Here is a 57,054-nt window from a genome sequence, read left to right as displayed (position 1 = left end):
TACCCGGTGGAACCGGCCGGTGGCCAGCGCCCGGGCCGGGTCGACCGGCAACACGGACCCGCCGGCGGACGGGCCGGCGTCGAACCCGAGCCCCGGGTAGCCGGCCCTGGCCAGCAGTTCCGCCGGGCTCCGCCCACGCAGGCAGTCGACGACCCCGGCCGGATCGTCGGCACAGCCGAGTTCGCCCGCCAGCGCGACACCCTGCCGCTCGGCCTGCTGGCGGCCGGGCAGCGGGCTGGTGCAGGAGTTGCTCTGGATGATCACCTTGGCGAAGAGGCCGGCGGAGGCGGGTGCGGCCAGGTGGGTGCAGACGCTTGTCGCACCGGCCGACTGGCCGAAGAGCGTGACGTTGCCCGGGTCACCGCCGAAGGCCGCCGCGTTGTTCCGCACCCAGCGCAGCGCCGCCTGCTGGTCCTCCAACCCGAAGTTGCCCGAGGTCGGCTGCCCCGGCCCCCGGTCCAGCGCCGGATGGGTCAGGAATCCGAACGGGCCGAGCCGGTAGTTCAGGGTGACGACGACCTGGCCCGGCACCGCCAGCGACCGGCCGCCGTAGGTGTCACCCTGGCCGAACAGGAAGTGCCCGCCGTGCAGCCAGACCAGCACCGGCAGCTTCGCCCCCGGCCGGTGGGTTGGGGTGGTCACGTTCAGGTACAGGCAGTCCTCGGATTCGCTGGGCCGGTCCATCGGCAGGCCCGGCAGTTGGGCACAGGCAGCACCCGGCCGGGTCGCGTCCCGTACCCCCGTCCAGGGTTGGGCCGGTTGCGGCGACGTCCAGCGGCGCTGGCCGGTCGGCGGTGCCGCGTAGGGGATGCCGGCGAACGTGCGGCGGTCGGCCGCGACACCACCCCGGACGGCTCCGGCCGTCGTCCGTACCACCGCGGCGTCCGGCCCGACCCCGGCCCGGTCGGCGGATTCGGCGGCGGCACCGGCCAGGCCGACGCTGCCGGCACCGACAGCGACGCCAGCGACGGCGATGGTGCCGACAGCGACCGCGAGCGCGACCGTCGTCGCGACGCCTCGGAGACGGGTACGGCGTACCGCGCCGACGGGCCCGGTTCGGTGGGCGAGGATCGCCCGGATGGTGGCTCGCACGTGCTCCTCCTGGAGGTCGTCGACCGATCGGGTGTACGAGGTACGCAGCGCTTGCGTACGTCGTACACCCGCTTCGTGCAGATCGTTGACAGCCAGGTGATGCGACGTCAAAGTCCGAAGTGAGCAGCACTAGTGCGCTAACCGGGGCGCACCGGGGCCGAGCAGGGAGAGTGCTGCGGACACGGCCGGTTCACTATGCTCGGATCCAGCCAGGTGCCCTAGTGCGGTGCGCCGCCGCGTCGACCGGAGGTGAGCGTGCCCCGCCCCGACCCGCCGTACCTGCGAATCGTCGCCGCGCTCCGCACCCGGATCCACTCCGCCGAGCTCCGTCCGGGCGACCGGGTCCCGTCCACCCGGGAGATCATGCGGGAGTGGGGCGTGGCGATGGCGACCGCCACCCGGGTGCTGAGCACGCTCGGCGAGGAGGGCCTGGTGACGGCGGTGCCCGGTCGGGGCACGGTGGTCGCCGGGATCTCCCGAACCACGCCAGCCGGCGGTCGCCGGGTTCCGGCGGGTCGGCAGCCGTCCGTCGCCGGGCAGCGCCGCCGGACGCCCGGTCGTTCCGAACCGGAGCTGAGCGAGCGGCAGATCGTGCGTACGGCGATCGACATCGCCGACACCGAAGGGCTGCCGTCGACCACGATGCGACGGGTGGCGACAGAGCTGGGGGTGGCCACCATGTCGCTCTACCGGCACGTACGCGGCAAGGACCACCTCGTACTGCTGATGGCCGACGCCGCGTTCGGCGAGGAGCGCCTGCCCGACTCTCCCCCGCCGGGATGGCGGGCCCAGCTCGAACTCGTCTGCCGGCTCCAGTGGTCGATCTACCGGCGCCACCCCTGGCTGGCCCAGGTCGTCTCGCTGACCCGCCCCCTGCTGGCCCCGAACGCGATGGCGCACACCGAGTGGACGATGCGGGCGGTCGGCGAGCGTGGCCTCGACCTCGACACGATGCTGCACGTGGCGGCGACGAGCGCGAACTACGTACGCGGCACGGCGGTGAACCTGGAACGCGAGGCCGAGGCCGAACAGGACACCGGAATCACCGGCGACCAGTGGATGCGGGCCCGGCGGGCCGACGTCGCGGCGCTCTTCGCGGCCGGCTCGTTTCCGCTGCTCGCCAGGATCGCCACCCGGCCCGACATCGACCTGAACCTCGACGGCCTCTTCGAGTTCGGCCTCCAGCGCCTACTCGACGGGCTCGCGCCACTGTTCGGAAACCCGGACCGTTGACCGGGTCGACCGCTGCCAGTTCGCCGAAGTGCGCCGGAGCCGGATCGCCGGGACTGCGCGGATACCGGCCGGGTTACGGCGAAGCCTCGACGCAGAGCGCCACCACCTCGTCCAGCCCGATCCGGTCGACAGGATCCGCGCGCAGCAGACCGGTGACGATCCGGCGCAGCGGGGGCGGCACCGCAGGCCCGCCGAAGGACGGCTCCAGCAGCGCCGCCACCCACTCCTCGAGCCCCCGAACGGGCAGCCCCGACACGTCGAGACCGGCCGGGGAGACCCGGTCGGCCAGCCACAGTGCCAGCACGCCGAGGCTGAACAGGTCCGCCGTCGGGTCCGGCGTCGCGCCCCGCCACTGCTCGGGGGCGACGAACCCGGCCGCGCCGGAGAGCCGCAGGTCCAGGTAGGACCAGTCGTCCGGCCCGCCGGTGCGCAACGCGGCCAGTTCCAGGTCGACCAGCCGGAGTTCCCCGTCCGGCAGCAGCAGGACGTTCTCCGGCGCCAGGTCCCGGAGTACCACGCCGACCGGGTGCACCGCGCCGAGCAGCCGGGCCAGCCGGCCGAGCAGATGTCGCCAGCCGGGCAGGTGTTGCTGCCAGCCGGGCTGGTGTTGCCTGCCGGGGCGGTCCGGATCGGTCGCCGGCAGGTTCGGCAGGTCGGCGGAGAGTGGTCGCCCCGGGAGCAGTTCCTCGACGAGGAACCTGTGGTCGCCCTGCACGAACTCGCGCAGTGGCCGGGGCGTCACGCCGAGCAGAAGCAGGTGCCGCAACACCCGCGCCTCGTGTCCGAGCAGGTCCCGGACGTCCCGGTCGTACGCGTCGGCCCCGACGTACGGCCGGGCCTCCTTGATCAGGACCTCGACGCCGGTACGCAGGTCCCGGGCCCGGTAGACGCCACCCTTGTTCGCCTGCCGGAGTGCGCCGGTGACCGCGTACCTGCCCCCGATCAGGACCGCAGCCGGTCCGGTCGGGTCGACAGGCCCCCACGTCCCTGTCGACCCGACCGCCCCCGTTGACCCGGCCGCCCCCGCCGGCCTGACCGGGTCCCCCGACCCGGCAGGTCCTCCCGACCGCGCGGCTGCACCGAACCGCGCGGACTCCCCCAGCCGCGCGGCTCCCGCCGACCACGCCGGTCCCCCCGACCCGGCCGGGCCCTCCGACTCGGTCGATCCCCCCGACCGAGCAGGTACCACTGGCCCGACCGGGCCCCCCGGTCCGCCCCCCACGGACCCGGCCGTCCCCGCCGGACCGGTGACCGGACCGGCGGCGGACGTCCCCAGGAGCTGCATCGACGCCACCGACCAACCGGGTCCGTTCGGCCCGACGGAACGGGTTGGCCGCAGCGGTGTCCCCGGCACCGCCGAAGCCGCCCGCCCCGGGGCCGGATCGAACGGCGGTTCCGCCCAGGCCGGTGGCCGGAAGACCGGCTCGCAGCGGTCCTCCACCAGGTTGCCCTCCGGATCGACCAGGTAGCGCCGGTACCGGCCCTCGTCGTCGGGTACCCCGACCCCGCCGAAGGAGCCGTACCGGTAGTGCACCACCCCACCCCACTGGTACGGCCGGTCGGAGAGGACGGCCGGCCCCACGTAGCCGGCGGTCGCCTCGTCGAGACGTCTCGCCAGTTCCCGGAAGAGTTCGTCGGTCGCGGGGTGCACGGTGAGGAACTTTCCGGCCCGGGCCCTCGGTGCCCGGGGACCGTTGAGTTCGGCGAGTCCCGCCGCGGTGGCGACGAAACTGAACCCGGTACCGGTCTCGACCAGCACCGGAGCGCACGCCGCGAGCACCAGCGCCGCGTTCGCGGGCGTCGCCGAGACGTGCAGTTTCCAGCCCTGCGATCGGTTGACCGGCAGCGCCGGGGCGACCACCGTCCGCCCTGCCCACTGCCGCACGGTCCAGCCGGCGAGGCTGATCCGCTCCAGCAGCCCGACGACCAGGTCGGCCGGCTCAGGCTGCCCGGACCACGCCGGTTGGCGGGCGGGAGTCGAGGTCCGCCCGCGCGGCGGCGCGGCGAGACCGGTACTCCGGCTCGCGGTTGCCGACGACTCGGGCGTCATAGGTCTCCCCGGTTTGGCGATTGGTGAAGTGCCGGCCGTGGTGAGTGGCGGCTGGCACCGCCGACGAGAGTGCCGGTCGGGCGCATCGAGCCGGCATCGATCCGCCATCGAGTACCGCCGGCCGGGTCCGGTTCGGCCGCCGGGGTCGGCCATCCGGTGACAGATCCGGTCGGGTACCGGACCGTACGGAGACAGGCCGGATTTTCCCGAGTGGACTGGGACACCGGTCCCAGGCCCGCGGGACCTCCGACGGGACATGATGCACAGCCGACGGACCGTTCCGCGCCCCGTTGAACAGCGGGCCTAGGCTGCGGACAAACCGTCGCCACCAGCGCCGAGAACCGTCGAGATTGGATTACGAGGGGAGTGCCATGACCGCTAAGCCGATTCGCCCGGTTCAGCCGATCGAGATCGAACCGATCGTCATCGCCAGCGACAACAGCTTCGCGCACGCCTACGGCAGCGTCGCGGAGATGCTGAGCGAGAAGGACATCGGCGCCAAGGCCCAGGGCGGCCTTGAGTTCTTCGACAAGGCGGGCCGTCGGCTCGCGCCGGTACTCAGCCACGCCTGGGAGCTGGAGGGGCTGGTACCGACGCTGGAGGATCCCGACCCGGAGCTGGTCCAGGGCCGGCTACAGGCCGTCGTCCAGCACGTCGGCGACTACATCCGCCGGCACCCGGAGACCGTCGCCGACTCCGGGCTGACCGTGGACGAGGCGATCGCCGCACTGCCACAGCTCGGCGGCGGCACGCTCGCCGAGGATGCGGCGCACTTCCCGGGCGGCGACTCGCCCTCCGGTGGCGTCAGGCTGATGACGCAGGGTGGGTGGTTCCACAACTCCCTGCACGCGGCCGGCTGGACACACTGAGCACTTGATCGGACAGGGGTCGAAGGGGTGACGTCCACCGAGGACACCGGGCGGTGGCCCGCACGTCGGGTCGCCGTGCTGGTCGGGGCAGCCGTTGTCGTCGCGCTCGCGGTGATCGGGCAAGTGATCAACATTGGTGACACGACGGTCCAACTGACCGGAGAGACCGCGGTGATCGCGCTCGCATTCACCGCCATGGGCGCGTTGGTCCTGGTAGGCATACCCGGACATCTCGTGGGCCGGCTCATGCTCGCCGCCGGGGGGGCGGCGAGCATGGCCACGCTCGCGGAAAGCTGGGGAAACATCCTGCCCGCCGCCTGGCTGAGCCAGTGGGCCTGGTGGCCGCCGTACGGGCTGATCTTCCTTTCCCTGCTGGTCTTCCCGGACGGCCGCCTGCCGTCCCGGCGGTGGCGACCGGTCGCGGTGCTGATGGTCGTCGGCATCACCGTCGCCTCGCTCGCCTACGCGATGGCCGCCCTGGACGACCCCTACAGCCTGATCAGCGTCGCGGAGGCGGCGCCAACCCAGCGAGCCCGCACGCTCGTGCTGGTCGGACTGCTCGGCATCGGGGTCACCGTGCTCGGCCTGCTGGCGACACTGGTCGCGCTGGTGTTGCGCTGGCGACGGGCCGACGGTGAGACCCGGGCGCAGTTGGCCTGCCTGCTGGCAAGCGCGATCCTGCTGCTGCTCGGCCTCGTGCTGGAGACCATCGACCTGCCCGGAGCATGGGTGATCATGGTGGTCGCACTTCCGGTCGGGATGGCCGTCGCGGTGCTGCGCTACCGGCTGTACGGGCTGGACCAGGTCATCAACCGGACCATCGTCTGGCTGGTGATGAGCCTGCTGGTGATCGCCGCCTTCGTCGGGTTGATCACCCTGCTGCGCGACCTGCTGATGGCGGGGAGCACCTCGAACGCCTCGCTGGTCGCCACCGGGCTGATCGCGGTCGCCTTCGAGCCGGCCCGGGGCCGGGTGCAGCGGGGGGTCAACCGGTTGCTCTACGGCGACCGGGACGACCCGTACCAGGTGATGGCCCGGCTCGGCGAGCTGCTCGGCCGTACCGTCGAGCCCGGCGCGGTGCTGCCACTGCTCACCGACACCATCGCGCGGTCACTGCGGGTGCCGCACGTAGCGGTCGAGGTGGAGGGGCGGGAGGGGCCGCGGGTCCTCGCCGCGCACGGCACCGCCAACACCCCGATCGAGGCGTTCGACATGGTGACCCGGGGGGAACATGTCGGGCGGCTGCTCGTGGCGAACCGCAGCGCGGCGAGCCGGTTCACCCCGACAGAGCGGCGGCTGCTGGGCGACCTGGCGCTGCACGCCGCGGTGGCGGCCGACGCCGTCCGACTCATCCACGACCTTCAGGAGTCCCGGGAGCGGTTGATCACCGCCCGGGAGGAGGAGCGCCGGCGGCTCCGCCGCGACCTGCACGACGGGCTGGGCCCGACGCTTGCCGGAATGGCGATGCAGGTCCGAGCGGCGCACAAGCTCGTCGCCGGGCAGCCCCGCACCAGTCGGATCCTCGACGCGCTCACCGCCGACCTGCAGACCTGCACCGCCGAGGTACGCCAGCTCGTCGACCAGCTCCGGCCACCGGCGCTGGACCGTGGGCTCGCCGCCGCGCTGCGCAACGAGTGCGCCCGGTTCGACAGCCCGACCCTCTCGGTGCGGTTGCGGGTCGACGGGAACCTCCAGGGGCTGCCGGCGGCGATCGAGGTGGCCGCGTACCGGATCGTCGCGGAGGCGCTGAACAACGTGACCCGACACTCGCAGGCCGACACCTGCTGGGTCAACGTGCGCCGGGACCGGGCGCTGACGGTGGAGATCGTGGACGACGGGGTGGGGCTCGGGCCACGCCGGCCCGGTGGTGTCGGCCTCGACTCGATGCGGGAACGGGCCACCGAACTCGGCGGAGAGTTCGACATCACCCCGACCAGTCCACATGGTACGTCCATCCGGGTGTGTCTGCCGTTCCAGCCGACTTTGCCCGACCAGGCGACGGGTACGGCGACGCAGGACGGCCCAACCCCTCTCGGACGAGTGGCCACCGAAGCACCGGCCGGACCTCCCGCCACCACCGGCCGTACGGGCGGCGACGCCGGACCCGACAGCGGTGCCGGTAGCCCGGACGGCTGCTGGGGAGTCGCTCACCGCTCCGTCGATACCGCCCCGGAGTCGGAGGTGCCGCAACCGCGGAGCGCGGCGGCACAGCCCGCCGGCGCCGCACCGCCGGCCGCCAACAGCCAGAGTCCGGACAGCGACGCGGGACGGCCGGGCTAGACCGCTACGCTGAACCCGCGATGCGCAGCCCGGCTCCGCGGTGGCCTTTCTGCCGGCCGATGGCAGCGCACAGGACGCGATGTGCGGGCAGAGGCGGCGACGAGCATGGTGCACGGTGGACGGATCCTCATCGTCGACGACCACCCGGTGGTGCGCCGAGGGCTGCGCACCATGCTCGAGGGCGAGTCGTGGGTGAGCGAGGTGTTCGAGGCGGCAACCACCGCCGAGGCGATCAGCACCGCGGTCACCGAGCGGGTCGAGGTGATCGCGATGGACGTGTCGCTGCCGGACGGTGACGGCGTCGACGCCACCGCCCGGATCGTCCAGTCCCGTCCGGAGACCAAGGTGCTGATGCTGACGATGGCCAACGACGAGGAGATCGTGGCCCGGGCGCTGCGGGCGGGCGCCCGGGGCTACGTACTCAAGGACACGGATCCGGACGCCGTCATCGACGCGCTGCGTACGGTCGCTCAGGGTGGCGTCGTGCTGGGCCCCGGGATCGGACCGTCGGTACTCACCACGCTCAACCGGGGGCCGGTCGAGCTGCCGGCGCCGTTCAACCAGCTCACCTCAAGGGAACGGGACATCCTCGGTCGGCTGGCCTTCGGCGACACCAACGCGAAGATCGCCCGACACTTCGGGCTCAGCGAGAAGACGGTACGCAACCAGCTCTCCGCGATCTTCGCGAAGCTGGGCGTCGCGGACCGGGTCCAGGCCGCTCTGCTCGCCCGCGACGTCGGGCTCGGCACCTGAGCCGCCCCGGTGGTGCTCAACCCGACCGCAGGTCGAACTCGACGACCACCGGGTAGTGGTCCGAGGCGGATTCCGCCGCCCCACCGGTGACCACCCGCGGATGGTGGGCCAGCCGGGCGAGCGGCGGCGTGCCGAGCAGGTAGTCGAGTCGCATCGCGGTGAACTCCGCTCCGCCGCCCGCGCTGGTCGGTACGGTCCGCGGCGGCTCCGCCCGGTCCGGCGGCGTGTCGGTGCCCGGCGAGCGGAACAGGTCCACGAAACCCGCCCGGTACAGCGCACCAACCGCCCGGCTGTCCACGGTCACCCCGTCCGGCATCAGGTGCCGCCCCCGGTACTCCGGCGACAGCCGGCCGATCCGCTCGTCGTGCCGGTCGAGCGGGTCGAGGGTGTTCAGGTCACCCATCAGCAGGACCAGCCGCTCCGGTAACTGCCTCCGGTCCGGGCCGCCCCGCCCGGCCGCGCCGACCAGCCAACCTGCCTCGCGCAGCCGGCGCCGCCCGGAGTACGGATTCAGATGGGTGCCGAGCACGGTCAGCGGCCCCCGGTCGGTCGCCAGCACGACCCGCTGTGCGCCGTGGTGGAACGGCCGGCGGACCGGCGCCACCGCGACCACCTCGACCGGCGGGCGGACCAGGATCGCCACCGGTTGCCCGAACCATCCTCCGGCCAGGTACGCCCGCATGCCGAGCCGCCGCGTCAGCGTGTCGAGCCGGTCGCGATCCCGCCGCAGCCCTCGGAGTTCCTGCAGGGCCAGCACGTCCGGGCGTTGCTCGGCGACGACCTGGAGCACCCGGTCGAGCCGGCCGGGGTCGGCGCCGTCGCGCCCACCGTTCTTGATGTTGTAGGTCATCGCCCGCACCCCGGCCCCCCACCCCGCGCTCGTCCGGCCCCGCCCGCCGCCGGCCCGCCCGGCCCGCCGCACCCGACTCCCGATCGCTGCCGGTTCACTCGGGCCCGCAGCACCCGGCTCCCGGTCGCCCGCCGCCGGTTCAGTCCGGCCTGGTCGCCCGGGCGAGTTCGTCGTCAAGGCTCGACAACTCCGCTGGTCTGCCTGATGCGCCCTGCACCGTCCGCACCCCGTCGGTCGGCCGGCTCGACCCGGTATCCGACTCGGCTGGTTCGCCACCCGAACCCGACTCGCCGTCCGGCCTCGGCTCGCCATCCGAACCCGGCTCGATGCCGGCACCGTCGCCGCCCTGCGGCCGGCCGTCCCCGGAGAGTTCCGCGTTGGGGCGCACCACCAGCCAGAGCAGGCCGATCCAGAGTGCGGTGAGCAGCGTCGCCCCGGCGAAGTCACTCGGATGGTGCATCCCCCGGTACATCCGGGAGGTCGCCACCGCCAGCGGCATCACGACCGCGGCCAGTACGGTCAGCCAACGCCACCACCTGTCGGTGCGCGGCATCACCAGCAGGGCGATCGCCACCCACAGACACATGGTGGCCGCGATGTGACCGGACGGGAAGGACGCGGTCGGCAGGTGACCGTCCAGGTGCTCGACCGGAGGGCGGGGCCGGTCCACCGCCCGGGCGGTCGCCAGGAAGAGGGTCAACTCGCCGAACATCGTCAACGCGAGGAAGAGCACCGGCCGCCACCGCCGCCAGAAGGCGAGCGCCAACGGGCAGAAGATCAGCGAGACAAGCAGGATCGAGTGGGTGTCGCCGGCCTTGCTCGCCAGGTAACTGAGGTCGTTGAGGAAATCGGTCCGGTGCGCGGCGAACCATTCCGGCACCTCCCGGTCGAGGGTCTCGACGAAGCTGCCCTTCAGGTTGTAGCTGACCAGCATGCCGAAGCCGTACAGCGCGCCGAAGACGAGCACCCAGCCGGTGAGTACCTCTGCGACGGCCGCCCGGGGATGCGGCAGCACGTGGTCCTCGGCCGGTGCGGGGGTGAGCTCCCGACCCGCCTCCGGCTCCAGCCCCTCGGCCAGCGGCCGGACCGGGCGACCCCGCTCACGGCGCCACAGCCGGAAGGCGTACGCGGTGACGCCCAGCCAGGCGAGGCCGAGCAGCCAGCCGGCGAGGACGTCGGAGAGGTAGTGCACGCCGAGCGCGATCCGGGTCACCCCGACCGCGAGTACCACCGCGACGACGACCCCGACAGCCACCCGGCGCCACCGGGGTCGCATCGCCGGCAGGAACACCAACAGCAGAGCGCCGTAGGCGACCATCGAGCCCAGGGCGTGACCGCTCGGGAAGCTGTTGCCCGGCGCCGAGGCGACCGGGATGTCGACGACCGGGCGGAGCCGGCCCACGAGTTCCTTCACTGCGGGGTCGAGCACCAGTGCGCCGAGACCGGTGACGATCAGATAGACCGCGAGCCGGCCCTGCCGACGGATCAACAGGCCCACCACGGCGATGGTGACCAGCCAGATCATGATCGGTCGGCCGCCCAGCGAGGTGATCGCCCGGAGCACGGTGACCAGGCCGTCGTTGGCCGAGACCAGTTCGTTGAACCAGGCCGCCATGCCATGGTCGGCCCGGTGCAGCGGCTCCCAGTGGAACCGGACCAGCAGCAACAGCACCCCGAAACCGACGCCGGTACCGGCGACCAGGGCGAACCCGGCCAGGCTACGTTCGGCGAAGTGTCCGAGAGGTCGCCGCAAGTGTTCGCTGACTGTCGCCACGCCAGAACTCCCTTCGCGGTTCTGGCGTGCCCGGTACCCGCGCGGCGGGCACCGTACACCCGTCAGCCGTCGCGCGGCTCCGGCCCGGATCCGACGGCGTCGGCCACCCGCCCCTCGCTGACCCGTGGTTCGGGTACGAGCCGGCCGAGCCGTTCCGCCGGATCGACACCCGTCACCTCCGCCAGCCCCGGGTCGGTCCGGTCCGGCTCCCAGCGGTCCGGCTCGGCCGGCTCGTGCTCGCCGATCCGCATCGCCTCCAACTGGGCGGCGAAGGCGAGCCCACCGAAGAGCGCTATGCCGGTCAGGTTGGCCCAGAGCAGCAGCGCCATCATCCCGGTCAGCGCGCCGTAGGTGGCGCCGAAGGCGTCGCTGTAGGACACGTAGCCGGCGAGCAGGATGCTGGCCAGCCACCACAGCGCGATGCTGAACCCGGCACCAAAGAGCAGCCAGGACAGGCCCGGCTGCCGGCGGCGCGGCGCGTGCCGGAAGAGCACCGCGACGGCGAGGACGGTCAGCCCGAGGCTCACCGGCCAGCGCAACACGTTCCAGGCGAGGCTGGCCGACGGCCCCCACCAGTCGTAGTGCCGCTGCATCGAGCGGCCCAGTTCACCGCCGCCGACCAGGAGGAGGAAGCCGGCCAGCGCGGGTGCCCCGGCGGTGAGCGCCAGTACGGCGGCCCGGAGGTACTTCCACAGTGCCGGCCGGTCCCGCTCCACCCCGTAGATCCGGTTCGCCCCGCGCTCCACCTGGGCCATCGTGGTGGTCAACGCGACCAGCCCGGTGAGCAGACCGAGAGCCAGGGCCAGCTCGCCGGCGTCCTCCGTCTGCTCCGAGTCGACGAGCAGTTCCTTGACCACCTCGTCGCTGGCGCCGGGCGTCAGCGCGATCACGGTGTCGGCGACCACCAGACCGCCCGAGTCGACCCCGAGGTCGCTGATCAGACCGGCCAGCGCGATCAGGAACGGCACCACGGCGAGGCACAGTTGCAGGGCCAGGGCCCGGGAGTGGCTGAACGCGTCGCCGTAGCGAAACCGGATGAAGGCATCCCGGACCAGATGCCAGCCACCGTGCCGGCGCAGGGTGTGCCAGGCGTCGTCGGCCGAGAGTTCGTCGTCGGCCATACAGCGGGTCTCGGGGACCAGCCGGGTACTGCTCACTGCGCCTCCTCCACCCGCCGCTCTCCGCGCTCGGCGACCGCGTCGGCGTCCACCGCCAGGTCGGGCTCGGTCGCCGGCCTCGGCACGCAGAGCCAGAGCGCCTCGGGGCGTACCGACACCTTCAGCGCGCGGCCGGCGGGGATGACGTCCCCGTCCAACTCGCGCGGTTGGGCCCGGTTGCTGGTGATGGTGACCTGCCGGGCGCGCCACACCTCCATCCCGGGGATCCGGCGGCGGCGCCGCAGCACCGCCCAGCCGAGCGAGAGCCAGTGGCTGATCGTCCGGGGCGTGAGCACCGCGACGTCCAGGTAGCCGTCGTCCGGCTCGGCGTCGGCGAGCAGTCGTACCCCGCCCTGCAACCGCCCGACGTTGGCCACCAGGACCGTCTTGGCCCGGCGCCGTCGGGGCGGCTGGTCGTCGATCTGGATCGACACCCGCATCGGCCGGTCCCGCAGGTGCCGCAGCGCTCCCACCACGTACGCCGGCCAGCCGACCCGGGCCTTGGTGGTCTCCGAGGTGGCCTCGAGCATCTTCGCGTCGAAGCCCATCCCGGCCATCACCGTGAAGTACTGGTCTCCGCAGGCGCCGACGTCGATGCGTCGCCGGCCCTGCTCGATCGCCACCTCCAGCCCGGCGGCCAGGTCGTTCGAGAGCCCGAGGTTGGCGGCGAGCAGGTTGCCGGTGCCCGACGGCAGGATGGCCATCGCCACCTCGGTACCGACCAGGGCGCCGACGCAGGACATCACGGTGCCGTCGCCACCGCAGACGAAGACCACCTCGGCGCCGGCCTCGATCGCCTTCCGGGCCTGCCCCTCGCCCGGGTCGTCCACCGTGGTGGTGTACCAGGCCGGTTCCGGCCAGCCTGCGGCGGACAGCGTGTCCGTGACGGTATGGCGCAGCCCGTCCAGGTCATCCTGCTTCACCGGGTTGACCACCACCGCCGACCTCGGACCGCCGGCACCGCCGGCCGGGGATTCCTCCGGTACGTCGTCCGTGCTCTGCTCATGCGCCTTCACGGCGTCAGTGTGCAGCAGCTTGGCCCCGGCAGCGAGCCGGACGCACGTGACCAATCGCGCATGCCGGACGGGTTTGCCGGCTGACCCGCGCCGACCGCCGTGCTGACCGGCGGGTGATCCGCCGTTCGCGCCCGAGGAACAGATCACCGCCCGGCCGGCGACCTGAGCCCCGGGCCGCCAGATCCGGCCCGGCCGGATCTGGCCGGCGCCGGTCAGGCGGCCCTGGGGAGGGAGTCGAGGGTACGGCGGCGCAGCTCGGCGAGATCCAGTCCGGCCTCGGTCAGCACCTGCGCGGCCAACCCGTTGCCCTCGCGGAGCAGTCCGAGCAGGATGTGCTCGGCGCCGATCTCCCGGTGCCGGAGCCGGACAGCCTCGCGCAGGGCCAGCTCCAGCACCTTCTTGGCCCGGCTGGAGAAGCGGCTGGACAGCTCCCACCCGCCGAAGAGGCCGCGCCGCGTCGACCGGGCCGGTGGCGGTGCCAGCGCACCCTCGCCGAACGACTCCTCCAGTTTCGAGCGCACCGCCGCCAGGTCGATGCCGATCGAGCGGAGCGCCTCCTCTTCGCGCTCGCCGAGCTCGTCGGTGCCCCGGCCGATCTTCCGGTCGATCGCCTCGGTCACCCGGGCGGCGTCCACGCCTGCCTTGTTGAGCAGCCCGGCGACGGAACTCTTCTCCGGGTCGAGCAGGGCGAGCAACAGGTGCTCGGTCCCGACGTTGCGGTGCCCCAGCCGCTCGCGGGCCGCCACGGCCCCCCGAACCACGTCCCGGGCCTGCACCGTGAACCGCTCGAACATCATGTGCCTCCCTGGGTACGCGCCGACGCCCGGCCGGCGTGCTTCTTGTGTACTCCCTGCCTGCTGACCTCGAGCGCGTCGGCGATCTCCTGCCAGGACCAGCCCTGGCGCCGGGCGTTGTCGACCTGGACGACCTCCAGGCGTTCCAACAGCCGGCGCAGGGCCACCACCGCACGCAGCCCGATCCGTGGATCGGTGCTGCCGGCCGCCGCCGCCAGATCCGTTGCCTGACTCATGCTGTCAACTTAAGTTGACAGCATGCCATTTGTCAACCCCAGTTGACGCAGCCGTTCGCGGCTGGCGTTTGGCTGCCGGGACGGTGTGGCAGTACTCCGGGCGGTCGGAGGTTGCCGGTGGCCAGCGTTACCGGCGGCGGATCTTGATGTCGTCGAGATCGGTCACGACCGAGGTGAGGTCGCGGTGGTCGGCACCGAGTTCCCGGACGGCCGCCGCAGCGAGCGCTTCCGCCCTGCCGACCACGACCGGCTCCCTCTCCTCCCCGGTGGCCGGGACCAGGCAGCGGAAGGTGAACCCGACCAGGGAGCGTTCGTAGGTCACGGTCCCTTCCTCGGTGAACCTCGCCCGGAACACGTCGTGTTCGTCGGCCTTGGCGAGCAACGCGGCCCGCTGGTCGTCGTCGAGCGGCGCGAACCTGCCGCGCACGATGACCTGGTACGTCTTCTGGCCCACTGCTGGAGGCCTCCGGATCCGTTGGATGTCACGACATCGGCAAGGCGGCGCACTACCTCGGGGTGGCCCCGGCAGCTGGTACGCCGGAAGGGCAGCGCGCACCGTAGCCATGCCGCCGATCGACAGGTACGGCGGCGACCCTACCGGGAGGAATCAGAAACCCACGGCGATTTTCCACAGCGGTCGACCTGCCAGCACGCGCCTCCTCCAGCGGACGGAAACAGCGCTGGCGTCGACGTCGCGTGCACTGTCGACGAGGGCATCACATCGACAATAGTCAGTTGCTTGGGTCGGCCCGATGGTCGTGCACCGCGGCCTTGAGCGCAGCCGAGGCGTTCTCGGTGACGGGCTCGCCATGCCCGAAGCACGCGACCTCGACGTCGAGTTCCGCCTGGCGGGCGAAGGAGACGGCGGCCTGCGCGGGGTCGACGTTGAACACGCCAAGAATGACCTTGCCGTCCGGCATCCGCGCGATCGTGTCGCCGGTGAACAACACCCGCGGCTCCGGGAGGTGGAAGGAGACGCTGCCGGGGGTGTGACCGGGTACCGCGACGGCCACCGCGGTCGTACCACCACCGAGGTTGATCGTGTCGCCGTCGTCGAGTTCGTGATCCACCCGTACGGGGTCGGGCGGCGCGGTGGGCATCTGGGTGTGTACCTGTGCGTGCAGGACCTGCTCCCAGTCCGTGAGCTTCGGCGGCAGGTTGGTCGCCACCCCTCGGATCACCGGCGCGTCGACCCGGTGGGCGTACACGGCGACGTCCCCCCAGGTGGCGACCTCCGCCGCCGAGCCGACGTGGTCCTCGTGGGAGTGCGTCAACAACAGCCGCCGCAGGTCGGATCGGCGATGACCGAGCCCTTCGATCGCCTCGGCGATCAGCGGTGCCGAGCCGGGAACACTCGTGTCGACGAGCGTGAGATCGCCTGGACCCGCCACCCACAGATAGGCATGGCCGACGGGAAACTCGAGCATGTACAGCCGGGGAAGCAACTTGGTGACCTTCATGCCGGGGAGGTTAGGCAGCCGCCACTAGGGCTACCAGAGCCTTACGCCCTCGGCGGATCCGCTGCCAGCGAACAGAACCCACCACACGCCACCCGGACGGCTCAGGTCGGGCCGTTCAGGAGACGGCGGCGCGGAACGCCGTGGCCCGCAGCCGCAGCGCGGCCAGGTCACCACCCTCGGGCGCCGTGCCGAGCAGGGACTCCGAGGCGGCCACCGCGACGGCACCCGCCGACAGGTATTCCGGAGCCGTCTCGACGTCCACCCCGCCGAACGGCACGAACGGCACGTCCGGAAACGGCTCCCGGAGCGCCCGGAGATAGGCCGGGCCACCTAGCGACGCGGGAAAGAGCTTCACCGCCGCCGCCCCGGCCAGACCGGCCGCGACCACCTCGGTCGGGGTCAGCGCACCGACCAGGGCGGGCAGCCCGAGCCGGACCGCCTCGGCGACCGCCGGCACCAGCCCCGGCGTCACCACGAACGACGCGCCGGCCTGCTCGGCCTGCACCACGTCGGCCTCGGTGAGCACCGTACCGGCGCCCAGTGGCGCGTCCGGACCCAACGCCGCCCGGGCCCGGACGAGTACCCCGACCTCGTCCCGGGAGGTCAGCGACACCTCGACAAGTGCGACGCCCGCCTCGGCCAGCGCGAGTACGCTGGCCAGCGCCGCATCCGGGTCGTCGCCCCGTACGACGGCGAGCAGCCGGTGCCGGCGCAGCACGTCGGGCAGGTTCACCGCACCATCCTCGCAGTCGAGCCCGCACCCGCGCGGCACAACGGGACCAGGCCCAGCCAGCGTGGAACCGGCAGCGGTGGAGATTGCCCGGGGATTCGCACATCCGCCCGGGCCGCCTGGCAAATGCTGCTAACCTCCCGGCCATGCACCGAAGCCCCGTGACGGGTCCGGACCGGATGCCCGCCGAGGGCGACGTCACCCGCAGCTATCCGCTCGCCGGCCACCGGCTCGACGCCGCCGGAGGCAGCCGGGTGGGTCAGCGGTACTCGGCGAACTTCGACGTACTGCACGTCGACCCGGCGCTGCCGTTCCTGGCGGTCGCCGACGGGATGGGCGACGGCCGGGGCAGCACCGTCGCCGGCAGCACCACCATGGAGACGCTCGTCGCCGAGGTACGCGCCACCGCGCCCCAGATCGGCCCCGGTCAGCTGCGCGCCGCGATGGCCCGGGCACAGTCCCGGGTCCGGGCGGCAGGTGCCGAGCTGAACGAGCTGACCGGCTGCACCTTCACCGGCCTGGTGGTCGTCCCGCCGGCCGGCGCAGCGGTCGACACCGGTCCGATCCCGTCCGGTCGCCAGGCCGCCGAGGCGTCGAACCCGGCCAGGGTGGCCGAGCTGTCCGGCTGGATCGTGCAGATCGGCGACTCCCGCGCGTACCGGCTGCGCGACGGGCTGCTCGAACTGCTCACCGTCGACCACACGGCCGCCTGGCTCGGTGCCGTCTACGGCTGGTACCCGGCGGACTCCCCGGCCGCGGCTGCCGCCCGCTACCAGTTGACCCGTTACGTGGGCCACCCGGCCATGCCCGAGCCGGATCTGCTCAACGTCGCGTTACGGCCCGGGGACGTCTACTGCCTCTGCACCGACGGGGTCGCCGAACAGCTCGACTACCAGCGGCTGGCCAGCCGGCTCGGCGCGACCGGCAGTCTCGTCGAGACGGTCCGGGGAATACTCGCCGACACCCTGGTCGCGGGTGGCCGGGACAACGCCACGGTTGCCGTGCTGCGGGTCGAGCACTGACAGCGCGCATCCCGGCCACCACCGGCCGGCCGTCCGGCGGCCGTACTGGCCGAATCCGCCGACGGCGGCCGTACCGCCCCGATACGCTCGGCTGGTGCGACGGATACGCCAGGTAGCCGGCGATGGGCCAGGAGCCGAGGGGCGACGGTGAACGCCCCACCGGAGGCGATGGTCGTGGTCGGGGTCGACGACTCCCGGCTGGGCATGACGGCGGTCCGGCTGGCGGCCCGTGAGGCGGTCCTGCACTCCCGCCCGCTGCGCATCGTGCACACCTTCAACTGGGTCGCGAACCCGTCGGAGCCGATGCCGGAGGAGCCCCGCCGTCCCGCCGAGGAACTGCTGCAACGGGCGGGTGCCGTCGCGATCGAGGCCCAGCGGGGCGTCGAGGTCACCTGCGCGCTCATCGAGGGACCGGTGATCACCACCCTGCTCCGGGAGTCGGGTTCCGCCGCGCTGCTGGTGATCGGCGACGGTGGGCTGTCGGCGGGTTCCGACGTGCCGACCCCGCCCGACGCCACCGCCGTGCAGCTCGCGGCCCGGGCCGGGTGCAGCGTGCTCGTCGCCCGGGAACAGCTCCCGCTGAGCGGGCCGGTACTGGTCGGGGTCGACGGCTCGGCCAGCTCGCTGAGCGCCCTCGACTACGCCTTCGACACCGCCGTGCGGCACTGCACCGACCTGGTCGTGGTCCAGGTCTGCGACCCGGACGGCACGGGCGGCGCCCCGTCCGAGGTCGTCGAGCAGCTCGCCGAGGCGGTCGCGCCGTGGCAGCGGAAGTACCCCTCGGTGCGGGTGGAACAGCGGGTCCGGACCGGTGACCCGGAGTCGGCGCTGGCCCAGGAGACCCGGCGGGCCGAACTGGTGGTGGTGAGCGCCCGTGGTGACGAGCCGTGGCGCGGCATGCTCGGCTCGGTCAGCCAGGCGATGCTCTACCACTCGGCCTCGCCGGTGGTCGTGGTGCGCAGCGCGCACGGCGTCTACATCCAGGAGTGACCGAAGCCTGTCGAGATCGCCGTTCCGGTGACGGACCGGGCCGGCTCGGGGCAGGCTCGGGTGATGAAGACCGCGCTGGACCCGCAGCCTCGGCTCACCGACCAGGAACTGGGCCGGATCGACGCGTACTGGCGGGCGGCCAACTATCTCAGCGCCGGGCAGATCTATCTGTTGGCGAACCCGCTGCTGCGCGAGCCGCTGCGGCCGGAGCACGTCAAGCCGCGCCTGCTGGGGCACTGGGGCACGGACCCGGGGCTTAACCTGGTCTACGTACACCTGAATCGCCTGATCGTGGCCCGCGACCTGAACGTGATGATGGTGACCGGCCCGGGGCACGGCGCTCCGGCGATCATCGCGAACACCTGGCTGGAGGGGACCTTCTCCGAGCTGTACCCGTCGGTGAGCCGGGACGAGGCCGGGATGGTCCGGCTGTTCCGGCAGTTCTCCTTCCCGGGCGGGATCCCGAGCCATGTCGCGGCCGAGGTGCCGGGGTCGATCCACGAGGGCGGCGAGCTGGGCTACTCGCTCGCGCACGCCTACGGTGCCGCGTTCGACAACCCCGACCTGCTGGTGGCCTGCGTGGTCGGCGACGGCGAGGCGGAGACCGGTCCGCTGGCCGGGAGCTGGCTCTCCACGATGTTCCTCGATCCGGCCCGGGACGGTGCGGTGCTGCCGATCCTGCACCTCAACGGCTACAAGATCGCCAACCCGACCGTGCTGGCCCGGATGCCCCAGCAGGACCTGCTGGACATGTTGGGTGGCTACGGCTACCGGCCGTACGTGGTGGCCGGGGACGAGCCGGCCCGGGTGCACCGGGAGCTGGCGGCCTGCCTGGACCGGGCGCTTGACGAGATCACCGAGATCCAGCGGCAGGCCCGTGCCGGCGGGCCGATGCGCCGGCCCCGCTGGCCGATGCTTGTGCTGCGGACCCCGAAGGGCTGGACCGGGCCGGGCGAGGTGGACGGCGAGCAGATCGCCGGGACGTTCCGGTCGCACCAGGTCCCGCTGTCAGGGGTACGCGACAATCCCGACCACCTGGCCCAGTTGGAGGGCTGGCTGCGGTCGTACCGGCCGGAGGAGCTCTTCGACGCGACCGGCGCGCCACGCCCGGCGCTGGCCGAGCTGGCTCCACGCGGCGACCGGCGGATGAGCGCGAACCCGCACACCAACGGCGGCGCCCTGCTGCGCGACCTGGTCCTGCCCGACTTCCGCAGGTACGCCGTCGGGGTGGACCGGCCGGGCAGCCCGGCCACCGGCGCCACAGGCGTGCTCGGCGGCTGGCTCCGGGACGTGATCGCGGCGAACCCGGACCGGTTCCGCCTCTTCGGCCCGGACGAGGTGGAGTCGAACGGGCTGACCCCGGTCTTCGAGGTCACCGACCGGACGTTCCTGGGCACGATCGAGCCCGGAGACGACCACCTCTCCCCCGGCGGCCGGGTGATGGAGGTGCTCTCCGAACACCTCTGCCAGGGCTGGCTGGAGGCGTACCTGCTGACCGGCCGGCACGGGATCTTCACCAGCTACGAGGCGTTCATCCACATCGTCGACTCGATGCTCAACCAGCACGCCAAGTGGCTCAAGGTCACCCGGGACATCCCGTGGCGCCGCCCGATCGCGTCGCTCAACTACCTGCTCTCCAGCCACGTCTGGCGGCAGGACCACAACGGCTTCTCCCACCAGGATCCGGGCTTCATCGACCACGTCACCAACAAGAAGGCCGAGATCGTCCGGGTCTACCTGCCACCGGACGCCAACACGCTGCTCTGCACCATGGACCACTGCCTGCGCAGCCGGCACTACGTCAACGTGGTGATCACCGGCAAGCAGGCCGCCCCGAACTGGCTGCCGATGAAGCAGGCGGAACTGCACTGCCGGCGTGGGCTCGGGGTCTGGGGGTGGGCCAGCACCGACGCCGGGGCCGAGCCGGACGTGGTGCTCGGATGTGCCGGCGACGTACCGACGCTGGAGACGCTGGCCGCCGCCGACCTGCTCCGCCGGCACCTGCCCGAGCTGAGGGTACGGGTGGTGAACGTCGTGGACCTGATGCGGCTGCAACCCGCGACAGTGCACCCGCACGGGCTGGCCGACCCACAGTTCGACGCCCTCTTCACCCGGGACCGGCCGGTGATCTTCGCCTACCACGGCTATCCCTGGTTGATCCACCGGCTCACCTACCGCCGGGCGAACCACGCCAACCTGCACGTCCGGGGTTACCAGGAGGAGGGCACCACCACCACTCCGTTCGACATGGTGATGCTCAACGACCTCGACCGGTTCCACCTGGTCATGGACGTGATCGACCGGGTGCCCGGGCTGGCCGTGCGGGCCGCCGACCTCCGGCAGGAGATGGTCGACGCCCGGCAGGAGTGCCGCGACCACACCCGACGGTACGGCGAGGACCACCCGATGGTCGCGCAGTGGCAGTGGCCCGGCTGAACCGGAACGCGAGACGGGCTGAACCGGAATGCGAGACGGGTTGAGCGGGAACGCGAGACGGGCCGGCCACGGACCACCGGCTGCTGGAGCGGAGCCGGGCGGCCGACCGTCGCCGCAGCGGGCAGGTCCCGCCGTCGGCGCAGTCGTGGCCGCCCGGCCCAGCTCCCCCCTCCCCCAGGTCGGCAACGTCAGTGTTGGGGCGCGTCCCGTTCGAGATTCGCGCAGAGGATCTGCCTGATCAGCTCGACGTACTCGCTCTCCGATCCGCCCTCGGCGGTGTACAGCCGGTCGAGCAGGTGGCGTACGTTCCGCAACGGATCGTCCTGCTCGTCGTCGAAGCCGTACGCGGAGACCTCACCGGCGCCCCGGATCACACCGTCATATCCCGGATGCGTCATAAGCCATCACCCCCGTACCGCGCAGCGGTGAACTCCCGCCCCCCGCCATGGCACCGAAGATGGTGGCGATGGTGCCCCGGGCGGTCAGCATCGTCCAGCCGATGTACCCGACCCACTTGACGATCTTGACCATGTAGAACGCCGCCATCGCGTCGCCGAACACCCCCTTCCGCTTCGCGATCGCGATGATCGCGAGGTCGATCACCATCTTGAGGGTGTCGACGAGTACCGAGGCGGTGTGCATGGCGAACTGCGCGAACTGCTCGTACGCCTCGTGCACCTCCATGAACCGGGCGTACATCCCCTTGAACAGGTCGGCGAGGGCCTGGAACGCCTGGTACGCCGCCTCGCTGGCGCCGCCGTCCCAGGCGTGGTCGAGCGAGGCGAGACCCCGGTCGATGTTCTTGCCGATCCGCTCCAGCGCCTCACCGATGGCCCGCCACGCCCCGGCGGTCCGGCTGTACGCCTCCCAGTCACCGGTGAGGAACTCGACGATCTTCTGGAGCGGATTGGTGCCGGTCGCCTCCTCGATGAAATTCATGATCATCCCGGTCATGCTGACCTCGGCGATCTTGTCGAGGAACTTCGTCGGGTCCTTGAACTCCGTGTAACTCGGCGTGCCGCCGGAGACCGGGTCGAGCGGGTTCATGTAGTCGCCGTAACCGGAGTGCCCCGCCTCCCAGCCCTCCCGCTGCGGGGTGCCGTTGGCGACGTACTGGGACGACTCGAATCGTTGCTTGGCCGCCTCGTCGCTGCCGTCGTAGAGCTTCGCGGCCTTCTCCAGCTCGGCCGCGGAGCCGCGCAGGGCCTGACCGAGCTGGGTGACCAGGGTCACCGCGTCGTCGTAGATCCGGTCGTGGAAGTTCAGCGCCTTGGCCAGCAGCCCCTCGGAGGAGACGGCCTGCATCTCCTGACCGCACCACTGCCGCAGATAGGCGAGGACCTGGTCGTTGGCCTCTGCGTTGCGGTTGAGCAGTTTGACGTACCCGCGCAGGTCGGCGGTGCGCACCTTCACCGTCATCAGCCCTCCTCCTCCCGCGCCCTCGCCATCGCCTCACTGCCCTCGGCGTACAGCCGTTCCCGTTCGTCGTCGGGCAACTCCTGCCACCACCTCGCGTACTGCTCCGCCTGCTGGGCGAACACCTCGCCGTACACACTGGAGCCGACCGCCTCGTAGAGGGTGATGTTGCCGGCGAGTACGTCCCGGGCCATGTCGCGGGCCAGCGGATCGCGCCCGTCCCGGGCCTGTTCCTCCAGGGCCTCGCGCAGCAGCCGCTGCTCGACCGGGTCGCGCAGGCTCCGCAGCAACGGCCTATCCATGCCGTACCGCCCGTTGCTGCGCGGTTCGGAGTCCGTGCACCGGATAACCGCGGTGCGTTCGCTCGATCGTCACGCCCTCCACGGTGCCAAACGACGCTCGCCGAACCCTGACCTCCGGCCAACCGCAGGTGGGCGCCGGTGAGGCTGGTCGGCGACGTGTCGCGGGAGGTGTCCACAACCGACTACGGATTCGGTACGGGCGCCGCGTCGTTGTACGGTTACCCAGGAGTATCGATCGGGAGCGACCCGAGGACCGGTCGGGCGGTGACGGACCTGTGCGTGCGGCGGGACTTCCCGGTGCCCTTCGCGAGTTCCGTGAACGCGCCGGTCTGACCCAGCGGGACCTGGCCGCCCTGGCCGGACTGAGCGTCGGTGGGGTACGCGACCTGGAGCAGGGGCGCGTCGCCGCGCCACGTCCCGGCACCCTACGCCGGCTCGCCACCGCCCTCGGCCTCACCGCCGGGGAGACGGCGAGCCTCCTACGCCTCGGGCAACGCAGCCAACCAGCCGCGTGCGGCCTGCGGTTGCGGGTGTTGGGTCCGCTCGCCATCCTCGTCGACGGGGTGGGGGTGGATCCGGGGCCGGCCAAGCAGCGCATCCTGCTGGCCGTGCTGGCGCTGCATCCGAACAGGCCGGTCCCGCTGGACACCCTCGTCGAGCTGATGTGGGGCGGGCGATCGCCGGACGGCGCCGCCGCCCTGGTGCAGAGTCACGTGTCCCGGCTACGCCAGCGGTTGCGGGCTGCCCGGCCGGCCACCCGTCAGGATCCGCCGGCCGTCCACCAGGACCGGCGGGTCATCCACCCGGATCGGCTGGTCGCCACCGGGGGCGGTTACCGGCTCACCGTCACCGACGACGAACTCGACCTGCTCGACTTCCGCCGTCTCGTCGGGCGGGCGCGCGACGCCCACCGGGACGGTGATCCGGCGACCGCGTACGAGTGGTACCGGGAGGCGACCGGCCTGTGGCGTGGGGCGACGCTGGCCGACCTCGCCAGCCTGCGGATCCTGCCCGAGGCGGTGGCGCTGGACCGGGAACGGCGGTCGGTCGTCGTGGAGTACGCCCAGGTAGCCATCGCGCTCGGCCGCGCCGACCAGGTGCTGCCGCTGCTGCGGCAGTCCGTCGAGACCGACCCGCTGGACGAGGCCACACACGCGCGGTTGATCCTCGCGCTGGCCGGCAGCGGTCAGCAGGCCGAGGCGCTGCGGGTGTTCGAAGGGCTGCGCCGACGGCTCGCGGACGAACTCGGCGCGGATCCGGGACCCGAGTTGCTCGCCGCGCACCGGCGGGTGCTCCGCCAGGAGGTGACGACACCGCCGGGGAGCGGCGCGGCGGTGAGCGCGCACCGCCAGCTCCCGCCGGACATCGCCGAGTTCACCGGTCGCGGGGCCGAGCTGGAGATCCTGGCGGCCGCCCTGCCGGGCTCCGCCGACACCGGCGGCACGGTGGTGATCTCCGCGATCGAGGGGATGGCCGGGGTCGGCAAGACCCGGCTCGCCGTCCACCTCGCCCACCGGCTGGTCAGGTCCGGACGGTACGCCGACATCCAGCTCTACGTGGACCTGCACGGGCACGCCGACGAACCGCCCGCCGATCCGGCAACCGTGCTCGCCTCCTTCCTCTACCTGCTGGGGGTACCCGGCGAGCAGATCCCGGACGGTCTGGCCGCCCGCGCCGCGCTGTACCGGGACCGGCTGCACGACCGGCACACCCTGGTGCTGCTGGACAACGCCGCCGACGAGGAGCAGGTGTCACCGCTGCTGCCGGCCAGTACGACCAGCCTGGTCCTGGTGACCAGCCGTCGGGTACTCGCCCTCGATGGCGCACACACGCTGAACCTGGACGTGCTCACCGCGCAGGACGCGCACGCGTTGCTCGGCCGGGTCGCCGGAGAGCACCGGGTCGCCACCGACCCCGCCGGTGCGCGCCGGGTCGCCGACCTGTGCGGGCGGCTGCCGCTCGCGCTCGTGCTGGCCGCCCACCGGCTGCGGTCCCGCCCGGCCTGGACGTTCGGCGACCTCGCCGCCCGGCTCGAAGCCGAGGGCAACCGTCTCGGCGAGTTGGCGGTCGGGAACAGGCAGATCCGCGCCGTCTTCGACCTCTCCTTCCGGGCCCTCGATCCGGCCGCGGCACGGCTGTTCCGGCTGCTCGGGTTGCACCCCGGCGACGACTTCACAGTCGACTCGGCGGCGGCGCTGATCGGCGCGCCGCCGCAGCTGGCCCGGCAGATCCTGGAACGGCTCTGCGACGAGCACCTGGTCACCCCGATCACCGTCGACCGCTACCGGCTGCACGACCTGCTCCGCGAGTACGCCGGCGCACGGGCCGCCGAGGATGACTGTGACGACGCCGGGGACGGTACCGGTGCCGCGGTCGACCGGATCCTCACCTGGTACCTGTACGCCGCCGGTGCGGCCAGGTGCCGGCTGTTCCCGTACAACATCGAGGTCTCGCTGGACGAGCGGGACCGGCCGCCCCACCTGCCGGCGTTCGACACCGACGACGAGGCGTACGGGTGGCTCACGGCGGAGCAGAGCACCCTGGTCGCCGCCGTGAACACCGCTTTCCGGCACGGCAGGTACGACATCGCCTGGCAACTGCCCGCCGTGCTCCGGGTCTACTTCGACCGCCGCAGCAACTGGCACGACTGGCTCGGCACCAGCCGGCTCGCGCTCGACGCGGCACGCCTGACGGGTGACCAGGCCGCCGAGGCACTGATCCTCAGCGGTCTCGGTCTCGCCTACGGGCAGCTCGGCCAGATCGAGAACGCCATCGACTCGCTCACCCGGTCACTGGAGATCCGCCGCGCCGTCGGCGACCGGCACGCCGAGGCACGGACACTGAACAACCTCGGGATCGCGTACGGCCGGCAGGGCCGGTTCCAGGAGGCGATCGACCACCTGACCGCGTCCCTGGAGATCCGCCGGGAGGTCGCCTCCCGGTACGACCAGAGCATGACGCTGGGCAACCTCGGTCGGGCGTACTCCGGGGTCGGGAAGCACCAGGAGGCGATCCGCTGCCTGTCACAGGCGCTCGACGTCCGGCGGCAGCTGGCCGACCCGGCGGGCATCGCCTCGGCGCTGTTCAACCTCGGCGGGGCGCTGCTGCACGCCGGAGAGCACCGGCACGCCCTCGCCCGGCTCTACGAGGCGCGCGACCTCTTCCAGCGGACACACGCGCACGGATTCGAGGCCGAGACCCTGGAGCTGATCGGGGAGGGCCTGCGCTGCTCCGGGGAGCCGGACCGGGCCCGGGAGTACTGGCAGCAGGCGCTGGACATGTTCGACACGCTGGGCCACCCGGGCGCCGAGGCGCTGCGGGCCCGGCTGGCGCAACGCCCGGCTCCGCCCGTGGTCGGCCCGCGCTAGTCGAGCTGGGGTTCGGCGTGCGGCCGGCCCTTCAGCTCGTGAAAGCCGGACACCCCGGCCACCAGCAACGTCCCGTCCCAGAGTCGCCCGGCCTCCTCGCCGGTCGGGATCCGGGAGATGACCGGGCCGAAGAAGGCGATCCGCCGGCCGTCGACACCGGTCGCCGCGATGATCGGGGTGCCGACGTGCTCGCCGACCAGCGCGATCGCCTCGGCGTGCGACGCACGCACCGCCTCGTCGTACCTGTCCGAGCTGCCGGCCTCGACCAGCTCGCGTGGCAGGCCGGCGGCGTCCAGCGCCGTGTGCAGGTCGCCGAGCCAGTTCCCGTCGCCCCGGGCGGTGGTCCACATCGCCGTGTAGAGCCGGGCCAGCGCCTCCGGGCCGTGCTCCTGGAGTGCCGCCGCGCAGATCCGCACCGGTACCCAGAGGTAGCCCTCGGGGTCGCCTTCCGGGTCGTCGTCCCGGCCCTCGTTGAGCACCGAGAGGCTCATCAGGTGCCAGCGCGGCTCGACCGGCCGGACCTTCGCCACCTCCAACAGCCAGCGCGAGGCCGTCCAGGTGTACGGGCAGGAGGGGTCGAACCAGAAGTCCGCGATGGTCGGCCGGGTCATCGTCAGGCCGGCGGCTGTCCCGGGCCGGAGACCGGCCGCCCCGTCGGGTACGCCGCAGGCCGGCCGGATCCCGGCGACGGTGGCGGGACGAAGCCGGGCTGTGCTGCCGGGGCCGCCGCGACGACGTTCCGGCCGACCTGGAAGCCCACCGCGCCGAGCATCGTCGTCAGGCTGCCGATCGCCGTCACGATCGCCAGCGTCTCCACCCCGCTCGCCTCGTACTGGCAGTTGGGGTCGTAGGCATCGCCGGGGCTGGGCATGCAGATCTCGATCGCCCAGGCCACCATGATCGGCGCGACAATCAGCCCGACGAAGGAGAGCAGCAGCAGCACGATGAAGACGGGATGGGGGCCGGCACGTCGCATGATCACGGAGTCTAGGTGATCGACCCCGGCACGCGCCCGCCCGTCTGTCAGCACCGCTCGCCCTCTCCCGGTCAACCGCCACCGCCACCCCCGCAGCCGCCCCCGCCTCCTCCGACGTCGCCGCTTCCACTGTCGGCACCGCCGTGGTCGGCGTAGCCGGAGCCCGCCGCACCGGTCGGCCCGGTGTCGAGGGGACGGTGTTCGAGGTACGCCTCGGCGCCCATCTCCGGGTCGAGTTGGCTGAGCAGATCGGTACCGAACAATGCCACCGCCATCGCCGCAGCCGTCGGGCCGTAGGTGGTCAGGGCGGGCCGGTGCTCCGGGCTCAGGTGGGCGTACGTCCGGCGAAGCTGTCCGAGCAGCACCTCGGCGGCGGCGCTCTCCCGGGGCAGCTTGGCGATCAGCAGGAGGTAGCCGCAGAACACGGCGAGCGTGGCCAGGCCCAGCCAACCGGGCGACCGCCCGCCGACCAGGTCGCCGCTGATTCCGGCCACACCGATGACGATCAACAGCAGCATCAGCCTGGAGCCGCGCCGGACCCGGCGGGACGCGGCCGGACCGATGAGCAGCCCGGCCTCCGCCAACTCGTCCCGGATCCGCCCGACCGCCGCCACCACCCGGGGATCGGCCCGGAGTGCCTGCTGCGCCACCCCGGCACCGGCGGCCGCGTGCACCGCCTCGTCCAGCGCCGTCGCGCCGGGTGGCAGCGGGCCACTCGTGCCCAGTGTGCGGGCGGGCGTCAGCCGTACCGCCTCGGCGGCGCGCAGGCCGGCCAGCGAGGCGTACACGGCGAGGCGCTCCCCCGCGTGCAGGTAGCCGACCTGCTGCGGAACGAGGTCACCTGATTCGAGCCGGGACGGCTGCTGGATCAGCCGGCGGCGGTACGTCCGGGCGGCGACGAAGACCACCGCCGCCGTAGCCAGGTAGACCCAGACGGAGGTGGGAATGCCGAGGGACCACATCGAGGGCGCTCCGGAGGGGACGAAGTGATCAGGTAGCTGACGAAGTGATCAGGTAGCTGACGAAGCGATCGGGTCGCTGACGAAGTGATCAGGTCGCTACAGTGTCGCGCCCGCCCGCCAGTGGGTACCCGCCGGCCGGCCGGCAACTCGGCTCCGACGCCCGCGCCCTCGCAAATTTGATCGATCCGAATAAATCGGCGCACTCCCGCCACATCGAACCGGACTGATCCGCCGAGGTGTTGACGCGGCCGTAGCCTGTCTGCAACATTACGACGACAGCACGCAAGTTTCTGGTTTGTGGCTGCCATATAGCCGTTCACTTGCCGGAATTTTTCGACAGGCGTCCTCTGTGCTCCTTCCCCGGCTGCCTCGGGGATCGACCCTCGGCGGGTTCGCGGCGGCGGTGGCGAGGCGGACGGAGGGCGCCACCGCTCGCCTTCGGCGGCGGGCGGCAGCCGGGCCAGCCGCCGACCAGGCCCGGTCGCTCGCAGCACCTCCAGTCGGTTCCGACGAGCGCCAAGGGAACACGATGAGACAGCTACCACCGCCCCGCCTGATCACGGCGACGCTCGCCACCGGACTACTCGTGGCCGCCGGATCCCTCCTCCCGACCCCGGCCTCCGCCCGGCCCGACGACGGCCCACAGCGGGCCGAGGTCGCGGTCGCCGCCAGCATCAGCGCCAGCAGCTCCCATCCGGAGTACCCGGCGGGCAACGCGGGCGACGGCAACCAGGGCACCTACTGGGAGAGCGCCAACAACGCGTTCCCACAGTGGATCCAGGCGGACCTCGGCTCCGCCGCCGACGTGAACCGGCTCGTGCTCAAGCTGCCGTCCGGCTGGGGCACCCGGACCCAGACCCTCTCGGTGCAGAACAGCAGCAACGGCTCGGCCTTCAGCACCCTCGTCGCCGCCACCGGCTACACCTTCGACCCGGCCAGCGGCAACACCGTCACCATCAACCTGCCGGCCACCAACACCCGCTACCTGCGGCTGCACATCACCGCCAACAACGGCTGGCCGGCCGGTCAACTCTCCGAACTCGAGGTGCACGGCCCGACCGGCGGCCCGGACAGCCAGGCTCCGACCGCGCCGGGCAACCTGGCCTACACCCAGCCGGCCAGTGGGCAGATCCGGTTGACCTGGAACGCCGCCAGCGACAACGTCGGCGTCGTCGGCTACGACGTCTACGCCAACGGCGCACTCCGGGCCAACCTCGGCAACGTGCTCACGTACACCGACAGCCAGCCGGCCAGCGCGACCATCACCTACCACGTACGGGCCCGGGACGCCGCCGGGAACGTGTCGCCGAACAGTAACCCGGTGACCCGTACCGGCACCGGCGACCCGCCCGGGACGAACCTGGCGGTCGGCAAGCCGATCACCGCCTCGTCGACCGTGCACACCTTCGTCGCCGCCAACGCCAACGACGGCAACGTGGCGACGTACTGGGAGGGGGCCGGCGGGGCCTATCCGAGCGTGCTCACCGTGCAGCTCGGCGCGAACGCCACGGTCAGCTCGGTGGTGGTCCGGTTGAACCCGGATCCGGCCTGGGGGCCGCGGAGCCAGACCATCGCGGTGCTCGGCCGCGAGCAGAGCGCCTCGTCGTTCGGCACCCTGTCGGCGGCGACGCTGCACAACTTCAACCCGAGCAGCGGCAACAGCGTCACCATCCCGGTCAGCGGCAACGTCGCCGACATCCGGCTCTCGATCACCTCGAACAGCGGGGCGCCGGCCGGCCAGGTCGCCGAGTTCCAGGTCTTCGGCGTGCCGGCACCGAACCCGGACCTGACGGTCACCGCCGCCACCTGGAGCCCGGCCGCGCCGGTCGAGACCACCGCGATCACCGTCTCGGCCACCGTCCGCAACGCCGGCACCGCCGCCTCCGGCGCCACGAACGTCAACTTCTACCTGGGTACGACCCTGGTCGGCACCACCGCCGTCGGCGCACTGGCGGCCGGGGCCAGCAGTACCGTCACCGCGAACGCGGGGCCGCGTAGCGCCGGCACGTACCAGTTGACCGCCAAGGTGGACGAGTCGAACGCTGTCGTCGAGCAGAGCGAGACCAACAACAGCCTCACCAACCCGTCCCCGCTGACCGTCGCCCCGGTGGCCAGCTCGGACCTGGTGGCGATCCCGAGCTGGTCGCCGAGCACCCCGGCGAACGGCCAGACGGTCACCTTCACGGTGGCGATCCGCAACCAGGGCAGCACCGCCTCGGCCGGCGGGGCGCACGGCATCACGGTGACCGTGCTGAACGCCAGCGGCACGGCGGTACGCACGCTCACCGGCTCGTACACCGGCACGATCGCGGCCGGGGCCAGCACCGCACCGGTCAACCTCGGCACCTGGACCGCGGCCAACGGCCGGTACACCGTCCGGACCGTGCTCGCCGCCGACGCCAACGAGTTGCCGGTGAAGCAGGGCAACAACACGAGCGACACGCCGTTCTTCGTCGGGCGCGGCGCCAACATGCCGTACGAGATGTACGAGGCCGAGGACGGTGTACTCGGCGGCGGCGCGGCGGTCGTCGGGCCGAACCGGACCGTCGGCGACCACGCCGGTGAGGCGTCCGGTCGCCGCGCGGTGACCCTGAACAGCACCGGCGCCTACGTCGAGTGGACCACCCGGGCCCCGACGAACACCCTGGTCACCCGCTTCTCCATCCCGGACGCCCCGGGCGGCGGCGGCACCAACTCGACGCTGAACATCTACGTCAACGGCAGCTTCCACAAGGCCATCGACCTGACCAGCCGGTACGCCTGGCTCTACGGGGCCGAGGCGAGCCCGAACAACTCGCCAGGCTCCGGTGGACCCCGGCACATCTACGACGAGGCGAACGTGATGCTCAACTCGTCGATCCCGGCCGGCAGCCGGATCAGGTTGCAGAAGGATCCGGCCAACAGCACCACGTACGCGATCGACTTCGTCAACACCGAGCAGGTCTCGCCGCGACCGAACCCGGACCCGGCCCGCTACACCACCCCGGCCGGGACCAGCCACTCCGACGTGCAGAACGCGCTGGACCGGGTCCGGATGGACACCACCGGCAATCTGGTCGGGGTCTACCTGCCCGCCGGCACCTACAGCACCTCCACCAAGTTCCAGGTGTACGGCAAGGCGGTGAAGGTGGTCGGCGCCGGCATGTGGTACACCCGGTTCGCCACCCCGCCGGGCCAGGAGAATACCGACGCCGGCTTCCGGGTCGAGGGCACGGCGAACGGCTCGTCCTTCGAGCACCTCGCCTTCTTCGGCAACTACACGTCCCGGATCGACGGCCCCGGAAAGGTCTGGGGCGAATTGCAGAACGTGTCGAACCTGACCTTCGACAACGTCTGGGTCGAGCACACCGTCTGCATGTTCTGGGGCGTGCACGTCAGCAACATCACGATCAGGAACTCGCGGATCCGCAACACCTTCGCCGACGCGGTCAACATGACGAACGGCAGCACCAACAACCTGGTCAGCAACGTCGAGGCGCGCGGCAACGGGGACGACGCGTTCGCACTCTTCTCCGCCACCGACGCCGGTGGCGGGGCGAACACCGGCAACGTCTTCGAGAACCTGACAGCCACGCTCACCTGGCGGGCCGCCGGAGTCGCCGTGTACGGCGGGCAGAACAACACCTTCCGCAACATGTACATCGCCGACCAGCTCGTCTACTCCGGGATCACCATCAGCTCACTCGACTTCGGTTATCCGTTCGTCGGGTTCGGGCCGGGGATCACCCGGGTGGAGAACGCCTCGATAGTCCGGTCCGGCGGCCACTTCTGGGGCGCACAGACCTTCCCCGGAATATGGGTCTTCTCCGCGTCGAAAGAGATGCGCGGAATCCGGGTCAGTGACGTCGACATCGTGGATCCGACCTATCACGGCATCATGTTCCAGACCAAATACAACGGCAGCAGCCCGGAGAACCCGGTGACCGACACCGTGTTCACGAACATCTCCATCACCGGGGCGCAGCGCAGCGGCGACGCGTACGACGCGAAGTCCGGCTTCGGCATCTGGGCGAACGAGATGCCGGAGCCCGGTCAGGGTCCGGCGGTCGGCTCGGCGGTCTTCAACAACCTGCGGATGAGCAACAACCACCAGAACATCCGGAACACCACGTCCACCTTCACCATCACGGTCAACCCGTAACGGCACGACCCGGCGGGGTGTCACCCGATCGCGGCGACACCCCGCCCGTCTCGCCAGCCGGTGTTTCGGGGTCGCTCGGCTACCGGGGCGGTTCGTGCCGGTTGGCGAGGGCGATGTCCCGCCAGGTGGCGAACCGCCCGGCCGGGTCACTGCCGCTGGAGTAGTACCACGGCCACTCGGTCACGTTGTCGCCGATCGCGTCGAAGACGGCCGCCGCCGCCGGGTAGTCCTCGGCGAAGGAGAAGGCGAGCGCGAACGAGTTGTACACGCTGGTCCAGCCCAGCCGGCGGCGGTGCGCCGGGTGCCAGATCGACTGCTCGGCCGCCGCCCGCAGTTCGGCCCGTACCGCCGGGCTCATGATGTACGGGTCCTTCTCCTCGCTGGGCAGGTCGAGCCAGTGCTCGATGTGCGCCACCACCACCAGTTCGTGCAGCAGGCTCCCGGCCGGTGCCTTCGCCGCCGCCGTACGCGCGAAGTCGAACATCTCCTCGGTGCTGCCGAACCACTTCCGGCAGAGGAACTGCAACATCTGCTGGTGCGCGACGAGGTGCGTGGGATGCCTGGCGACCACCTGCGTGAATCGGCGCATCGCCTCCTCCCGGCCGACCTGCCGGCCCCGGGCGGCGGTCACCAGGAACGTCCAGGCGGTGGTGTCGTCGGGGTCGCGTTCCACCACCTCGTCGAGGCAGTTCTCGGCCATCCGCAACCGGTCGAAGAAGCCGGTGAACTGGCTCTGGCTGGTGTGCTCGGCGGTGGCACCACCGCGCGCCTCCCAGGCCCAGTAGACGCCGTGACAGCCGCGTACCAGCAGCGGGAGCGTGGAGTACGGCTCGGCGGCGATCCACTCCCCGATCCAGTCCTGCACCCCGTCGACGTCCGCACAGATTCCGAGATAGAACGCCCGGTCGTCGGGGTCCTGGACCGAGTTGAGGAAGTCGCGGGCGGCCATCCAGTTCCGCTCGCCGAGCGCGGCCCGCAGCCGGGCCGCCGCCGGATCACCCTTGGCCTTGTCGATCGACGGCGCGGTGTTCGCCGGAGCCTCCGGCGCCACCGCGGCCTGCTTCTTACGGAACGGCCAGACCACCGTCTCCCCCTCCCCGTCGTCGCGACATTCCATCGTCGCGACATTCCATCGTCGCGATGTTCCGTCGTCGCGGTTTTCCCCGTCGTCGCGACATTCCCCGTTGTCGAAGCGCAGAGGCTACCGGGCGGCGTGACCGGCGAGAGCGCAGGCCCCGGCACCTCGGCACCTGCCCGTCGGGGATGCCACCTGCGACAGCGCCGGATGATGGCATTGTGTTACCGGGACGCACCGGGCAGGCTGGCGGAGATATCTCACTCCTTCCGGCGGGGTGACGACTTGCCTGCGGGCTGGGCCCGCACCTAGCGTGGGACGGCGATCACGTTGGACGGGGGACCACCGGTGCGGATCGGGATCCGACGACGACGCACGGTACGACGGGACGCTGCGGAAAGCGCTCCGGTTTCCCGTCTTCAGGTCCGGACGGCACCCCGGACGGGCGGGACCGGGGCGTCCCGTAACGGAGTCGAACCGTGCCGGCCGAGCTGAGTGCCCTGGTCCAGTCGGCGCAGCAGGGCGACGAGTACGCGTTCCGGATGCTCTACCGGGAACTCCAGCCCGGACTGCTGCGCTACCTGACCGTGCTGGTCGGCTCCGATGCCGAGGACGTGGCGTCGGAGACGTGGTTGCAGATCGCCCGTGACCTGCCAGCCTTCGCCGGTGGGCCGGGCTTCCGGGCCTGGGCTACCCGGGTCGCCCGCAACCGGGCGCTGGACCACCTCCGGCACCAGCGCCGCCGGCCGACCGTGCCGGTGCCGATCGAGGCACTCTCCGAGCTGCCGGGCGCCGAGGACACCGCCGCGAGCGCCGACGAATGGTTGGGCACCGACACCGCCGTCGCACTGATCGCCTCACTGCCGCGTACCGAGGCCGAGGCGGTGCTGCTGCGTACCGTGATCGGGTTGGACGCCGAGAGCACCGCACGGGTGCTCGGCAAACGCCCCGGAGCCGTCCGCACCGCCGCGCACCGCGGGCTGCGGCGCCTGGCCCGCGTCCTGGCGCAGGACGCGGTGGACGGAGCGACGGAGCCGGCCGCCGACGGTGCACCGGCGGTCGTACCGGTCGGCGACGGTGCGCCGACGGTCGCACCGGCCGCCGACGTACGGTCCAGCGAGGATGTCGAGGCTGGACAGGGATGGCGCTGAGAGAGATGAGCATGGCTTTCCGTCGACGCCGCCGGCCTGGTCCGGAAGCGGCCGAGCGGCTACTCGACGCCGTCGCCGCCGGCGCCACACAGGCCCGGCAGGCGCACGGCGCACCCCGCGATCCGGCCGGTGAGCCGATCGATCCGCCCACCGACCCGACTGGGCACCGAATCGCCGATCCGACCGGTCACCAGGTCACCGCCCCGGCCGGCTACCGAAGCACCGACCCGGCCGTCCACCGAGTCACCGGCCAGGTCGGCCGGGTCAGCGATGCGAGCGGCCGGCAGGTCAGCGATGCGAGCGACGACCGGGTCGCCGAGTTGCTCGCCGTCGCTGCGGCGCCGGCCCGGCCCGGAGAACTCGATGGCGAGGAGGCCGCGGTGGCGGCCTTCCGGGCGGTCCGTGACGCGCGGGCGATGGCAGGCGCGGCGGCGACAACCCGGCCGGCCGAGACCGACGTCGCCCCGGCCGGTACCTCCGCCCGGCCGCCCGGCCGCCGCCGACGGCTGACGGCCGGCGCCTTCGGCTGGCTCGTCGCGGTAGTCGCCACCCTCACCGCCGGGGTGGCGCTGGCAGCGGAGATACCCGCACTGCGTCCCGCAGATCCGCCGCCCCGCAGCACGCCGAGCGTGGAGACGGGTCCGAGCGTGGGGCTGACGACCGCCCCGCCGACCAGCGCACCGGCGCCAACGTCGACTCCGCACGGTGCCGAGCGACCGGCCGCCGAGCCCGGCCCGACCGGCCACGCCCTGCCACCCCATGCGCTCACGGCGCAGTGCCGTACCTTCCTGACCCGGGGTGGCCCCGGTGCCGGTTCCGCCGGCCGACACCCGCCGTCCGCCACGCTGGTCCGGGCGGCCGGCGGTCGCGCCGAGGTCGACGCATACTGCCGCCGGCTGCTGGCCGTCGACCCCAAGCGTGGCGGGAGCGCCCCGGGCAAACCCCACGACAAGGGTGGCCCGGGCGATCCGCCCGGCAGGTCGACCGACCGACAATCCGGTACCACCGGACCCCGCTGAGCTGGAGCCCACCGCCGGCAGCCGATCCCACCGCCGACGGCCGGCTCCGGCTCCGGCCAGTAGACCGGGGCGTCGATTCCCCGCCGTCGCCGGGTCCGGCTATCGCGGCTCGGTGCCCGGCTCGTCGGTAGGACGCTCGTCGCTCGGAGGCTCGTCACTCGCACGCGTGTCGACCCAGTCGGGCAGCGCCTCACGGGCGGCCAGCCAGGTCGCCGGCACGCCGACCGCGTCGGGCCGGTCACCGATCCCGGTGTACGCGGCCAGCACGCCGCCGACGATCGCCCCGGTCGTGTCGACGTCCCCACCGGCGGTGACGCACGTGGTGATCGCTGCCGGATAGTCGTCGAGATGGGTCGCGGCGACCCAGAGCGCGAACGGGACGGTGTCCTGTGCGGTCGCCCGTGATCCGTTGCCCAACTCGTACGCCGCCTCCTGCACCGTCACCGCCGTACCGGTGAGCAGCCGGCGGGCCCGCTCGACGCCCCGGCGTACCTCCCCGTCGACCAGGTACGGCTCCAGCCGATCGAGGAACTCGGGCGCTGTCGGGCGTACCCCGGTGAACCGGGCCGCTCCGGCGTGCGCGGCGGCGACCGCGACGAGTACGGCCCCGGCGATCCCCTCCGGGTGTGCATGCGTCACCTCGGCGGACCGGATCGCCTGCTCGGCCGCCCGGTTCGGCTGATCGGCGTGGTAGGCGCCGAGCGGCGCGACCCGCATCGCGGCGCCGTTGCCGCAGGAGCCCGTTCCGCCGAACGCCTCCCGGGCCGCGTCCCGCCACGGCACACCGTCCCGGATCCGGTGCAGGATCACCACCGCCCCCGCCCCGTAGCCCCGGTACGGCTCGCAGCGCTCCGCGAACGCGGCGGCGAGCCGGTCCGGCCGGATCTCGCCGAACGCGGCGAGTTCGGCAACCACCGAGCAGGCCATCTCGGTGTCGTCGGTCCACTCCCAGGGGCCGGCCGGGGGTCGACCCGCCGCCAGGTCGACCGGTGACCGGCCGGCAACGAAGAACTGGGCGCCGAGCGCGTCACCGACGGAGAGCCCGTGCAGGCTGTCGTAGCAGAGGTCGAGCCGGGCCGGCTCGGGCAGGACGAATGACATCGCCCCCGATCATGCCCCAAGCCGAACCGATCCCGGCCACCCTGGGTGATGTTGGGTTGACCGCACGCCGGGTCAGCTTGCCGGCGATGCCATGTCGACCGCCGCCGGGTCAGCGTTGGCAGGACTTCATCGGGGTACTGGTCCGGGCGGTCCGGGTCGAGCCGTCCCTGAACTTCGCCGTCGCGGTGACCGCGATCGTGCCGCCCGCCGAGTTGCGCGGCTCGGCCCGGAACGGCCCCAGGCTCGCCAGCCAGACGCCCTGGTCGCTGCCGATGGTCCGGGCGGAGCCGCTGCCGTCGAACGGGACGGCGGTGCTCACCCGGTAGCGGAACGAGACCGACGAGACGTTGCCGGCCGCACCGACCCGGATCTGCACCAGCCCGAAACTGGGGTTGCCACACCCCTCCTGGTGCAGGCCGGTGAAGTTCTGCGCCTGGCCGAACCCGCCGGTCACCCTGACCGTCACCGTGGTCTGCTCGCCCATGGTGCGGGCGCGGCGGGTCGGTGCGGCGGGAGCCGGTGGCCGGGTGGTGCGTACCGCCGTTGGCCTGGGCGTCGGGGTCGAGGTCGAGGTCGGAGTCGGGGGCACCTCGGTCGGACTCGGCGCGGCCGGCGACGACTCGGCGCCCGGCACACCGTCTGACCACTGTGGCCGTTCGGTGTCACCGCCCGCGCAGGCCGTCGCGAGGGAGATGAGCACCGCACACGCCACCGCGAGCGCGGCCTGTGCACCGGTACGCCGAAAGTTGAGGACAGTCACCATGATCCTATCGGTCGCGTTGGCCCCATTTCGCGGCATCAGCCGGCCTTGACCGTAGTCCTGTCCCTGGATGTCGCCAAATCCACATCAGAAAGTGGGACAAGTCAGCACTTGAGGGGAAGCCCAGCCCAGCCCTCGGACATCCCGCCGCGCGGGCTACTCGCCCCCGCCGGCCGGGATCGGTGGCCGGCGGGCGAACGGCGGCGCGTACTCGGGGCGTACGCCGATGCCGATCAGGTAGGCCGGGCCGCGGGTCAGGAACGGGAACCGCCGGAGCAGGGCCAGCACCGGCCGGGGCGGCCCGGCGCGACGCCCGTCGAGGATCGGCGTGACCAGGCCCCGGTGCATGAGCCGCTGCAACCGCTGCACCAGGATCGTCGGCAGCAGGCGTCGGGCGCGGACGCCCGCGAGGTCGGACTCGGTCACCGTGCCGCGCCGGAGCGGCTCGGCCAGCAGGGTCGCGGCGGCGACCGCGTCCTGCACGGCGAGGTTGATCCCTACCCCGCCGATCGGTGACATCGCGTGCGCGGCGTCGCCGATGCAGAGCAGCCCGGGCACGTGCCAACGGTCGAGGCGGTTCAGCCGTACGTCGAGGTGCTTGACGTCGTCCATCGACGCGATCGCGTCGACCCGGTCGGCGAAGCCGGGAGCCAGTTCCGCGACGTCCCGGCGGAACCGCTCGATCCCCCGGGCCCGGAGCTGCGCGTCGGTGCCCTTCCGGGCGATGTAGGCGATCTGGAGGTAGCCCTCCCGGGGCACCACGACGGCGAACCGGCCGGGGCCGACCCGAGGGGTGAGCCCGGCCGGGTCGTCCTGCGGGTCGCGCGGCAACCGGAACCACCAGGCGTCGATCGGCACCGGATACTCTCGCACCGGCAGCCTGGCCTGGTCCCGGGCCAGCGACCACCGGCCGTCGCAGGCGACGGTCAGCTCGGCACGCAGTTCACCTGTCTCGCCGTCCGGCCCCCGGTAGCGCACGCCCCGCACCCGGCCGTCCTGCTGGATCAGCTCGGTCACCTCGGTGCGCATCCGGAGCGTGAAGGAGGGCTCGCCGGCGCCGGCCTCGGCGAGCAGGTTGAGCAGGTCCCACTGCGGCACCATCGCGACGTACGGATGGCGGGTCTTCAGCCGGCGGAAGTCGGCGATGACGATCTGCCGGCCGGGTGCCACCGGGAAGGCGACCTCGTCCAGCCGGCTCTGCGGCAGGGCGGCGAACCGCTCCCCGAGGCCCAGTTCGTCGAGGAGTCGCAGGGTGGACGGGTGCACGGTGTCGCCCCGGAAGTCACGGAGGAAGTCACCGTGTTTCTCCAGCACCGTCACGTCGACGCCGGCCCGGGCGAGCAACAGCCCGAGCACCATTCCGGCCGGTCCGCCGCCGACGACTACGCAGGTCGTGTGCCCGTCCATGGCGATCACCCTATTTCATCAGGCGATGAATTCTGCCGTCACGCTACTCCCAGGACAGCGAAGCTCGCAACCGCTCGGAACACGGCGGCGTTGACGGGGCCGGATGCGTCAGGCTACGTTCGTTATCAGAACAAGCGTACGCAAAACGAACGACTGCGCCCGTCTGCCGTCACCCGCTCGGCGGGGTGACGACGCGTGATCAGGAGACTGGGGACGGATGGCTGAGATCGTCTCGCTGACCGAAGGTGTGGCCGAGCTGGTCAACGACGGTGACACGGTGGCCCTGGAGGGATTCACCCACCTGATTCCGTTCGCCGCCGGCCACGAGATCGTCCGGCAGCGGCGACGCGACCTGGAACTGGTCCGGATGACTCCGGACGTCATCTACGACCAGCTCATCGGGATGGGCTGTGCCCGTCGGCTGGTCTTCTCCTGGGGTGGCAATCCGGGAGTCGGCTCGCTGCACCGGTTCCGGGACGCGGTGGAGCGCGGCTGGCCCACCCCGCTGGAGATCGAGGAGCACAGCCACGCCGGGATGGCGAACAGGTACGTTGCCGGAGCATCCGGGCTGCCGTTCGCGGTACTGCGCGGCTACACCGGCACCGACCTGCCCCGGCACACCGCCACCATCAAGCCCATCAGCTGTCCGTTCACCGGCGAGGTGCTCACCGCCGTACCGGCGTTGAACCCCGATGTCACGATCGTGCACGCCCAGCGTGCCGACCGGGCCGGCAACGTGCAGATGTGGGGCATCACCGGCGTGCAGAAGGAGGCGGTGCTGGCCGCCAAGCGGTCCCTGGTCACCGTCGAGGAGGTCGTCGACTCGCTGGAGCCGATGCCCACCCAGGTGATCCTGCCGACCTGGGCGGTCAGCGCGGTCGCGGTCGCACCCGGTGGCTCGCATCCGTCCTACGCGCAGGGCTACTCGGTCCGGGACAACGACTTCTACCAGGCATGGGACACCATCAGTCGCGATCGGGACACGTTCACCACGTGGATGCGACAGCACGTCCTCGACGCCGGGAGGCAGGCATGAACAAGCACGGCGGGACGAGGGGGCACGGCGAGCCCGGCGGGGCGAGGGAGCGGACCGAGCGGGCCGGGGAGGTGGTGACGACGGGTGCGGAGTGGACCGCCGACGAGATGATGACCGTCGCCGCCGCCAGGCAACTGAGGGACGGCACCGCGTGCTTCGTCGGGATCGGCCTGCCGAGTACCGCCGCCAACCTCGCCCGGGCGACCCACGCCCCCCGGCTCGTGCTCATCTACGAGTCCGGGTGCCTCGGCGCCAAGCCCGACCGGCTGCCGCTCTCGATCGGCGACGGCATCCTCGCCGACACCGCCGATGCCGTGGTGAGCGTGCCCGAGGTCTTCAACTACTGGCTCCAGCCCGGCAACGTCGACGTCGGATTCCTCGGCGGTGCCCAGCTCGACCGGTACGGCAACATCAACACCACGGCCATCGGCGACGACTACGGCGCACCGAAGGTACGGCTGCCCGGGGCCGGTGGCGCACCCGAGATCGCCGCCTCCTGCCGCGAGGTCATCGTCATCATGCGGCAGAATCCGCGTACCTTCGTCGAGCGGGTCGACTTCGTCACCTCGTTCGGCTACGGTACCGGCCCCGGTGACCGGGAACGGCTCGGGCTGCGCGGGGCCGGACCACAGGTCGTGATCACCGATCTCGGCGTACTCCGGCCCGATCCGTCCACCCGGGAGCTGGTGCTGACCGAGCTGCATCCGGGCTCCACCGTCGAGCAGGCCCGCGCGGCGACCGGCTGGCGATTGCGGGTCGCCGACGACCTGCGTACCGGTGAGCCGCCGACCGGGTCGGAACTCTCGGTGCTGCGCGCCCTCAAGGCCGCCACCGGCCGTCCCGCTTCCGGCCCCCGCTCTGGCTCCGCTTCCGGCCCCGGCCCCGGCCCCGGAGACTGAACCGGCCGTCGGGGCCCGTCCCGGCCGAGCCTGGTAGAAACGGGCAATGACCCGCAGCATCGCCACCAACACCCGTGTCGACCGTGCCGAACTGCTCGACTTCCTCCGGCCTCGGCACCGTGCCATCCTGATGACGACCCGCCCGGACGGCCGCCCGCAGTCCTCGCCGGTCACCTGCGGCCTGGACGGCGAGGGCCGGATCGTCGTCTCGACCTATCCGGAACGGGCCAAGGCCACCAACGCCCGCCGGGATCCGAGGGTCTCGCTCTGCGTCCTCTCCGATGACTGGAACGGGCCGTGGGTGCACGTCGACGGTACCGCCGAGGTGCTCGACCTGCCGGAGGCGCTGGAGCCGCTGGTCGAGTACTTCCGGTGCATCTCCGGCGAGCATCCGGACTGGGACGAGTACCGCGAGGCAATGCGCCGGCAGGGCAAGTCGCTGATCCGGGTCACCGTCGACAGTTGGGGTCCGGTCGCCACCGGCGGCTTCCCGGCCCGACTCGCCGACTGATCCGACAGGCCCGGCGATCGCGGGCGGGTACGTCGGGGTGGTCGGTCAGAGGTAGAGGCAGAAGGGGTGGCCGGCCGGGTCGAGGTGCACGAGGACATCGTCCTGGGGCTGGAAGTCGGCTCGGGTGGCGCCACACGCCACGGCGTGCGCGGCGGCGCGCTCCAGGTCGTCGACCCGGATCTCCAGGTGCATCATCATCTGCTGGTCGCCGGGGCCGGCCGGCCAGCTCGGCCGGCGGTACGACGACTCGGCCTGGAAGGCCAGCCCGACTCCCCCGCCCGGATCACGCATCAGGACCCACTCCGGCTCCTCAACGGTGATCTCCCAGCCCAGGAGACGCTGGTAGAAGTGGGCGAGAGCCTTCGGGTCCGGTGCGCTCAGGTTGACGGTGGTCAGGGTCAGAGTGGCGCCGTCGAGCATGGTCTGGAACCTCCGAGCGCTGGTCAGAGCTTGTGGCCGGCGGTCGATGCCGTCCCGGGCCAACCGCCGGGGCCACCGACCCGGCGAGCCTATCGACGTGCACCGACACTCGCAGCACAGCAACCCGCGGCTACGACCCGAATGCGGTGAGGAACCGGTCCCGGAAGTCGCTCATCCGCCAGACCGGAGTCTCCGGACCGGGCTTCAGCCCTTCCTGCCAGTTCCATCCGGAGATCCGGTCCAGCAGCGCCGGGTCCTTGGCGACGATGGTGATCGGTACGTCGCGACTGGCGTTCTCCCCGGTCACCAGCGGAGTCGGCTGGTGGTCGCCGAGGAAGACGAAGACCAGATCCTCGTCACCGTACCGCTCCAGGTAGGAGACGATGGTGTTCAGCGAGTACTCGACGGCCCGGCGGTACTGGGTGCGTACCTTGCCGGTGTCCCGCCAGACGTCGTCCTGCGACTCGCCCGCCTCCGCCATCGGCCCGAAGATCGATCCGTCGCCGAGCTGGTCCCAGCCGATGAGTTCCGGGATCGGTGTCCAGGGCGCGTGGCTGGAGACCAGCGGGATGGTCGCCATCACCGGCGGATGGTCCGGGGTGGAGTGTTCACGCTGCTCGAAGACGGAGAGCGTGTACTGGTCCGGCATCTGCGCCCAGCTGAACTGCGGCCCCCGGTAGCCGAGTTCCTTCGAGGCGTGCACCTCGTCGTAGCCGAAGAACCGCCCCTCCGGCCAGGTCTGGGTGATCCCCGGCATCACTCCGACCGTCCGCCAGTCGGCCCGCTGGAAGGCCCGGTTCAGGGTCATCCGGTCGGTGGCGACGAGGTGGGTGTAGCGCTGCTGGTTGTCGATCCAGAGTCCGGAGAGCAGCGTGGCGTGGGCCAGCCAGCTTCCGCCGCCCGCGGTCGGTGAGGTGAGCCAACCGCTGCGCGCCGCGTACCCGGCGGTGCGCAGCCGGGCGTAGCCGGTGTCGAGGGTGGCACCGACCTCCGGGGCGAATGCCGGATCCTCGACCGCCGAGCGACCGTAGCTCTCGACGAAGGCGAGGACCATGTCCCTGCCCCGCAACGCGGTCAACAACTGGTCATCGGGGGTGTCCGCGAAGGCGTCGACCCGGGCCTCGGCCGCGAAGACCTCCTGGTCACGCAGGGCCGCCCGCACCTGGAGCGCCCGGTCGTAGGTGAGGGTGCTGACGGGTATCTCCGGGACGATCTGCACGCCGAGCACGGCACCGACGACACAGGTGGCACCCAGGGCCGCGACGATGTGCGTCGTCGCCCGGCGGTGCCGGACCGCCAGCCGGGTCAGCCGGAGCACCGACAGCGTCATCAGCACCAGCAGGCCGACCGCGAGCAGCCCGGCGACGACCACCGCGACGACGGCACCGGTCCGGCCGTACGACTGCTCGACGTAGTCCGTACCGGCCTCGAAGGAGATCCAGTCGAAGACCGGGTTGAAGGGCCGGGCCAGCACCGCGTAGAAGCCCATGTCGATGACCTTCACGATGGCCAGCAGCCCGAGGGCCACCCCGACGGGCACCGCCACCAGCCGGCGTCCCCAGACCGGCAGGAGCAGCACCAGTGTGACCACCAGCAGGGCTTCCAACGGCAGGCGCAGGAACGCACCCGGCGTGACGAGGGTGAGCTGGTTCGGCGCGAGCAGGGCGAAGACGACGAGCAACAGGGCGAGAACACTGACCAGTCGAGCCGCCACGATCCGCGGCCAGCCCCGCCTGCCGACGGGTTCGGCGGCGTCGCTACCGCCGTCGTCCGCACCCGCGTCGGCCACGGCACCCGCCTGCGAGGTAGCGCCGCCTGTCTCCGAAGGCGCGGCGTCGGCCTCCGAGGTCGTGGCGCCGGCCTCCGAGGGCGCGGCGGGCTTCGCCGGCTCGGGCGGTGCATCGGTCGGGAGTCGACGGCGGCGCGTGAAGACCGACAATCCAAAAGGCCCTTCCCGTGAAGCTGGTGACGCCCGCCCGCCACTGGGGGTAACCGATCCGCACGCAAGCGCGCGCCCGGCGGCGCCGGCACAGTCCGGCCGGCCGGCGACGGTCGAGGCGGTGACCGGCCGGGTCTCCGGGTCGCCGTCGTGATCCGGGCGCCACGTTAACATCCCGGCCCGATCGGGTTCGGCCGCCGGTTGGCCGGCCGGTGCGGCACCCGCCGGCCGGGGCCGCGCGCCGTCACCTGACGGCGAGCTCCTCGCTGTACGCGGCGATCGGGCTGCCGTCCGCAGAAAACGCGGTCAGCCGGCCGTGCGAGAGACTGGCCGAACGGAACGAGAAGAGCCGCTGCCCCGGATAGACCTCCAGCAGCGGAATCGTCCGTGGCGCACCTCCGGGCGCGGACTGGTATTCCAGCCGGGACACGGTGGCGTCGACGACCCCGTTGACCCGTACCTTGGTCTTCTCGGCGGTGACCCCGAAGGTGATCGGCGCGCCCGCACCGAACGCGGCGCACTCGGCCGCGCTGCGGCAGACGAAGAAGTAGCGCGGGTTGTGCACATCCGACATCGAGTACGCCTTGAACGTCGGATCAGCCCCCGCCGGCAGCGGCTGTACGGCGAAGAAGGCGACCGTGGCCACGGCTGCGGTACCCACCCGCAACCACCCCCGGGCCGGGCCGGTACGCCGACCGGCGGCGACGGCGGCGACGGTGACCCCGCCGAAGCCGACCAGGCAGAGCGTGACGGTGGCCAGGGATCGGGAGTTCTCCAGCAGGAACTGGAGTCCCGGGGTCATCGAGACCGGACTGAGCAGCGCTCCCAGCGACAGCACCATCACGCCCAGCGCCGCGACCCCGGCCACCCGGCGGGCCACTCCGTAGGTCCCGATCAGGAGCATCGCGGCCAGCACCGGCCAGATCTGGTGGTGGGTCCAGGAGACCGGCGAGGCGGCCACGGTGGCGCAGCCGACGAGTACGGCCGCGTGCCCGGACCGGCCGGAGAGTTCGAGCTGGCGCGCCCGCAGCAGTGCGGTACCGCAGATCACCATCACCAGGCCGGCCCAGAGCAGTGGAAAGGTCTCGCCCTCCACGCCGACCCGCAGCAGCATGCCGTGCAGGGACTGGTTTCCGAGCGAGGCGAGGTTGCCGACCCGGGACGTGTTGAGGAAGGTGCCGGTCCAGAAGGTCCAGCTGTCGGCGGGCAGCACGAGCGCGCCGACCAGGCCGCAGGCGAGGAACGCGCCGACCGCGCGGCCGGCGTCGCGCCAGCGGCGGGAGACCAGGAAGAAGACCACGAAGAGCAGCGGGGTCAGCTTGACGGCGGCGGCGATCCCGACCAGGATCCCCCGGTACCGCGCCGGGGTCAGCCCCATCCCGTCGACCAGGGCCAGCAGCACGATGAAGACACTGACCTGGCCGAACCGCAGGTTGCTCTGGGCCGGGGCGGAGAGCATCAGTGCGCAGGCGACGGCCGCGACCACCAGCTGTCGCCGGTGCGGTGCCGAGGTGACGGCGCCACCCGCCGCCATCGCGATCGCGGCGATCGCGGCGCAGGTCAGGGCCAGCCAACAGAGTTGGAGTACGCCCTCGGGCAGCAGCCCGATCGGTGCGAGGACAAGTGCGGCGAAGGGCGGGTACGTGAACGGTCCGCCGTTGGCGGCGACGAACTCGTAGAGCGGCTGGCCGGCGAGCAGGTGCTGGATGGCCCCGTAGTAGATGTGCAGGTCCGACAGGCGTTCCCAGTCGGGCCGGCGGAGCACGAGAACCGACGAGACCACCGCGATGACGGCGAAGACTCCCCAGAGCGCGACGGTCCCCCGGCGATTGACCATTTGAGGAGTCTAGACAGCCGGCGTCGGCGGAGAGATCGATGATGCGGTACGGAGACCCTGCGGTGACCGAGCCGGTATGGCGTGTTTCTCTCCGACCGTTGTCGCCGTGCGGCGCTGCCGTCGGGGAGGATGATCAGATGACTCTGGACGCCACCGACCAGCACCGAAGGGCCGTCACCTTCCGGCAGCTGCACGAGGGGCCCACCTTCGTACTGCCCAATCCGTGGGACGCGGGCAGTGCCCGGGTACTCGCCCAGCTCGGTTTCCCCGCGCTCGCCACCACAAGTGCCGGGCTGGCCTTCACGCTCGGCCGGCCCGACGGCGCCAACGTGGTCAGCCGGGCGGAGACCCTGGAGAACGTCCGGGTGATCGCGGCGGCCACCCCACTGCCGGTGGCGGCCGACCTGGAGAGCGGGTTCGGCGACAGCCCGGCCGAGGTGGCCGAGACGATCCGGCTCGCCGCCGAGGCGGGCGCGGTGGGCGGGTCGATCGAGGACGCCACCGGCGACCCCGCCGATCCGATCCGCCCGCTGGCGGAGGCGGTCCGCCGGGTCGAGGCGGCGGTGGCGGCGGCCCGGAGCCTGCCGTTCCCGTTCACCCTGGCCGCCCGGGCGGAGAACTTCCTCTACGGCCGGGCCGACCTGCCCGACACCGTGGAACGGCTCCGGGCCTACGCCGCTGCCGGCGCGGACGTGCTCTACGCACCGGGACTGCCGGACCTGGACGCGATCCGGTCGGTCTGCACGGCGGTGGACAAACCGGTGAACGCACTCGCCGGCTCGGCCCCCGGGATCACGGTCGCGATGCTCGCCGACTGTGGCGTACGCCGGATCAGCCTCGGTTCCACCCTGGCCCGGGCGGCGATGACCGCCTTCGTGGAGGCGGCTCGGGAGATCCGGGAGAGCGGCACCTTCGGCTTCGGGGCGAATCTGCTCAGTTACTCACGGGTCAACGCGCTCATGCCGTAGCCGTCCGCCGACCCTCGCCACGCCGTCTGGACTGCCGTTTTGTCGGTACCCCTCGGCATACTGCCGGGCGGACGCCAACGGGGCACGTCCCGATCGGAGAGTTGACCATGACAACCTTGCTGACAATCGGCACCGCCAAGGGCCTCTTCCTCGCCACCAGCGACGACGGCCGCCGGAGTTGGCAGGTGAGCGGGGCGCACTTCCCGATGACCGGGGTCTACTCGGTCGCCGTGGACAAACGGCGGCCCACCCCCCGGTTGCTCGCCGGGGTAACGAGTTCGCACTTCGGCCCGAGCGTGGCGACCAGCGACGACCTCGGCGCGTCCTGGCAGGAGCCGGCGGAGGCACCCGTCGCGTTCCCGGACGGCACCGGGTCCAGCCTGGAGCGGGTCTGGCAGCTCACCCCCGGCCCGGCCGGCGAGCCGGACGTGGTCTACGCCGGCACCCAGCCCTCGGCGCTGTTCCGGTCGGTCGACGGCGGCGTCTCCTTCGAGATGGTGCGCCCGCTCTGGGACCACCCGCACCGCACGCAGTGGGATGCCGGGTACGGCGGCCAGGCGATCCACACGGTGCTGCCGCACCCGACCGACCCGGCGCAGGTCCTGGTCGCCATGTCGACGGGCGGCGTCTACCGCACCGCCGACGCCGGTGCGAGCTGGCGCCCACAGAACACCGGCATCCGCGCCCACTTCATGCCGGACGAGTGGCCCGAGTTCGGGCAGTGTGTGCACAAGGTCGCCCGGGACGGGGCCGATCCCGAGCGGCTCTACGCGCAGAACCACCACGGCGTCTACCGCTCCACCGACGGCGGCCTGAGCTGGCGGTCGATCGCCGACGGGCTGCCGAGCGACTTCGGCTTCCCGATCGTCGCCCACCCGCACCGTGGCGGCACCATCTACACCTTCCCGCTGGTCGCGGACAGCGAGCGTTTCCCGGTCGACCGGCGCTGCCGGGTCTTCCGCTCCACCGACGCCGGTGACAGCTGGCAGCCGTTGACCGACGGGCTGCCGAGCGACCCCTACTACCCGGCGGTGCTGCGCGACGCGATGTGTGTCGACGACGCCGACCCGGCCGGCGTCTATTTCGGCACCCGCTCCGGCGAGGTCTACGCCAGCCGGGACGAGGGGGACTCGTGGTCGCTGGTCGCCGCGCACCTGCCCGACGTGTTCTGCGTCCGGGCCGCGGAGGTGTGAGCCGCGTGGTCAGCGTGATCGTGCCCGCCGCGCTGCGCGGCGAGACGGCCGGCGCGGGCCGGCTCGACGTCGCCACGACGGGCAGCCTCCGGGCCGTCCTCGACGAGGTGGCCACCGAGTGGCCCCGGCTGATCCGGCGGATCCGGGACGAGCAGGGCCGGCTCCGCCGATACGTCAACGTGTACGTCGACGGCGAGGACTGCCGGCAGACCGGCGGCCTCGACACGGCGGTGCCCGAGGGCGCGGAAGTCCGGATCATCCCCTCCGTGGCCGGAGGCTGACCCGACAGCGCCGGGACTACCCAGCCGGTCGGGCAGCGCCCGAGCTACCCGGCCGGTCAGGCAGCGCCCGAGCCACCCGAGCGCTCAGGCAGCGCCCGAGCCACCCAGCCGGTCAGGCAAGCGCCCGCGCCACCGGCCCGGGGCGGCGTTGTCCGCCACTCGGGGTGCGAAGGGTCGCGGCGCCGCCTACCGTGGGGGTTGGTCAACGTTTCCGTGCTGTTGGCCAGCGGTTTGTCGTCCTCGGCCGGGGGCAGGCGTGGGATGGTTCGGCGGCCCCGGACGGGCGCCGACCGGTTGTGCGATCCACTCTCCGTAGGGTCCCCGCACGTGTCGCTCGACGTCTTCGTTGTGGAGGCTTGTCCATGTCCGACTGGCGTTCGCGCGCCCTCCGACCCGCGAAGCGGGCCCTGCGCCGCTCGCAGGACCGGTATCCGCAGTCGCCACCGGAGCTGTCGATGGATCCGCGGGCGGCCGAGGAGGGCAACCAGCCGCCGCCGGCGGAGGAGAGTGTGGTCACCTCCGCGATCTACCGGGACGGGCGCCGGATCGAGGCCCCGTCGAACCTCGCCGAGACGTGCCAGCGGCTCCGGGAACATCCAGGGACGATGGCGTGGATCGGCCTGTACCGGCCGACCGAGGGTCAACTGCTCACCGTGGCCGAGGAGTTCGGCCTGCACGAGCTGGCCGTCGAGGACGCCATCGTTGCGCACCAGCGACCCAAGCTCGAACGGTACGGCGACACCCTGTTCGTGGTGCTCCGGGCCGCCCGCTATCTCGACGAGGCCGAGGAGGTCGACTTCGGCGAGGTACACGTCTTCGTCGGGGCCAACTTCGTGCTGACGGTACGACACGGGCAGGCCCCCGACCTGACCGCCGTACGTCACCGGATGGAGGACGACCCCGACCTGCTGCGGCGCGGCCCGGAGGCGGTGCTGTACGCGATCCTGGACAGCGTCGTCGACGGGTACGCCCCGGTGGTCGGGGGGTTGCAGAACGACATCGACGAGATCGAGACCGAGGTGTTCCGGGGCGATCCCCGGGTGAGCCGGCGGATCTACGAACTCTCCCGTGAGGTGATCGAGTTCCAGCGGGCCACCCGGCCGCTGCTGGACATCCTCCAGGGGCTGGAGGGCGGCTTCGAGAAGTACGGCACCGACGAGGAACTGCGGCGCTATCTGGGCGACGTGGCCGACCACGCCACCACCGCCTCGGAGCGGGTAAACGAGTTCCGGCAGATCCTGGCGGACATCCTCGCCCTGAACGCCACCCTGGTGTCGCAGGCGCAGAACGAGGAGGTCAAGAACCTGACCGTGGCCAGCTACACGCAGAACGAGGAGATCAAGAAGATCTCCGCCTGGGCCGCGATCCTCTTCGCGCCGACGCTGATCGGCACGGTCTACGGGATGAACTTCGACTACATGCCCGAGCTGCACTGGGTGTTCGGCTACCCGTTCGCGATCTTCCTGATGCTCGTGGTCTGCTGCACGCTCTTCGTGATCTTCAAGCGCCGCGACTGGCTCTGACCGCGACGGGCCGCCCCGCCGGTCGCCGCCCGGCGGTCAGAGCCAGTTGTTGCGCCGGAAACCGCGGTGCATCAACACCGCCAGTACCAGCATCACCAGCAGCACCACCCAGAAGCCCTGCGCCGCCTTCACCCCGGGGATGAACTCGAAGTTCATCCCGTAGATGCCGGCGATGAAGGTCTGCACCGCGAAGATCGCCGCCCACGCCGCGATCTTGCGCATGTCGTTGTTCTGGTCCACCGAGACCTGGGCCAGCCGGGCCTGGAGGATCGAGTTCAGCAGGTCGTCGTAGGCGGTCACCCGCTCCACCGTCCGGGACAGCACGCCGTGCACGTCCCGGAAGTAGCGGACCACGGGTCGGGGCAGCTCCCGGTCGTCGAGCAGCGCGGCGAACGGCCGCTGGAGCGGCGCGACCGCCCGCTTGAACTCCATCAGCTCCCGTTTGAGCTGGTAGATGTTCGCGATCCGGTCCCGGGCGGTGCGCGCGGCGAAGACCTGCTCCTCCACCGCGTCGATGTCGGCCTCGACGGCGGCGGCCACCTCGTCGTACGAGTTGACGAGCTGGTCGCAGACCGCGTACGCGACCGCCCAGGGGCCGAGGGTCAGCAGGGTGGGCCGGGCCTCCAGGTCGGCCCGGACCGGCCGGAGTGCCCCGGGTGCGCCGTGCCGAACGGTGATCACGAAACGGGGACCGACGAAGACCGTCACCGAGCCGGTCTCCACCACCTCGGAGGTCTCGGTCAGTTCGGTGTGTTCGACGTACCGGCTGGTGCGCAGCACGATCACCGTCACCTGGTCGTAGCGCTCCACCGCCGGCCGGTGCTCCCGGTTGAGCGCGTGCGCGGCGACCAGGTCGTCGAGGCCGAACGTCCGGGCGACCGGCGCGAAATCCGCCTCGTCCGGGTCGTGCAGCCCCAGCCAGACGAACCCGCGCCCCCGGCGTGCCGCCGCCAGCGCCGCGTGGGGGTCGGGCCGGCCCGGCAGCCGGTGACCGTCGACGTACGCCGCGCAGTCCACGATCCGGTCGGTCTCCGGGTCACGCCGTGCCGGGGCGTACCCCGAGGAAAGGCCGTCGGCGTTGAGCATCCGGGCGAGCGCCCGGCGGACCGGCGCCACCCACCTGGTCCGGGTACCGGCCCCGGTCCCGTCCCGTTCGTAGCCCGTCATCCCCGGATGCCCCTTTCCACGCGGTCGCTGGGGAGCATCGAACCACCCGCCGGCCACCCGCCCGGTCCCGGGTTGTTCCGGCCCGACCGTGGCCCGGCGCGGGAGGCTAGTGGAAGAACTTCAGGCCCACCACGCCGGCCACCACGAGCACCAGACAGAGCAGCCGGGGCACGCTCGCCGACTCGCCGAGCGCGATCATCCCGACCAGCGCGGTCCCGACGGCGCCGATGCCCACCCACACCGCGTAGCCGGTCCCGACCGGAATGGTGCGCAGTGCGTAGCCGAGGCCGGCCATGCTCAGCACGAGGGCGGCGGCGAAGATTCCGGTGGGAAGCGGGCGGCTGAAGCCGGCGCTGCGCTCCAGCGCGATCGCCCAGACGGTTTCCATCAACCCGGAGATGATCAGCACGATCCAGGCCACGACGATCTCACCTCGATGGCGGTCGTCTTTGCAGGCCGGGTACGACGCGCAACTCGTCCGGGATCGCCGCGGCGCGGCGGTCACCGTCAGGATAGCGACAAAGAACGCCTAGGGCGCCGGCTGTGCGTGATGTCACCGGGCCGTTGCAGCGCAGGTGGCCGGGGTGGGTGGCGCGGCCGGAGTAGTAGACAAGTCGACTAGCATGCCCCATGCTGGAGCCATGGTCCTCGCACGCCTCATCCTCGGTCTTCTGGACCTGGCACCCATGACCGGCTACGAACTCAAACGTCACTTCGACACGATCGTCAATCACTTCTGGAACGCCGACAGGGCGCAGATCTACCGGACGCTGGCCCGGTTGACCGAGGATGGCCTGGCCACAGTCGAGACCGTCCCCGGCGTCGGCGCCCCGGACCGGCAGCTCCACCACATCACCGAGCGGGGTCGCGAGGTGCTCGACGACTGGCTGACCTCGAAACTCGACCGCCAGCCCGAACGCGACGCCTTCCTGGCCCGGCTCTTCCTCTCCGGTGGCCTGCCGGAGTCGCAGCTGGCGGAACTGCTCGGGGCGAGACAGGCAGACATCCAGGCTCTGCTCGCGACCCTGGTGCGGATGCGGGCCTCGGCGCCGGAGCCGACCGACCGGCGGGCCCGGCTGCGCCTGGCCACCCTGGACAACGGAATCGCCCACGCGCGTACGGAACTGAGCTGGCTCAGCAAACTACGGAAGGAACTGGCGTGACCGGGTTTGCCGAGATCCATCGACCGAGCGCTGCCTCGACCGCCCCTCCCGTGCTACTCCTGCACGGCAGCAGTGTCGCCAACTGGATCTGGCAGCCCCAGGTCGACGTACTCGACGACCGGATCGTCGTGACACCCGACCTCCCGGGGTTCGGCGTACACGCCTGCCAGGTCTGGCCCGGTCTGCCCGCCGTCGTCGACCACCTCGCGGATCGCCTCGCCGCGCTGCGGATCACGGCGCCGGTCGACGTCATCGGGCTCTCCCTCGGCGGAATCGTCGCGCTGCATCTCGCGGCCCGGCGCCCGGAGCTGGTCCGTTCCCTCTTCGTCACCGGCGCCATGCTGGGGCGGCCGGGGACGGTGCTGCGGGCGGCGGCGAAGGTGCAACTCCTGCTCTGGAACGCCCCCTGGTTCTGGAAGGCGCAGGCTGCGGCGTTCCGGCTGCCGGCGGACTCCCGGCACACCTACGTGGAACACGGTCTCTCGGTGTCCCGCGAGACGTCGCGGCGGATTCTCGACGAGGTCACCACCGGCGAGGTCCCGCCCGGTCTGGCGGATTTCCCCGCTCCGCTGTTAGCCACCGCCGGCGAGCGCGAACCCCGGTCGACCCGCGACTCCCTCCGGCTCATCCGGGAGGTAGCCCCGCAGGCGGATCTCCGCCTCGCGCCGGGGCTGCACCACGTCTGGAACGTGGAGGACGTCGACCTGTTCAACGAGACCATGCGACGCTGGCTCGACGGGCAGGTGCACCCACGGTTGCTACCCGCCTGACCGGGACGGCTGCCCCGGGAGTCCGCGTGCCGGGAGATCCGTTCCGGTGGACGGCCGGCCGGCCTGGCACCCTGGCAGCGGTGGAGCCTCGACGTCGGCGTGGCCGCCGCCTGCCGGTCCGGGAGTCCGGCCGGCACCTTCCGCTGCCGCCACGCCGACGTCGGGCCGGACTAGTTGTCGCCCCAGACCTCCTGCGCGGTCTCCACGATCAGCCGCAGCTTCGCCACCTGCTCCTCCTGGGTCAGCGCGTTTCCCTCCACTGTGGAGGAGAAGCCGCACTGCGGCGAGAGGCAGAGCTGGTCCAGCGGGACGTACCGGGCCGCCTCGTCGATCCGGCGCTTGAGCGCGTCCTTGCTCTCCAGCTCACCCCGTTTGGTGGTGACCAGGCCCAGCACCACCCGCTTGCCCGGCGGGACGAACCGCAGCGGTGCGAAGTCACCGGAGCGCTCGTCGTCGTACTCCAGGAAGAAGCCGTCGACATCGAGCTGGCTGAAGAGCGCCTCGGCGACGAAGTCGTAGCCGCCCTCGGCGGCCCAGGACGACCGGAAGTTGCCCCGGCACATGTGCGTGGTGATCGACAGCCCGGCCGGCCGGTCGGCCAGCGAGGCGTTGATCTGCCGGATGTAGCGCTCGTGCTGGTGCTCCGGGTCGCCGCCCTGGGCGGCCACCATCTCCCGCTGCCGGGGGTCGTTCAGGTACGCCAGGCTGGTGTCGTCGAACTGGAGATAGGTGCAGCCGAGATCGGCGAGCCGGCGCACCTGCTCGGCGTACGCGGCGCTGAGGTCGACCCAGAACTGGTCCAGGTCGGGATAGACGGCGGTGTCGATGGCGGCCCGACCGCCCCGGTAGTGCACCATGCTCGGCGACGGGATGGTCAGCTTCGGCGTGCCCGTGCTGACCTGCTGCTTCAGGAACGAGAAGGCGTCACCGAAGATGGTGTCGGTAAGCCGCACCCGGTCGTGCACCCGCAGTGCCGCCGACTGGAACTCCAGCTTCCCGGCGGAGTTGAAGAACTCGACGGTCAGCTTCTCGTCGGCCGGGTCGATCCCGCCGAGCTGGTAGATGAAGTCCATGTGCCAGGAGGTACGCCGGAACTCACCGTCGGTGGCGGTACGCAGCCCGATGCTCTCCTGTAGGCGTACCACCTCGCGGATCGCGTCGTCCTCGACGGCACGCAGTTCCGTTGTGGAGATCCGCCCGGCGGCCCGGTCCGCCCGGGCGGTCAGCAGCCGCGCGGGTCGCAGCAGGCTGCCGACGTGGTCGGCGCGGAACGGCGGGCGGGATGGTGTGTCCATGGTGGTCCCCTCTGTCCCTCTGGTGCGCGGGCGCTTCCGTCCTCTGGTGCGCGACGCCTCCGGTCCTGGTACGCGGGCGATCGGCCGGCACGAGCCGACGCCACGTACCGCGACCGCGCGGTCCGGCCCACCATAGTCCGCCGCCCCGATATCGATGATCTAGAAACCGTACCGCCGGACAACTCTCTCCGCCGACCCGCCGGAGGACGACGTCAGGAGGCCGGTTCCGGACCGCTCTGCGCCCAGATCGCGCTCATCTCCATCATTGCCTGTTCCATGATCTGCACCATCGCGGTCTTGGCCCGCTCGCCGTCGCGCCGCTGGATCGCCTGGGCCACGTCGGCGTGCAGTTGCAGCGCCTGCTCGTGCGGATAGTGCGGCATCAGGTCGTAGTGGTGCCGGCCGGCCAGCACCTCGGCGACCAGCTCGTGCAGCTTGACGAACATCTCGTTGCCGGAGTCGACGAGCACCTGCCGGTGGAACTCGATGTCGAGCCGGAGGAACTCCGGCTCGTCGCCGGCCTTCCCCGCCGCCCACATCTTCGCGGCCAGCCCGACCAGTTCGCTTGCCTCCTGCGGGGTGGCCCGCAGCGCGGCGAGCGAGGCGGCCTGCGGCTCGACGGCACTACGCAGCTCGGTGATGGAGCGGAGCTGGGCGATCCGACCGGTCGAGGCGAGCCGCCAGCGGATCACCTGGGGGTCGAAGACGTTCCAGTCGCCGGCGGCCCGGATCAGCGTGCCGACCCGGCGGCGGGACTCGACCAGCCCCATCGAGGAGAGCACCCGCAGCACCTCCCGGACCACCGAGCGGGAGACGGCGTACCGCTCGACAAGGTCGTCGATGTAGAGCACCGATCCCGGTGCGAGTCGGCCGGCGCAGACGGCCGTGCCCAACTCGTCGAGCAGTCGGGCGTGCAGCCCGAACTCGCCGGGGTCGAGCCGGACAGACGCGACCTCAGGTGACGGCGTGGCCATTAATAAAGCCTATCAGTTAGTCGGCGAGTCTTGCTTAAGTCAGGTTTATCGGCCTAGCATCCGGCATTAGGCGGACGTAGGAGTCCGCGGGCGGCGCCCCAACGGCGGGTCGCCGCGAGGGAAGGGAAGATGGACGTGTTACGTCGCTCGGTAATCGGAACATCTCTGGCCGTGGTGGCTGCCCTCGGTTTGTCCGCCTGCGGAGGCGGCGACGACAGCGGCGGGTCGAACACGCTGCGCGTCACCCTGGTGAACCACGTCTGGACAGAAAACATAAAGAAGGCTCTACCGGAGTTCGAGCAGCAGAGTGGCCTGAAGGTCGAGGTCACCCAGCTCGGCGAGGATCAGCTCTCCGACCAGTACAACGTCAAGTTGAACGCTGGCTCCAGCGACATCGACGTGATGATGTACCGGCCCCTCCAGGAGGGGAAGCTCTTCGCCAAGAACGGCTACCTGACCGACCTGACCGATCGGGCCAAGGAGGATTCGGCGTTCGATCTCGCCGACTTCCAGTCCTCGCCGGTGCAGGCCACCACCTACGAAGACAAGCTGGTCGGCATCCCGATCATCACCGAGCAGGAGGTCCTGTACTACCGCAAGGACCTGCTGCAGAAGTCGGGCTTCAGCGCACCGCCGAAGACCCTGGACGAGCTGAAGACGATGGCCGCCAAGGTCGAGGCCGACAACCCGGGTACCGCCGGTTTCGTGGCCCGCACCGGCAAGGCCGCCGCGGTCACCCAGTTCTCCAGTTTCCTGTTCAGCTTCGGCGGCGACTTCGTCGACGGCAGCGGCAAGGCCAGCGTCAACACCGAGCAGGCCAAGCAGGCGTACGCGTACTACGGCGGGCTGCTGCGTGAGCACGGGCCGGAGAACATCAGCACCGACATGAGCTGGTCCGAGGCGATGGCGATCTTCACCCAGGGCAAGGCGGCCTTCTACACCGAGGCCAACTCGCTCTACAAGAACGCCACCGACCCGGCCAAGTCCAAGGTCTCCGACAGCGTTGGGTTCGCACCGTTCCCGGCCGGCCCGGCGGGCTCCAAGCCGTACAACATCCCGTCCTGGGCGCTCGGCGTCAACGAGGGCTCGGAGAACCAGGACAACGCCTGGAAGTTCATCCAGTGGGCGGCCGGCAAGGACCAGACCCTGGCACAGCAGAAGGGCGGCGTGCCCAGTGCCCGTACCTCGGTCTGGAACAACCCGGAGGGCATCACCACCTACCCGCAGGACCTCGCCGAGGCCATCAAGGTCAGCACCGAGAACGGCGTCGGCCACGACCGCCCGCTGGTCGTGAAGGTCGCCGAGTCCCGGGAGATCGTCGGCCAGCCGATCGTCGACGCGATCACCGGCAAGGACGTGGCCGGCTCGGCCGCGGCGGCGAACGAGGCGTTCCAGAAGCTCCTCGACGACGAGAAGTAGGCCATCGCGCGGGGTGACGGAGTGATCCGTCACCCCGCGTCGCGGATCCGCCGACCCGGAAAGACCACCCCATGGCATCTCTGGCATCCCCCCAGCCGCCCGGCGAACTGACCGGCTGGACCCGCTGGGCGAACAACAACCGCAAGTGGCTCTTCGCGGCACCGGCCATGACGTTCGTCGGTGCGTTGATCATTTTCCCGCTGGCCTGGACGATCTATCTCAGCCTGACCGACGCCGAGGGCTCGGTCCGGGCCGAGTCCGAGTTCATCGGCTTCGCGAACTACCTCGAGGTGCTCTCCGACACCGACCGGTTCTGGCCAGCCGTGCTGCGTACCGTCGGCTTCACCGGGGTCGCACTGTTCTTCGAGATCGTCATCGGCATGGCGGTCGCGCTGCTGCTGTGGCGGCCGTTCCGCGGTGAGCGGTGGGTCCGGGTGGCGATCCTGCTGCCGCTGGTCGCTACCCCGGTCGCGGTCGGCATGATGTGGCGGCTCATCTTCGACCCGAACATCGGGATGGCCAACCAGATCCTCGGCTGGGTCGGTATCGGCCCGCAGCCCTGGCTGGCTGGCCAGAACAGCGCGCTGCCGACCACCATCTTCATCGACATCTGGCAGTGGACCCCGATGGTGGTGCTGATCCTGCTGGCCGGGCTGACCTCGCTGTCGAACGAACCGGACGAGGCCGCCCGGGTGGACGGGGCGAGCGCCTGGCAGCGGTTCCGGCACGTCACCCTGCCGCTGCTGATGCCGACGGTGATCGTGGCGATCCTGCTGCGCGGTATCGACGCGCTGAAGACCTTCGACATCCTGTACGCCACCAAGGGGCGTGGCGGCGGATCGTTCCACGAGGTCGAGACGCTGAACGTGTACGCGTACGGGCTGAGCTTCGACTACAACGAGTACGGCGTCTCGTCGACGGTACTCATCATCTTCTTCCTGATCATCATCGGTTCGATGTGGGCGTTGACGTCCCGCCGCAAGAAGGGCGCACAGTGATGGCCCGCCGCAAGCGTCGTACCCCGTACCAGATCTTCCGGGCGGTGGCCCTGGCCGTGGTGGTGGCCTCGCTGGTCGCCCCGCTGCTCTGGATGGTCGCCGCCTCCTTCAAGACCAACGTCGACATCTACGACTCCAGCAAGGCGTTCGCGTTCACGCCGGTGCTCGACAACTACACGAAGGTCCTCGACCAGGCGAACTACCTCCAGTTCATCGGCAACAGCCTCTGGGTGGCGTTCGC

The 57,054-nt window shown here is 71.7% G+C and carries 51 protein-coding genes and 1 riboswitch (2 of these 52 running past the window's edge); of the genes, 23 read left to right on the top strand and 28 right to left on the bottom strand.

Annotated features, from left to right (window positions below; translation table 11 throughout):
- A protein-coding gene (locus tag CLT71_RS35755) for a carboxylesterase/lipase family protein (RefSeq protein ID WP_199187827.1) crosses the window boundary here: on the bottom strand, positions 1-1,092 show its 5' portion. Its footprint begins 636 nt before the window's first position; the window shows 1,092 of its 1,728 coding nt (coding positions 1-1,092); it begins with the start codon at positions 1,090-1,092; its stop codon lies off the left edge, out of view.
- Between the two features lie 255 nt (positions 1,093-1,347).
- Between CLT71_RS35755 and CLT71_RS35750 the strand changes: the two genes are divergently transcribed.
- Positions 1,348-2,325, top strand: a complete 978-nt coding sequence (locus tag CLT71_RS35750) for a TetR/AcrR family transcriptional regulator C-terminal domain-containing protein (RefSeq protein ID WP_101370991.1) — start codon at positions 1,348-1,350, stop codon at positions 2,323-2,325.
- Positions 2,326-2,398: 73 nt separating this feature from the next.
- On the opposite strand, the gene CLT71_RS35745 is transcribed toward CLT71_RS35750, so the two are convergent.
- Complete coding sequence (locus CLT71_RS35745) at positions 2,399-4,375, bottom strand: class III lanthionine synthetase LanKC N-terminal domain-containing protein (protein ID WP_143743769.1); 1,977 nt, start codon at positions 4,373-4,375, stop codon at positions 2,399-2,401.
- A gap of 371 nt (positions 4,376-4,746) precedes the next feature.
- Here CLT71_RS35745 and CLT71_RS35740 point away from each other — a divergent pair, with 371 nt between their 5' ends.
- The 3 genes from CLT71_RS35740 (at position 4,747) to CLT71_RS35730 (ending at position 8,277) form a co-directional block, all read left to right on the top strand.
- Positions 4,747-5,244 carry a hypothetical protein gene (locus CLT71_RS35740; RefSeq protein ID WP_101370989.1) on the top strand — a complete coding sequence of 166 codons (498 nt, stop codon included), beginning with the start codon at positions 4,747-4,749 and terminating at the stop codon, positions 5,242-5,244.
- Positions 5,245-5,271: 27 nt separating this feature from the next.
- Positions 5,272-7,524 carry a sensor histidine kinase gene (locus CLT71_RS35735; RefSeq protein WP_486483633.1) on the top strand — a complete coding sequence of 751 codons (2,253 nt, stop codon included), beginning with the start codon at positions 5,272-5,274 and terminating at the stop codon, positions 7,522-7,524.
- Between the two features lie 81 nt (positions 7,525-7,605).
- On the top strand, positions 7,606-8,277 hold the full coding sequence (locus tag CLT71_RS35730; RefSeq protein ID WP_486483632.1) for a response regulator: 672 nt from the start codon (positions 7,606-7,608) through the stop codon (positions 8,275-8,277).
- Between the two features lie 16 nt (positions 8,278-8,293).
- On the opposite strand, the gene CLT71_RS35725 is transcribed toward CLT71_RS35730, so the two are convergent.
- The 9 genes from CLT71_RS35725 to CLT71_RS35685 all read right to left on the bottom strand — a co-directional run bounded on the left by CLT71_RS35725 (position 8,294) and on the right by CLT71_RS35685 (position 16,297).
- Positions 8,294-9,127, bottom strand: a complete 834-nt coding sequence (locus CLT71_RS35725; protein WP_101372070.1) for an endonuclease/exonuclease/phosphatase family protein — start codon at positions 9,125-9,127, stop codon at positions 8,294-8,296.
- 139 nt (positions 9,128-9,266) lie between these two features.
- The gene (locus CLT71_RS35720) at positions 9,267-10,901 is read right to left on the bottom strand and encodes a phosphatase PAP2 family protein (protein ID WP_101370987.1); all 1,635 of its coding nucleotides are present in this window, start codon (positions 10,899-10,901) and stop codon (positions 9,267-9,269) included.
- 62 nt (positions 10,902-10,963) lie between these two features.
- Positions 10,964-12,058, bottom strand: a complete 1,095-nt coding sequence (locus CLT71_RS35715; protein ID WP_101370986.1) for a YihY/virulence factor BrkB family protein — start codon at positions 12,056-12,058, stop codon at positions 10,964-10,966.
- A complete protein-coding gene (locus tag CLT71_RS35710) occupies positions 12,055-12,993 on the bottom strand; it encodes a diacylglycerol/lipid kinase family protein (protein WP_486483757.1) in 939 nt (312 codons plus the stop codon). The genes CLT71_RS35715 and CLT71_RS35710 overlap by 4 nt, the downstream gene beginning before the upstream one ends.
- Positions 12,994-13,286: 293 nt before the next feature.
- A complete protein-coding gene (locus CLT71_RS35705; protein WP_101370985.1) occupies positions 13,287-13,868 on the bottom strand; it encodes a Clp protease N-terminal domain-containing protein in 582 nt (193 codons plus the stop codon).
- Complete coding sequence (locus CLT71_RS35700; RefSeq protein WP_101370984.1) at positions 13,868-14,104, bottom strand: helix-turn-helix domain-containing protein; 237 nt, start codon at positions 14,102-14,104, stop codon at positions 13,868-13,870. The genes CLT71_RS35705 and CLT71_RS35700 overlap by 1 nt, the downstream gene beginning before the upstream one ends.
- Before the next feature lie 127 nt (positions 14,105-14,231).
- Positions 14,232-14,558, bottom strand: a complete 327-nt coding sequence (locus tag CLT71_RS35695) for a DUF6204 family protein (protein ID WP_199187825.1) — start codon at positions 14,556-14,558, stop codon at positions 14,232-14,234.
- Positions 14,559-14,835: 277 nt separating this feature from the next.
- Positions 14,836-15,564 carry an MBL fold metallo-hydrolase gene (locus CLT71_RS35690; RefSeq protein WP_101370983.1) on the bottom strand — a complete coding sequence of 243 codons (729 nt, stop codon included), beginning with the start codon at positions 15,562-15,564 and terminating at the stop codon, positions 14,836-14,838.
- A gap of 115 nt (positions 15,565-15,679) precedes the next feature.
- Positions 15,680-16,297 (bottom strand): bifunctional 4-hydroxy-2-oxoglutarate aldolase/2-dehydro-3-deoxy-phosphogluconate aldolase, encoded by a 618-nt coding sequence (locus CLT71_RS35685; RefSeq protein WP_101372067.1) that lies wholly within the window; start codon positions 16,295-16,297, stop codon positions 15,680-15,682.
- A gap of 143 nt (positions 16,298-16,440) precedes the next feature.
- Here CLT71_RS35685 and CLT71_RS35680 point away from each other — a divergent pair, with 143 nt between their 5' ends.
- The 3 genes from CLT71_RS35680 (at position 16,441) to CLT71_RS35670 (ending at position 20,742) form a co-directional block, all read left to right on the top strand.
- Positions 16,441-17,316 carry a PP2C family protein-serine/threonine phosphatase gene (locus tag CLT71_RS35680; protein WP_486483631.1) on the top strand — a complete coding sequence of 292 codons (876 nt, stop codon included), beginning with the start codon at positions 16,441-16,443 and terminating at the stop codon, positions 17,314-17,316.
- A gap of 147 nt (positions 17,317-17,463) precedes the next feature.
- Positions 17,464-18,306 carry a universal stress protein gene (locus tag CLT71_RS35675; protein ID WP_143743767.1) on the top strand — a complete coding sequence of 281 codons (843 nt, stop codon included), beginning with the start codon at positions 17,464-17,466 and terminating at the stop codon, positions 18,304-18,306.
- 63 nt (positions 18,307-18,369) lie between these two features.
- Positions 18,370-20,742: a phosphoketolase family protein gene (locus CLT71_RS35670; protein ID WP_101372065.1), complete on the top strand. Its 2,373-nt coding sequence runs from the start codon at positions 18,370-18,372 to the stop codon at positions 20,740-20,742.
- Between the two features lie 188 nt (positions 20,743-20,930).
- On the opposite strand, the gene CLT71_RS35665 is transcribed toward CLT71_RS35670, so the two are convergent.
- From CLT71_RS35665 to CLT71_RS35655, 3 genes are read right to left on the bottom strand one after another with little or no spacing between them, the layout of a single operon-like run.
- Complete coding sequence (locus CLT71_RS35665) at positions 20,931-21,140, bottom strand: hypothetical protein (protein WP_143743765.1); 210 nt, start codon at positions 21,138-21,140, stop codon at positions 20,931-20,933.
- A complete protein-coding gene (locus CLT71_RS35660) occupies positions 21,121-22,161 on the bottom strand; it encodes a WXG100-like domain-containing protein (protein ID WP_101370980.1) in 1,041 nt (346 codons plus the stop codon). Before CLT71_RS35660 ends, CLT71_RS35665 begins: the two co-directional genes overlap by 20 nt.
- A complete protein-coding gene (locus CLT71_RS35655; RefSeq protein ID WP_143743758.1) occupies positions 22,161-22,460 on the bottom strand; it encodes a hypothetical protein in 300 nt (99 codons plus the stop codon). The genes CLT71_RS35660 and CLT71_RS35655 overlap by 1 nt, the downstream gene beginning before the upstream one ends.
- A 275-nt stretch (positions 22,461-22,735) precedes the next feature.
- Here CLT71_RS35655 and CLT71_RS35650 point away from each other — a divergent pair, with 275 nt between their 5' ends.
- Positions 22,736-25,828, top strand: coding sequence for a tetratricopeptide repeat protein (locus CLT71_RS35650; RefSeq protein ID WP_101370978.1), 3,093 nt, complete (start codon positions 22,736-22,738; stop codon positions 25,826-25,828).
- Here the strand turns inward: CLT71_RS35650 and CLT71_RS35645 are convergent.
- From CLT71_RS35645 to CLT71_RS35635, 3 genes are all read right to left on the bottom strand, one after another.
- Entirely contained in the window at positions 25,825-26,439 is a 615-nt protein-coding gene (locus CLT71_RS35645; RefSeq protein WP_101370977.1) for a mycothiol-dependent nitroreductase Rv2466c family protein, read from the bottom strand. The two genes, CLT71_RS35650 and CLT71_RS35645, sit on opposite strands and share 4 nt — an antisense overlap.
- A gap of 2 nt (positions 26,440-26,441) precedes the next feature.
- Positions 26,442-26,804: a hypothetical protein gene (locus CLT71_RS35640; protein ID WP_143743757.1), complete on the bottom strand. Its 363-nt coding sequence runs from the start codon at positions 26,802-26,804 to the stop codon at positions 26,442-26,444.
- 71 nt (positions 26,805-26,875) lie between these two features.
- Positions 26,876-27,766 (bottom strand): TIGR04222 domain-containing membrane protein, encoded by an 891-nt coding sequence (locus CLT71_RS35635; protein ID WP_101370975.1) that lies wholly within the window; start codon positions 27,764-27,766, stop codon positions 26,876-26,878.
- A 529-nt stretch (positions 27,767-28,295) separates the two neighbouring features.
- Between CLT71_RS35635 and CLT71_RS35630 the strand changes: the two genes are divergently transcribed.
- Entirely contained in the window at positions 28,296-31,907 is a 3,612-nt protein-coding gene (locus CLT71_RS35630) for a discoidin domain-containing protein (protein WP_101370974.1), read from the top strand.
- A 79-nt stretch (positions 31,908-31,986) separates the two neighbouring features.
- Here the strand turns inward: CLT71_RS35630 and CLT71_RS35625 are convergent, their stop codons facing one another.
- Positions 31,987-33,024, bottom strand: coding sequence for a DUF4034 domain-containing protein (locus tag CLT71_RS35625; protein WP_101370973.1), 1,038 nt, complete (start codon positions 33,022-33,024; stop codon positions 31,987-31,989).
- 437 nt (positions 33,025-33,461) lie between these two features.
- Here CLT71_RS35625 and CLT71_RS35620 point away from each other — a divergent pair, with 437 nt between their 5' ends.
- Positions 33,462-34,133: an RNA polymerase sigma factor gene (locus CLT71_RS35620; RefSeq protein WP_101370972.1), complete on the top strand. Its 672-nt coding sequence runs from the start codon at positions 33,462-33,464 to the stop codon at positions 34,131-34,133.
- 11 nt (positions 34,134-34,144) lie between these two features.
- Positions 34,145-35,152 (top strand): hypothetical protein, encoded by a 1,008-nt coding sequence (locus CLT71_RS35615; protein ID WP_143743756.1) that lies wholly within the window; start codon positions 34,145-34,147, stop codon positions 35,150-35,152.
- 99 nt (positions 35,153-35,251) lie between these two features.
- Here CLT71_RS35615 and CLT71_RS35610 read toward each other — a convergent pair whose 3' ends face one another.
- From CLT71_RS35610 to CLT71_RS35600, 3 genes are all read right to left on the bottom strand, one after another.
- On the bottom strand, positions 35,252-36,253 hold the full coding sequence (locus CLT71_RS35610) for an ADP-ribosylglycohydrolase family protein (protein WP_101370970.1): 1,002 nt from the start codon (positions 36,251-36,253) through the stop codon (positions 35,252-35,254).
- A gap of 109 nt (positions 36,254-36,362) precedes the next feature.
- Positions 36,363-37,013: a hypothetical protein gene (locus tag CLT71_RS37280; protein ID WP_486483630.1), complete on the bottom strand. Its 651-nt coding sequence runs from the start codon at positions 37,011-37,013 to the stop codon at positions 36,363-36,365.
- Between the two features lie 156 nt (positions 37,014-37,169).
- Entirely contained in the window at positions 37,170-38,420 is a 1,251-nt protein-coding gene (locus CLT71_RS35600) for an FAD-dependent oxidoreductase (RefSeq protein WP_101372064.1), read from the bottom strand.
- Between the two features lie 217 nt (positions 38,421-38,637).
- Here CLT71_RS35600 and CLT71_RS35595 point away from each other — a divergent pair, with 217 nt between their 5' ends.
- The 3 genes from CLT71_RS35595 to CLT71_RS35585 are packed head-to-tail and all read left to right on the top strand — an operon-like array spanning position 38,638 to position 40,866.
- On the top strand, positions 38,638-39,456 hold the full coding sequence (locus CLT71_RS35595; RefSeq protein ID WP_101370968.1) for a CoA-transferase: 819 nt from the start codon (positions 38,638-38,640) through the stop codon (positions 39,454-39,456).
- Entirely contained in the window at positions 39,453-40,355 is a 903-nt protein-coding gene (locus CLT71_RS35590) for a CoA-transferase (RefSeq protein ID WP_101370967.1), read from the top strand. The genes CLT71_RS35595 and CLT71_RS35590 overlap by 4 nt, the downstream gene beginning before the upstream one ends.
- Positions 40,356-40,401: 46 nt before the next feature.
- Positions 40,402-40,866, top strand: a complete 465-nt coding sequence (locus tag CLT71_RS35585; protein ID WP_101370966.1) for a PPOX class F420-dependent oxidoreductase — start codon at positions 40,402-40,404, stop codon at positions 40,864-40,866.
- 45 nt (positions 40,867-40,911) lie between these two features.
- On the opposite strand, the gene CLT71_RS35580 is transcribed toward CLT71_RS35585, so the two are convergent.
- The 3 genes from CLT71_RS35580 to CLT71_RS35570 all read right to left on the bottom strand — a co-directional run bounded on the left by CLT71_RS35580 (position 40,912) and on the right by CLT71_RS35570 (position 45,062).
- Positions 40,912-41,286, bottom strand: coding sequence for a VOC family protein (locus CLT71_RS35580; protein WP_101372063.1), 375 nt, complete (start codon positions 41,284-41,286; stop codon positions 40,912-40,914).
- A 130-nt stretch (positions 41,287-41,416) separates the two neighbouring features.
- Positions 41,417-43,075 carry an alkaline phosphatase family protein gene (locus CLT71_RS35575; protein ID WP_101370965.1) on the bottom strand — a complete coding sequence of 553 codons (1,659 nt, stop codon included), beginning with the start codon at positions 43,073-43,075 and terminating at the stop codon, positions 41,417-41,419.
- A 394-nt stretch (positions 43,076-43,469) separates the two neighbouring features.
- A complete protein-coding gene (locus CLT71_RS35570) occupies positions 43,470-45,062 on the bottom strand; it encodes a glycosyltransferase 87 family protein (RefSeq protein ID WP_101370964.1) in 1,593 nt (530 codons plus the stop codon).
- 137 nt (positions 45,063-45,199) lie between these two features.
- On the opposite strand from CLT71_RS35570, the gene CLT71_RS35565 reads away from it, so the two are divergent.
- From CLT71_RS35565 to corA, 4 genes are all read left to right on the top strand, one after another.
- Positions 45,200-46,030 carry an isocitrate lyase/PEP mutase family protein gene (locus CLT71_RS35565; RefSeq protein ID WP_101370963.1) on the top strand — a complete coding sequence of 277 codons (831 nt, stop codon included), beginning with the start codon at positions 45,200-45,202 and terminating at the stop codon, positions 46,028-46,030.
- A 107-nt stretch (positions 46,031-46,137) separates the two neighbouring features.
- Entirely contained in the window at positions 46,138-47,223 is a 1,086-nt protein-coding gene (locus CLT71_RS35560; RefSeq protein ID WP_101370962.1) for a glycosyl hydrolase, read from the top strand.
- A 5-nt stretch (positions 47,224-47,228) separates the two neighbouring features.
- Entirely contained in the window at positions 47,229-47,504 is a 276-nt protein-coding gene (locus tag CLT71_RS35555; protein WP_101372062.1) for a MoaD/ThiS family protein, read from the top strand.
- Positions 47,505-47,866: 362 nt separating this feature from the next.
- Positions 47,867-49,027: a magnesium/cobalt transporter CorA gene (gene corA / locus CLT71_RS35550; protein WP_101370961.1), complete on the top strand. Its 1,161-nt coding sequence runs from the start codon at positions 47,867-47,869 to the stop codon at positions 49,025-49,027.
- 36 nt (positions 49,028-49,063) lie between these two features.
- Here the strand turns inward: corA and CLT71_RS35545 are convergent, their stop codons facing one another.
- Positions 49,064-50,194 (bottom strand): magnesium and cobalt transport protein CorA, encoded by a 1,131-nt coding sequence (locus tag CLT71_RS35545; protein WP_101370960.1) that lies wholly within the window; start codon positions 50,192-50,194, stop codon positions 49,064-49,066.
- A gap of 106 nt (positions 50,195-50,300) precedes the next feature.
- Positions 50,301-50,615: an SMR family transporter gene (locus CLT71_RS35540; RefSeq protein ID WP_101370959.1), complete on the bottom strand. Its 315-nt coding sequence runs from the start codon at positions 50,613-50,615 to the stop codon at positions 50,301-50,303.
- A gap of 15 nt (positions 50,616-50,630) precedes the next feature.
- Positions 50,631-50,699, bottom strand: a riboswitch (guanidine-III (ykkC-III) riboswitch).
- A 136-nt stretch (positions 50,700-50,835) separates the two neighbouring features.
- Between CLT71_RS35540 and CLT71_RS35535 the strand changes: the two genes are divergently transcribed.
- Together CLT71_RS35535 and CLT71_RS35530 are read left to right on the top strand one after the other, a co-directional pair.
- Complete coding sequence (locus CLT71_RS35535) at positions 50,836-51,357, top strand: PadR family transcriptional regulator (RefSeq protein WP_101370958.1); 522 nt, start codon at positions 50,836-50,838, stop codon at positions 51,355-51,357.
- Positions 51,354-52,127, top strand: coding sequence for an alpha/beta fold hydrolase (locus CLT71_RS35530; protein ID WP_101370957.1), 774 nt, complete (start codon positions 51,354-51,356; stop codon positions 52,125-52,127). Before CLT71_RS35535 ends, CLT71_RS35530 begins: the two co-directional genes overlap by 4 nt.
- Positions 52,128-52,297: 170 nt before the next feature.
- On the opposite strand, the gene CLT71_RS35525 is transcribed toward CLT71_RS35530, so the two are convergent.
- Positions 52,298-53,422, bottom strand: a complete 1,125-nt coding sequence (locus CLT71_RS35525) for a 5-methyltetrahydropteroyltriglutamate--homocysteine S-methyltransferase (protein WP_101370956.1) — start codon at positions 53,420-53,422, stop codon at positions 52,298-52,300.
- A gap of 212 nt (positions 53,423-53,634) precedes the next feature.
- The gene (locus CLT71_RS35520) at positions 53,635-54,396 is read right to left on the bottom strand and encodes an FCD domain-containing protein (protein WP_101370955.1); all 762 of its coding nucleotides are present in this window, start codon (positions 54,394-54,396) and stop codon (positions 53,635-53,637) included.
- A gap of 129 nt (positions 54,397-54,525) precedes the next feature.
- Here CLT71_RS35520 and CLT71_RS35515 point away from each other — a divergent pair, with 129 nt between their 5' ends.
- The 3 genes from CLT71_RS35515 to CLT71_RS35505 all read left to right on the top strand — a co-directional run.
- Positions 54,526-55,815 carry an ABC transporter substrate-binding protein gene (locus CLT71_RS35515; protein WP_101370954.1) on the top strand — a complete coding sequence of 430 codons (1,290 nt, stop codon included), beginning with the start codon at positions 54,526-54,528 and terminating at the stop codon, positions 55,813-55,815.
- A gap of 71 nt (positions 55,816-55,886) precedes the next feature.
- Entirely contained in the window at positions 55,887-56,813 is a 927-nt protein-coding gene (locus tag CLT71_RS35510; RefSeq protein WP_199187824.1) for a carbohydrate ABC transporter permease, read from the top strand.
- Positions 56,813-57,054 carry the beginning of a carbohydrate ABC transporter permease gene (locus CLT71_RS35505; RefSeq protein WP_101370953.1) on the top strand. 583 nt of this gene lie beyond the right edge of the window, so 242 of the gene's 825 nt are visible here — the first part of the coding sequence; its start codon is at positions 56,813-56,815; its stop codon lies off the right edge, out of view. The genes CLT71_RS35510 and CLT71_RS35505 overlap by 1 nt, the downstream gene beginning before the upstream one ends.

It is taken from the genome of Plantactinospora sp. CNZ320 (assembly GCF_002846275.1).
The sequence above is the reverse complement of the archived record's forward strand: the minus strand, read 5'-3'. Positions and strand labels throughout refer to the sequence as shown.

Bases quoted from the DNA above. Each gene is read 5' to 3' on its own strand.
- CLT71_RS35515 (WP_101370954.1), top strand. From the start codon at position 54,526: ATGGACGTGTTACGTCGCTCGGTAATCGGAACATCTCTGGCCGTGGTG.
- CLT71_RS35625 (WP_101370973.1), bottom strand. From the start codon at position 33,024: ATGGAATGTCGCGACGACGGGGAGGGGGAGACGGTGGTCTGGCCGTTC.
- corA (WP_101370961.1), top strand. From the start codon at position 47,867: ATGTCCGACTGGCGTTCGCGCGCCCTCCGACCCGCGAAGCGGGCCCTG.
- CLT71_RS35705 (WP_101370985.1), bottom strand. From the start codon at position 13,868: ATGTTCGAGCGGTTCACGGTGCAGGCCCGGGACGTGGTTCGGGGGGCC.
- CLT71_RS35510 (WP_199187824.1), top strand. From the start codon at position 55,887: ATGGCATCTCTGGCATCCCCCCAGCCGCCCGGCGAACTGACCGGCTGG.
- CLT71_RS35725 (WP_101372070.1), bottom strand. From the start codon at position 9,127: ATGACCTACAACATCAAGAACGGTGGGCGCGACGGCGCCGACCCCGGC.
- CLT71_RS35570 (WP_101370964.1), bottom strand. From the start codon at position 45,062: ATGGTCAATCGCCGGGGGACCGTCGCGCTCTGGGGAGTCTTCGCCGTC.
- CLT71_RS35645 (WP_101370977.1), bottom strand. From the start codon at position 26,439: ATGACCCGGCCGACCATCGCGGACTTCTGGTTCGACCCCTCCTGCCCG.
- CLT71_RS35525 (WP_101370956.1), bottom strand. From the start codon at position 53,422: ATGGACACACCATCCCGCCCGCCGTTCCGCGCCGACCACGTCGGCAGC.
- CLT71_RS35665 (WP_143743765.1), bottom strand. From the start codon at position 21,140: ATGACGCATCCGGGATATGACGGTGTGATCCGGGGCGCCGGTGAGGTC.
- CLT71_RS35740 (WP_101370989.1), top strand. From the start codon at position 4,747: ATGACCGCTAAGCCGATTCGCCCGGTTCAGCCGATCGAGATCGAACCG.
- CLT71_RS35615 (WP_143743756.1), top strand. From the start codon at position 34,145: ATGGCTTTCCGTCGACGCCGCCGGCCTGGTCCGGAAGCGGCCGAGCGG.
- CLT71_RS35610 (WP_101370970.1), bottom strand. From the start codon at position 36,253: ATGTCATTCGTCCTGCCCGAGCCGGCCCGGCTCGACCTCTGCTACGAC.
- CLT71_RS35595 (WP_101370968.1), top strand. From the start codon at position 38,638: ATGGCTGAGATCGTCTCGCTGACCGAAGGTGTGGCCGAGCTGGTCAAC.
- CLT71_RS35520 (WP_101370955.1), bottom strand. From the start codon at position 54,396: ATGGCCACGCCGTCACCTGAGGTCGCGTCTGTCCGGCTCGACCCCGGC.
- CLT71_RS35545 (WP_101370960.1), bottom strand. From the start codon at position 50,194: ATGACGGGCTACGAACGGGACGGGACCGGGGCCGGTACCCGGACCAGG.
- CLT71_RS35600 (WP_101372064.1), bottom strand. From the start codon at position 38,420: ATGGACGGGCACACGACCTGCGTAGTCGTCGGCGGCGGACCGGCCGGA.
- CLT71_RS35700 (WP_101370984.1), bottom strand. From the start codon at position 14,104: ATGAGTCAGGCAACGGATCTGGCGGCGGCGGCCGGCAGCACCGATCCA.
- CLT71_RS35585 (WP_101370966.1), top strand. From the start codon at position 40,402: ATGACCCGCAGCATCGCCACCAACACCCGTGTCGACCGTGCCGAACTG.
- CLT71_RS35630 (WP_101370974.1), top strand. From the start codon at position 28,296: ATGAGACAGCTACCACCGCCCCGCCTGATCACGGCGACGCTCGCCACC.
- CLT71_RS35535 (WP_101370958.1), top strand. From the start codon at position 50,836: ATGGTCCTCGCACGCCTCATCCTCGGTCTTCTGGACCTGGCACCCATG.
- CLT71_RS35560 (WP_101370962.1), top strand. From the start codon at position 46,138: ATGACAACCTTGCTGACAATCGGCACCGCCAAGGGCCTCTTCCTCGCC.
- CLT71_RS35565 (WP_101370963.1), top strand. From the start codon at position 45,200: ATGACTCTGGACGCCACCGACCAGCACCGAAGGGCCGTCACCTTCCGG.
- CLT71_RS35640 (WP_143743757.1), bottom strand. From the start codon at position 26,804: ATGCGACGTGCCGGCCCCCATCCCGTCTTCATCGTGCTGCTGCTGCTC.
- CLT71_RS35635 (WP_101370975.1), bottom strand. From the start codon at position 27,766: ATGTGGTCCCTCGGCATTCCCACCTCCGTCTGGGTCTACCTGGCTACG.
- CLT71_RS35655 (WP_143743758.1), bottom strand. From the start codon at position 22,460: ATGGATAGGCCGTTGCTGCGGAGCCTGCGCGACCCGGTCGAGCAGCGG.
- CLT71_RS35745 (WP_143743769.1), bottom strand. From the start codon at position 4,375: ATGACGCCCGAGTCGTCGGCAACCGCGAGCCGGAGTACCGGTCTCGCC.
- CLT71_RS35690 (WP_101370983.1), bottom strand. From the start codon at position 15,564: ATGAAGGTCACCAAGTTGCTTCCCCGGCTGTACATGCTCGAGTTTCCC.
- CLT71_RS35660 (WP_101370980.1), bottom strand. From the start codon at position 22,161: ATGACGGTGAAGGTGCGCACCGCCGACCTGCGCGGGTACGTCAAACTG.
- CLT71_RS35670 (WP_101372065.1), top strand. From the start codon at position 18,370: ATGAAGACCGCGCTGGACCCGCAGCCTCGGCTCACCGACCAGGAACTG.
- CLT71_RS35580 (WP_101372063.1), bottom strand. From the start codon at position 41,286: ATGCTCGACGGCGCCACTCTGACCCTGACCACCGTCAACCTGAGCGCA.
- CLT71_RS35590 (WP_101370967.1), top strand. From the start codon at position 39,453: ATGAACAAGCACGGCGGGACGAGGGGGCACGGCGAGCCCGGCGGGGCG.
- CLT71_RS35680 (WP_486483631.1), top strand. From the start codon at position 16,441: ATGCACCGAAGCCCCGTGACGGGTCCGGACCGGATGCCCGCCGAGGGC.